Origin of the sequence: Ureaplasma ceti (assembly GCF_040369755.1) — a bacterium.
In the GTDB taxonomy this organism is placed as follows: Bacteria; Bacillota_I; Bacilli_A; order Mycoplasmatales; family Mycoplasmoidaceae; genus Ureaplasma; species Ureaplasma ceti.
In genome coordinates this window covers 1-57,671 of record NZ_BAABQM010000004.1, presented here as the reverse complement: position 1 = coordinate 57,671, position 57,671 = coordinate 1, and the positions used below count along the sequence as shown (strand labels likewise).

Sequence of the window (57,671 nt, the reverse complement as noted above, 5' to 3'; positions counted from 1 at the left end):
TCAATGTACTTATCACCAACTGCTGAAGTACAATTAGTGAACTTACACCGTGATGAAATTATCGATGCTAAAGAATTACCAATTAGATACACAGCTAACACACCATGCTACAGAAGTGAAGCGGGATCTGCTGGTAGAGATACTAGAGGGGTTATTCGTCAACACCAATTCTGAAAATCAGAACTTGTAGAATTTACTAAAGCTGAAGATTCATGAACAGAACATGAAAAATTAACAAGATGTGCTGAATTAGTTTTAGAAGAATTAGGTTTACCTTACCGTAGATTATTATTATGTACAGGTGATACTGGTTTCAGTAGTGCAAAAACTTACGACTTAGAAGTATGATTACCTTCATACAACGAATACAAAGAAATTTCATCTTGTTCAAACTGTTTAGACTTCCAAGCAAGACGTGCAGCAATCAGAACAAGAAACGAAGAAGACAAAACAGTCTTAGTTCACACTTTAAACGGTTCAAGTTTAGCAATTGACCGTTTATGAGCTGCGGTAGTAGAAAACTACCAACAAGCTGATGGTTCAATTAAAGTTCCTGAAGCTTTAATCCCATACATGGGTGGCTTAACAGAAATTAGATAATTTCAAAAACATTAAATTAGACAACAAAAAAACCACCTTTCAAGAAAGGTGGTTTTAAAATCTTACATAAAGTGGCTTGGCCGGCTACCCGGTATAGTTAAATACGACTTGGGAGAGAAGTGTTGCAGTGGAAAATGCGTCTTCTACATTCTTTCGAGCCCGGTCCTTAAGATTTTATTATTTAATAATAATAGAAAATATGAGAATTGAGAAAATAAAATGCAACATAAGGGATTATTTATTACATTTGAAGGACCTGATGGCTCAGGAAAAACCACTTGTTTAAAGAAAGTGACAGTGTGATTAAAGGAACTAATTGAGCAACAAAAGATTCAATTTAATGATGTATTTGTCACAAGAGAGCCTGGTGGCAAAGGCAATATCATGGCCGAAAGAATTAGAAACTTAGTTTTAGATACACGTGATTGTACTATTACCGACAGAACAGAAGCGTTATTATTTGCGGCTAGTCGTGCTTCACACGTAGAATTAACAATTAAACCACATTTAGAACAAAATGATTTAGTGCTGTCTGACCGTTTCGTGGACTCTTCATTAGTGTATCAAGGTGGCACTAGAAATTTAGGAATTGATGCAATTCGTACTATTAATGACTTTGCAACTGCTGGTTTAAAACCGGACTTTACTTTTTTATTGATGGTGTCAGCAGAAACTGGTTTAAGTAGAATTGCAAAAAACAACAGAGAAACTAATCGTTTAGATGATGCTGGGATTGAATTTCATAAAAAAGTGCAAAACTTTTATAATGACTTATTAAATACAGATTCAGACAATAGAATAATATTGATTAACGCTAATCTTAATGAAGAAGAAGTGTTTAAACAAGTTCAAGAAAAATTAATTGAAAAGTTACATATAAATGAATAAAGCAAATTTAGAACACTTAAAACAACATAATTATCATGCTTTGCTATTGGTACAAAGCCCATCGTGTGATGTTGACGGATTCATATTAGAATACTTTGAAAGTATTCTACAAAACAAGGTTTTAGATCTAAACATCCAAACCCAAGCAATTAATAAATTACATCATGAGCAATATTGTGATTTACTAATGTTTGATGGTTCAAAAGGAACCATTAAAAAAGAAGATATTTTAACTATCCAAAACCAGTTTATGCGTGCGGGTTTAGAATCAGCAAATTGTAAATTTTATGTTTTGAAGAATTTTGAACAAGCTACTGCTCAAGCAGTTAATTCATTATTAAAATTCTTAGAAGAGCCTGTAGAGAATGTCTATTGCGTCATTACTTGTAGTAATGAATATAAGTTATTGCCAACGATTGTTAGTCGTTGCGAAAAAATAAGATTAGTGACTGACTGAAACGCGGTGAATGCGGTTTTACATGAATACCAGTTGCAATCATGACAACAAACCACTTATCCACATAGTTTTACTAATTTAACTGATTTAAAAACTTACTTAAACTCTGAGGAGTTCACTTTATTAGATAATTGACTAGCCGTTATGTTGCAGTCTCAAATTGACGTGAAACAACTAAAAAACTTACAAGATACCTTTAAAACTTTTGGTTATTCACAAATTAACTTTTTATTAACTTGCCTAATTAATTTAGGCAATAATATCCAAAAAATTAAGTTTTTAAAATTATCTGAAGACTTAATTTACAATCCTAACAAAACCTTACTTTTCAACCAAATTATTCAAATTTTTAAGGAGTAAATTTATATGTTTAATTTACCAACTATTTGTGCGATGGCTACAGCTAGAATGAACTGTGCTATTCACATCATTAGAGTGTCAGGTTATGACGCTTATGATATTGTTAATAAAATTACTAACAAGCCTGTACAAAAGAAATCTTTTGCTATCCAAAGAGCTTTAATTATGGATGGCGACCAAATCGTTGATGATGTATTAATTAATACTTTTGTAGCGCCAAAAAGTTATACAGGTGAAGATACATTAGAAATTAACTGTCATGGTGGTGTGGTCGTAGCTGACTACATCATGCAATTATTATTAAAAAATGGGGCTACTATGGCTACTCGTGGTGAATACACTAAGAGAGCAATGTTAAATAAAAAGATTGACGTTTCTCAAGTCGAAGCTATCAACAACTTAGTGTACGCTAACAACAGATACAGCGTTAAAGGTTCTGTAAACGCTTTAACTGGTAAGGTAAGTGAAGAATTAAAACAATTCCAACACAGTTTATTTATGTTAATCGGTCAAATCGAAGTAAATATTGATTATCCAGAATTTGATGATGTCCCAGAAATTACACCAACTAAAGCTTTAGAAACTACTAAAGAATTATTGACAAAAATTGACAAATTAATCACTAACTCTAAGAGATTCGTGCCGTTAAATGAAGGGATTAAAATTGTTATTTTAGGTAATCCAAATGCTGGTAAATCTTCATTATTAAACGAGTTATCACAAGTAGATAAAGCGATTGTAAGTGATATTGAAGGTACTACTAGAGACATTGTAGAATCAACTATTAACGTGGATGGTATTACTTTAAAATTATTTGATACTGCTGGATTAAGAGAAACTGAAGACTACATTGAAAAAGTGGGTATTGAAAAAGCTCAACAAGCAGTAGATAATGCGGACTTAATTCTGTTATTAAGACCAGTAAACGAAAAAGAAAAACCGTTTGAAGAAATCTACAATCCTGCTTTAGCTAAACGTCACTTAATCGTGTACACTAAAGCCGACTTAGATACTAACTGTCACCAAGCTGATTTACAAGAAAACGAAATTTTAATTTCTGTAAAAAATCATGATTTAAACAATCTATTAGACAAAATTAAAGAAATCTTCCAAGTAAAAGATTTCGAAGCATCAGATATGACTGTTTTACAATCAACAAGACAAATTGGTGTATTAGAAAACGTAAGATTATCTTTAGTAAACGCTATTGATAACTTAAGCAATAACGTACCGTTAGATTTGATCGTTTATGACTTTGAACAAGCTAACTTAAAATTAAACGAAATTTTGGGTAACGGTAACGAATACGATTTCTTAGATGAATTATTCGCAAACTTCTGTGTAGGTAAATAATTATGAGAGCATATGACACACATACCCACACTAATGTGGAACCCTTAGACCAAGAATTTCAAGCTATTAAACAACAATTAGAAGACTTAAATTTATACGCAAACATTGTAGGTTATGACGTAGAAAGCAACGCTTTAGCTATTGAACAGTCTAAATTATCTAAAAATTTATTTTGTGCGTTAGCCATTCATCCTAATGATGTTGGTCGTTATGACATTGAACCCACTTTACAAACTATCGAAGAACAAGCATTGGCTAACCGTGAAAAAGTGGTAGCAATTGGTGAATGCGGTTTAGATTACTATTACAACAATGATGAAGCCACTGTAGCAAACCAAAAAGTTTGATTCAGAAGACAAATTGAATTAGCCAAAAAATTAGATTTACCAGTGAATATGCATATTCGTAATGCGCATAAAGATGCACAAGCTATTATTGCTGAGTATGCTAACCAAGGAATTACATTCATTGTTCACTGCTTCACAAGTAATAAAGAAGATTCAGAAGCTTACGTAAAATTAGGCTGTTATATTTCAATCCCTGGAGTAGTAACGTTTAAAAACGGTGGTGACATCAGAGAGGCTTTATCTGTTATTCCGCGCGATAAATTATTAAGTGAAACTGACGCTCCATGATTGGCGCCAGTACCTCACCGTGGTAAAACTAACTATCCATATTATGTGTTAGACACAAATAAATTTTTAGCTAACGAACTAAATATGGAATACGAAGAATTGAGTGAAATGCTGTTCCAGAACGCTGTAAAAGCATTCAAAATTAAATGATAAAATAATTAGTTATAGTCCATTAATTAATAAAGGAGAATTCCACATGAGTTTTTGACACAAAAAAGGTTCTTTTAAAAAAGACCAAGAAAACGATCAAGCAAAAGACACAAATAATGAATTTTCATTAGATCATGATGAAACTATTCCTAATAGTCACGTTGAAACAACAAGTAATGCCACTGACAATAATGACAGTGCTCAACCAGAAGAAAAAGTAGAAGCAGAAAGAGTCAACGAACCAACTCCTGCTGAAAAAACTGAAGAAAATAAACTAAAAGATAGAAAAGAATTAAAGAAAAAAGTTAATACTGCGCGTCAACAAAAGAAAGAACAAAAAGCGTCTTTCAAATCTTTATCAAAAGAAGATAGACAAGCTTTAAAAGACAGAGCTAAAAATGTGGAAAAGTTAAATAAACCACATAACGGTCCTAAAAATCTTCCATTATCAGGTGATAACATCATTGAATTAAAAGATGTTGTTAAATTTTACTCTAACGGTTACGTGGTAACCCAAATTTTAAAGGGAATTAACCTAGAAATTAAACGTGGTGATTTTGTAATTATTTTAGGTCCATCAGGTTCTGGTAAAACAACTTTAATGAATATTATTTCTGGTTTAGATAGAGCTTCAGACGGTATTACAAACGTTTGTGGAACAGACTTAATTAATTTAAAAGACAACGAATTAACTAAATTTAGAAAAGACAACGTTGGTTACGTTTTCCAACAATATGGTTTATTACCAAACTTAACTGTAAGAGAAAACGTTGAAATTGGAGCCAACCTACAAGCTGATAAGTCTAAGAGATTAGATGTTTTTGAAATCTTAGATTCTGTTGGTATGTTAATGCATAAAGATAAGTTCCCACACCAATTATCAGGGGGACAACAACAACGGGTTTCTATTGCGAGAGCCTTTGCGAAAAACCCTACAATCTTGTTTGGTGACGAACCTACTGGGGCCATTGACGAAGAAATGTCTAAGATGGTTTTAAAAGAATTTGTCGGCATCAACCGTAAATACCAAACAACTGTTATTATCGTTACCCACAACCCTATTTTTGAAGAATTAGGTACTTTAGTAGTCAAAATTAAAGATGGTAACATTTCGTCATTAATTAGAAACGAACACCCTAAAGAAGTAGATGAATTACCTTGAGGACAAGAATAGCGAGGGAACATGCGTTTTAATTTTTTAGATAAGGTAACACCGGCGAAAAGAATCTTAGACAAGGCATCTAGGATTGCTGATAAAGTTATTGCTCAAGAAGAAGAGTATAAAAAATATAGTCTAGAAGAACTAAGAAATATTACAGCTGATTTTATTGAACGTTTAGCACGTAATGAAGTTACTTTAGATGATATTTTGATTGATGCATTATCAGTTATTAGAGAAGCGTTTGATAAAGTTAACGGCATGAGAGCTTATAAAGTGCAATTAATCGGGGCGATTATTGTATATTTTGGGGACTTTGCCGAAATGATGACAGGGGAAGGGAAGACTTTAACCCTAGTTTTAGCGTCATACGTTGGTAGTTTGGTCAAAAAAGGGGTCCACATTGTGTCTGTTAACGAATATTTGGTACAACGGGATGCTGAATTTTCTAATAACGTTTTAAACAAATTGGGCTTAACTGTAGGTTACATTAAATCTGCTATGAGTCCGGATGAAAAGAAAACGAACTACAATTGTGACGTGACTTACTGCTCTAACTCTGAATTAGGTTTCGACTACTTAAGAGACAACATGGTGAAAAGATATGAAGACAAAGTGCAACGTGGGTTACACTTTGCGATTGTCGACGAAGCCGACTCAATCTTGATTGATGAAGCCAGAACACCATTAATTATTTCTGGTTCGCCAGCTAATGATATTACTGACTACATTCAAGTGGATAGATTTGTTAAAACTTTAGAACCTAATGACTACTTAATAGACGATGAATCAAATTCTATTACTTTAAGTGATGAAGGGGCTGCTAAAGCAGAAGCTTACTTTAATGTAGAAAACATTTACGACTTAGAGTTTAGTGATAAAGTACATAAAATCAGTAACGCTTTAAGAGCTAACTACTTATTCTCAAACGGTAACGAATATATCGTTAAAAAAGACGATAAAGGTAAAGACGTTATTGCCCTAGTTGACCACTTTACTGGTCGGATCATGGAGGGTAGAAGTTATAGTGCTGGGCTACAACAAGCCATTCAAGCAAAAGAAATGGTAGAAATTGAACCGGAAAACTTAACAGTTGCCACTGTGACTTACCAATCTTTATTTAGACAATACGTACGTCTAGCAGGTGTGTCTGGAACGGCTTATACAGAAGCGGAAGAATTATTAAACATCTACAACATGGTAGTAGTAAGAATTCCGACTAATAGACCGATTGCACGGATTGACCAACCAGACTATGTTTTTGGTGATAAAAAAACTAAATGAAAATATGTTATTGCCGAAGTTATTAAACGTCATAAAACTGGTCAACCTATTTTAATTGGGACAGCTGCTGTTGAAGATTCTGAAATTTTACACTTGTTATTAATGAGAGTGGGAATTCCACACTCGGTTTTAAATGCGAAAAACCACGGTCAAGAAGCTGAAATTATTAAACATGCCGGCGAGAAAGGTCAAGTAACTATCGCCACTTACATGGCTGGTCGGGGAACCGATATTAAATTAACTCCTGAAGTAAAAGCTTTGGGTGGTTTATATGTAATTGGAACGGAAAGAAATGAATCTAGACGGGTAGATAACCAACTACGTGGTCGTGCTGGTCGTCAAGGTGACCCAGGCGAATCCAGATTCTTTATTAGTTTACAAGATACCTTATTTAAAAGATTTGCCACTGATAAATTCCAAAAAGCCAACACTAAAATGGAAGACGAAGTGATTGACTTGAAGTTCTTTAGTAGATTGTTAGATAACACGCAAAAGAAAGTTGAAGGGTTAAATTACGATACTAGAAAGAACTTAATTGACTATGATTATGTATTAAGTTCACAAAGAGAATTAATTTACAAGCAAAGAGACAAGATTTTATTATCATCTAATGTATTACCTTTATTAAAGAAGATGTCACGTTATGTGATTGATGAAATCTTAAACAGAAATAGAGATGAAGTTAACCGGGACACAATTAATGTTGCGGTAGTTGTAGAAGAATTTAATAATACAGTTTTCCACAAAGAACTTTTAAAATACGACGAATTAAAAACACTTAAAGCTGGAGCTTTAAGTGAAGTCTTACAAAAACAATTAAACGAATGATTGGATGAAGAGTCACAAGTACTTAGCTTTGACCAATTTAATGATTATGCAAGAAATATTTTAATTGACAACATTGACGAAGCTTGAACTCAACATTTAGATGCAGTAAATAAGGTGAGAGAAGGGGTTAACCTAAGAGCTTACGAACAAAGATCGCCATTAAACATTTATGTAGCTGATGCTGATAAATTATTTAATGAATTAAAACGTAAAATTGCAATCAGAACAATTAAAACAATCTCATCAATTAATAACCCTGAATTTGGTGGTAATGGTGGTTTACACTTCCAAGAACAACCAAATATTAACCAAGATGATGAACTACGTGCTTTACTAGCTCAAACTAACGGTCACTACTTACAAGATATTTTCAGTATGGACCAAAAGAACTTTGTTTGAGAAATGGTTTTACCACAAGAACCAATTCCGTATAAAGATATCGATACTCCAGTAGTCAACATGGATATTAGTACTGAAAATAATTTATATTATTAAGATTGAGAAAAACAGTTCCTTATGACTAGGAACTGTTTTTATATAAAAAAAACAATACCACCAGAAGACCTGGTGGTATTGGTTAAGCTGACATTTTAAACTTTTTCTAAAAGGGAGGTAGTTTAAAAGTGCGATTGATATTTAATTTTATAAGAGAAAGAATAAAGATGTATCTTTTATAAAATAGATTACTTGTTAGATAAGATTAGTCGTTTGTTAGAGAGATAAGTTTTTCAGTTTCGTTGTTTTCGTTAATTTGGTTACTGATTTTTAATTGTGTAGCGATTTTTTGGAATTTTTGTTCTTCGTATGCGGCAACAGAACCGTATTTATGCGTTGCGTATACGTTTTCAAAAGTTGTTGGTAAGAAAGTGAATGCGAAGTATAATAACAATACAACTACAGTTAAAATTCTTGAAACAAGTTCAACGTGGTTTGTAGTGTCTAAATGTTCAAGTCTGAACAAGAAGAATAAGTTAGCAATTGGTTCAAAGACATTGAAGAATAATGGGGCAACCATCAAGATAATTGATAAGATTGCAAATGTTTTGAAGTATTTATTAGGTGCTACTTTTACGTGTTGAGTTTTTCTGTTTTTTAAACCACCGTAGATGGCTACTGTGATGAAGGCAAATGTGAATAATGATGTTCAGTTTGCCATTAAGTCACAGAATGAGTATAATTTAGCCATACCGGTTCCGTAGTTGTAAATAAATGTTGCATCAGAAGGGTTGATTGCTTGACCTTCAATAGTTAAGGCTTGAATTGTTGTACCGTGTTGAAGTTGGTTCAATCAAGTACTGTAAACTAGTTTTCTATCTGCAGCATTACTTAAATTTTCAGTAACATTTAGTAATGGTACATCTGGGTGTTGAATACCAGATTGTAACAAGGCTTCAGCCAATTTAGGATCTGCAACTGCTAATTGTGCAAATGATACGAAACTTTGGTTAGCATAGCCACCAGCATCAATATATCCTAATCCTCCGATAATGCTAAAGATAAGGATGACTGGTAAAGTGATGATGATATCGTAAGTAATACCCACCACTGGTTTATGCGGATTTAATTTAGCTACATATTTAGCTGATAATGGTAATTCACCATCTCTAATTAAATCTTCAGTGAAACGTGGTTTTCACATTGCGTATCCGTTAATAATACTTAATACACTAATACCTAAAATAATTTTAAATGTCGCATAAACTTGAACACATTTATGGTCGGCAAAGAAGAATAGTAATCCTTGAGGTCCACCATTCTTTGAACCTAATGACATTGAAATTGCTAAGATTAAGTAAATAACAGTAATGACTGATAATCCTAAAATAATTGCCATAGGCGCTTTTTTAGGTTCCTTCATTTCTGATTGAACACCGGCAGCAACATAGAAACCGTCGTAAGCGAAGAAGATACCGGCAGCGGCTAAGAATAAACCGAAGCCAGGTGTCATACTACCGAATGATCACACCGCATCGCTATTTTGACTTCCTTCTGCTAAAGGAGGAGCGATAAATCCTGCAGCGTAGTTTCCGGCAACGTGGCCTAATTCGCCGATAATAACAAAGCCAGTAATAGCAGCGAAGGCTAATGGTAAGAACTTCACTGACATAATAATTCAGTTTTGAATGTTACCGGCTTTTGAAGAGAACCCACAGACTAAAATGAAGTATAAGGCAATGCAAATGGCAATAACCATAATGATTGCTCAGTCAGCGTGAGTTCCAAGACCATCATAAGCGTGACCGTCATTCATATTGATAGAAGCGATTCCATCTTGGAATGACATTACGATATAGAATGGCATAACAAAGTAATCTAAAGGCAAGTATACATAAAACATAAAGTTTTTGCATGCTTTGTAAATTCATCTTGAATTGAATGTTTTACATCATCCAATTACAGAAAGGTTGTCATTTCTAGCACTGGCAATTTCGATTAACGCAATCCCCATGCACATTACTGCAAATGCAGCAAAGATTCAGCAGAACATTGCGAAGACAATCGATCCATGAGAATCACTTAAAACAGAACCTGCTTTAAAGAAAATTCCAGAACCAATACTAGACCCAACGGCAACTAACATTGCTGAGAAAAATCCGATTTTTTTCTTAGTATCAGCGTTAGCAAAACTTTCTACATTTTCTTTCTTACTTTTTTGTAAAGCATTTAACTTTTTCATAAAAGAAGATTAAAAATTGAATTTTACCTTTGTTGAGACATATAATAATAAGTTTTAGGAATAAAAATACTTTTATTCCTAATTTAATCATATACAATAATTTCATTTAATTATGTGTATGTTTATTCCCTTATTCTATTAATAGAATACTTTCTAAAAAGCTTAATTTAGTTTTTTTGAAAAACCATTTTTCTTTGAGAAAAATTTTAAAATTAAGTTACAATAATAATGTATTTACGATAAAAAATATGATATTTTCAAGAAATAAGTAAATGCAGTTTTGATTTAAAAAACAATAAATAATTAGAGTTTCCTGATCCTTATTAAAAGGGTTGAGAAACTTTTTTTCTTTCTAAAAAAATATTTATCTTTATTGGAAATAAGTTAGTTTTGTTGAGTTACTTTCGTATAATGGAAATAGATGTTGCTTTAGACAACATTCATAACCGAATATGAATTTAAGTATTTTAAAAAAGAAAAGAAATTTTTTATTCGATTACGGTTCTCATAGAATTAAAGACCAACAAGTAACAGGTTTATTTTTAACAATTGTGGTCATTACTTCTATTATGTTTATTTTCGGAGCCCAAGTAATTTTTACTCCGGGTCCAGGCTTTAAAATCTTTATTGATATTTTTAAATACACCGTTTTAATGATTGGTTTACCTTTCTCAGCATTAATTATTGGTCATAACTCATGAACTCCATATGCGATGAAGTATCGTGATTGATGACGTAAAAATGCAAGGTTATCCATTTTTAATTTTTACTTCTGAGCAATTATTTTCATGATTATTGGATTGATTACGTTAGCTATATTAAAAGCAACGCATTCACCATACTTTCCTGGAGATAAATATTGAGCGTTAATTCCAACTGTAGGAATGCTGCCATTACAAAACTTTAGTGCACAAGGAACTTCATTCACTATTGCTTTAATTTGATTCAACTTATTGTTGCCATATATTATTAAAGGTTTCAATAAAATGTCATTCGCTGGTGCTACAATTTTTATTGCGACACTATTATTAGTTGCTGCTTTTATTGGTAGTTGAAATAACGTCTTCAGTCATTACCACAGCTTACAACAACAATATCCTTGATTTAATAACGTAACCAAGTATTTAAAAGTAGAAGTAATTTTTGCGTACTTATTCTTAGGAATGTACATTCGTAAATTTATTCGTAATGGTAATTGAAAGGTTCACTTAAGTTTATGAGTAGCCCTTTCATGTTCATTATTCATTATTGAAACAGTTTTAAACCAAGTGTTACATAATAATAAATTCTTTATTTCTGTGTTCCCTGGTGAAATTATTTCAACCATTATGATTATTTTTGCGTTTGGTTTCTTAAGCAACGTGAGCTTCCATCATAGATTCACTATTACGATCCATCACAAACGGATTGCCTGAATTAATAAAACTGCTCTAATGTTAATTGGAGACATGTTCATGATTATTCTACCTGTTTGTCACTATATTGATGGTTACTTAGTGGGTGTGGCCGGATTACACCTTACAATGGTGCCAATCGGTTCAAACTATTACATGCTTTATCCACAAACTCAACTTTTAGTAATAGGTTCTGCACCTGATGCAACTGGTTGAATCATGATGGGTGCTAGTTGCTTAGCCTTCATTCCTTTATTTACGCTAGGATTATTAAGAAATTATTTATATAAAAAGTTAGATAAAGCTCTAACAAAATGACACAACAAAAGAGAACAAGTTTTATCAATAAAAAAAGAACCCCATATAATCGTTAAGAACTAGGAATTCTTGCTGTAAAATAACGCCTTTAATTGCTTTTAAAGTAATTAAAGGCTTTTTCTTGTCTTAAATTAGGGTTATCGGTCGGTATGAGTTTTCTAAGAACTATAATTTAGTCATGATGAAAAAAGAATTTCAAATAAATAAACCTTATGAACCGCAAGGAGACCAAATCCGAGCAATTGAAGAATTAACTCGTAATTATAAAAACGGTATTGATAAGCAAGTTTTATTGGGAGCAACAGGAACAGGAAAAACCTTTACCTTTGCCAACATTATCCAAAACTTGCAAAAGAAAACTTTGGTTATGGTACATAACAAAACGTTAGCGGCTCAATTGTATATGGAACTGAAGGAACTTTTCCCTAATAACCGGGTAGAGTACTTTGTGTCTTACTTTGACTACTACCAACCAGAGGCTTACATCCCTCGAAGTGACACTTACATTGAAAAAAGTTCCCAAGTAAACGATGAAATCGAAATGTTGAGATTATCAACTATTACTTCTTTAGCTTCGTCCGATGATGTTATTGTGGTAGCTTCTGTGGCAGCCATTTATGCTTCTATTTCAAAGGCAAATTTTGAAAAATACGCAGTAAAAATTTCCGTTGGCCAAGAAGTTTCTATTAAACATTTAAGACAAGCTTTAGTTAAATTGAATTATGAAAGAAATGATATTTCTCTTACACCCGGCACCTTTAGATCTAAGGGTGATGTTTTAGATATTGCGCTAGGTTATACCGATGAATATTTCTTAAGAATTAGTTTCTTTGGTGATGAGATTGAAGATATCTATCTAGCTAATGCGTTAGAAGGTAAAAAAATTAAATCTTTAAAAGAATTCATCATTACTTCGGCTACTGAATATGTTGCAGATTCTGATAGACTAGGTCCAATTGTGGATGAAATCTTAGAAGAATTAGCTGAACGGGTAAAATGATTTAACAGAGAAAATAAGTTATTAGAAGCTCAAAGAATTGACCAAAGAACTAGATATGATATCGAAGCTATCCAAGAATTTGGTTATTGTAGTGGTGTAGAAAACTACTCTCGTTTCTTTGATAATAGATTACCGGGTAGCACCCCATATACTATTTTTGACTTTTTTAATGAAAACGGGAATGATTGATTATTAATCATCGATGAATCTCACATTACCTTGCCACAAATTAGAGGGATGTATAATACCGACCGTTCTAGAAAAGAGTCTCTAGTAGAATATGGTTTCAGACTACCAAGTGCTTTAGATAACCGTCCGTTAAAATACGAAGAGTTTTTATCTAAAATTTCGAAAGCTTTATTTGTCTCAGCTACACCTAATGAATGAGAAATTGACTACGCTAACAATACGATTGTGGAACAAATCGTACGGCCAACCGGTTTATTAGATCCTAAAATTGAAGTTAGACCTACCAAGAACCAAATGGAAGATTTATTGAATGAATTAAAAATTCAAAAAGACAGAAACGAAAAAACTTTCATTACAGTTATGACTATTAGAATGGCGGAAGAATTAACCCACTTCTTGCAAGAAAGAGGAGTAAAAACGGCCTACTTACATAACGAGTTAAAAACATTAGAACGTAGTAAGATTATTAACAACATGCGTCGTGGTTTATATGATGTTGTGGTTGGTATTAACTTATTAAGAGAAGGTTTAGACGTTCCAGAAGTAAGTTTAGTAGCAATTTTTGATGCCGATAAACCTGGTTTCTTCAGAAGCGATAAATCTTTAATTCAAATTATTGGTCGGGCTGCGAGAAACGCCAACGGCCGGGTAATTATGTATGGTGATGAAGTAACTACTGCAATGGATATTGCTATTACAGAAACCAACAGAAGAAGAAGTATTCAAGAACAATACAATAAAGAACATAATATTGTACCTAAAACTGTTATTAAAGCCATCAGAGAAGATGTAAAAGGGTTCAGCGCTACTGATATTAAACCAACAAACGTGAAGTCAGTGGATGACAAGAAAGTCTTAATTAAAGACCTAAAGAAAAAGATGCTAGATGCAGCTAATGATCGGAACTATGAATTAGCGGCTGAATATCGAGACGCGATTTTAGAATTAGAAGCTGAAATCGATGGTGATAAAATAAATAAAAAACGGTTTAAATAGTTTTAAAAAACCATAGGGTAGACCTATGGTTTTTGTTTGGCTATAGATTCCTATTCTTTAATTAGGGTTACAGTAATATGACCATCTTTAAGGAATTTGAAGCTAATGTATTCAGAACCATTGAATGACAAGATTTGTCCAGGTTGTAAGTGGTATACATCAGTAGAGTTCATTGTAGCTTCAATTTCGCCTGCTAAAACTGTAAACACGATGTTATAACCTTCATGGTTATGCTTAGGGAAAGTGTCACCAGCTTGACCAAATTTATTTAATAATTTAAAGTTTTCTGTTTTAATTTGAAAACCTTCTTCATTAGTAATTACTTTAATCATAAGAACGTTCATGCTCCTTTAAGTGAATTCAATAATATTGTAATACCATTTCCCACTTTTACACATGAAAGGCAACGAAAAAACTACTAGCTTATTCTAGTAGTTTTAGTTGGAAAAGTTATCTAATGTAGTAGAACGCTTTGATGATATTATCTACGTGTTCCACCATTCTTTCTAAGACACCAAAACAAGTAATTAAATCAATTAAAGTTTTGTTTTGAATAGATAAGTCGGCATCGTTGAATAATAAAACACAACTTCTAATTTTGTTTTTTAAGTAGATATGGTATTCTCTGATACTATCGCTAATATCTTCGCGACATTCTTCAATACTTTTTTCTACAAACTCGTTATAGATTAACATTAACAAGTCATTAGTTTGTTTATAACCATCAATAAACATATTGAAGACTTTATCTGGCACTTCTCTTTTGTAAAAGAAGTTAGTTAAGATTTCTACATAACTACTAATTCTATCAACGTCTTTAATTGAATCGATGACAGAGATAATGAATCTTAAGTGAGAAGCGCGTGGTTCATTTTTTTGAATCATTCACATTGTTTCATCTAAGATATCTTCGTAGTTTTTAGAAGCCTTTTCCACAGAGTATTCAAACTTTGCATATTGTTCATCATTCATTAAGTGTTTTACTTGTTCTTGTTCTTGTGAAATTAAGAACGCATACAAGTTATTATGAATGTTTAATACATCTTTTAGATAAGTGTCAAAAGTGTTTAACAACTCTTTTTCGGACTGTTTCATGATTGCATAGTTAGTAGACATAATGAAATTCCTTTCTAAGCAAGTTTACCAGAGATGTAATCTTTAGTTTTCTTTTCTTGTGGATTAGTGAATAATTTTTTAGTTGGCGCAAATTCCAACAATTTGCCTTTATAGAAGAAGGCAGTATCGTCACTTACCCGTTGAGCTTGCGCCATTGAGTGAGTTACGATGATGATTGAATATTTATCTTTGAGTTTTAAGATTAATTCTTCAATTTTAGAAGTGGCAATAGGGTCTAACGCTGAAGTTGGTTCATCCATTAAGATAACTTCAGGACTCATTGCGATTGTTCTGGCAATACACAATCTTTGTTGTTGGCCACCAGATAAATCAGTCCCCTTCTTATCTAAATCATCTTCCACTTCGTTTCATAAAGCAGCATCTTTTAAAGCTGATTCAACGATTTGGTCTAACACTTTTTTATCTTTAATACCATGTGAACGTGGTCCAAAAGCTACGTTATCATAAATACTCATATCAAATGGAGTAGGTTTTTGGAAGACCATACCCACTCTAGAACGTAATTCTAAAATAGATAATTGTTTAGATTTAATGTTAACTTTATCAAAGTAAATATTACCGTTAGTAATTAAACCATCGATAAGTTCATTCATCCGGTTTAAGTTTCTTAAGAAAGTTGATTTCCCACAACCAGAAGGACCAATTAAAGTTGTGACTTTGTTTCTCTTGATATCCACATTGATGTCAAACAAGGCCTGTTTTTTACCGTTTAAATATCATAAGTTAAAGTTTCTTACTTCAAAGATGTGTTCTTCGTTAAAGTCTTCTTTGGGCTTATTTAATTTTTCTTTACGTTCAATTAAATATTGTTTTAAATCTTTCTTTTGTTGACTTGATAATTTACAAGTTTTTAAGAAAGCTTTTTTGAACGGGTTCGCTTGCTTTAAAGTCATGTAAACTTCAGCTGGCGTTTGCTCGTTAAGTGGTTTATTGCTGTTTAGTTGATAAACCTTATTTTCTTCAGCTAAACCAGGTTGTGAGGTAGCTGATTCGCTTGCATTTAAATTGTTTTTTTCTTGCATGAAAACTATACCTTATTAATTAACGTCTTGTGTTGTGGTTGGATTATTGGAACGAATGAATTGCGGGTGTCTGCTCCAGAAGTCTTGCTGCATCTTTTCTAATTCATGTTTGCTACTGTATTTAATTTTTAAGACTTTCGAATTGTAACTTAAGTATAAATTTTTAGATTCATCTAATGCTAATGTCTTAGCTTGTTGGTGAGTTAAGTATAAGATTGAATCTTTGTAAATTTGTGGTTGGTAAGTATTCATATCAATGTTTACAGGATTTTTTCAAATCATTTTTTGAATATTTCAACGTGTCACAATTTCTTGTTTAATAGATGATCAGTACGGAATAATGGCGTGACCAATTACAGTTAATAATAGAACTAGTAATAAAGTTACAAACGCTGATTCGTACATGATGTGAATACTTTGAGTAGCATCATTAGAATACAATTGTGCATAAATTCTGGTTGTTAAAGTTTGACCAGGGTTCATTAAAGCAACGTTAGTTGATGATGATAACCCAGCAGTTAAATATAATGGGGCAGTTTCAGCTAATACTCTACCAATTGTTAAAATTGTTGAAGAAACAATTGTTTTATAAGCTTGTGGTAAGACTAGTTTAGAAATTGTATATCATTTACTGTTTCCTAAACCATAACTGTTTTCTCTAATTGCTTTCGGCACAGTTTCTAAACCTTGTTGGATCATTCTTGTGAAGGTTGGCAACACAACAATGATTAAAGTAAAGGCCCCAGCTAATAAAGAGTTACCCATTGTTCCACCGGCTGAAATCCCGATAGATTGAATAAAGAAGGCTAAACCAAACATCCCAAAGATAATTGATGGTGTAGCAGATAATGAGTCAATAAAGAATAAAATAACTTTTTTAACGTGTCCTTCTTTAGCATATTCGTTTAATCAAATTGCAATTAGCAATGATAAAGGTAATGAAATGATAATTACAACTAAGATTAATAAAATGGTGTTCAAGAATGATTGACCAGTTGTATTTTTTGAATATAAGAACATAGTTGAATCGGGTTGCTCAGCTGCCACGATTCCACCGATAATAATGTCTAATGTAATTCAAGCAACGAAACCGAAGACAATTAAAGTGTCTAAGATTTCTCAGAATAATTTATAACCACTGTATAGGTATAAAGTTTTATTCGTTTTGATTCTTCTTGAAATATAAGCTGACATTGTAGTTTCATAGTTATCGCTAGTAACTTTAATTGGACTCTTGTAAGTCATTTTTTCTCATAAGATTCCAATTTGGTCTGGCACAATGGCTACAAAGTTACCGAATTTTTTTAAAGCGATAGATAGTTTGTTGTTACGGTGTTTTTTGTTAGTAATGATTAAAACGATAGCGTTTAAAATCATGACAAAGATAAACATAACAATACCGAAAGCGTATAGTAAACCTCTTAAGCTTTCGCCACCATTTTCTGAGAACATTCCGACAGAAATTACTGATCCTAATGGTGATAATGAAGATGTTAAGATTGCTCCCAATCCGTGGCTAAAGACATCAGAATAATTTTGTGAAGACAAAATCATTGATACAGCCATTGTTTCCCCAATTGCTCTACCAGCAGCTAAAATAACTGCTACGATAATGGGTTTTCTAGTTTGGGCTCTGAAAATCTTATAAATTGATTTAGTTTTAGTATTCCCTAAAGAAATAGAGTTTGATATAAGGTTAGGATCAACTGTTTCGTAAGCATTTAATGTTAAAGAAATGATTGTAGGAATCAACATAAACGCTAACATGAAAATAGCTGTTAGAACTGTATAGCTAGTGTTTAAACCGAAAATATCTTTTAAAACTTCACCTAATGATTGTGAAGCGAATAACCCAAAGATTACTGAGGGAATAGCTGCACTTGTTTCGATGATAATTTTTAAGGTTTTTCTTAAACTATCATTTCTTACTCTAAAGTGTAAGAATGTAGCGGTTTTTAAAGCTAGCGGTGTAGCAATTAATAAAGCACCAACGGTGGTAATAATTGTTACTGTTAATGGTAGTCATACAGATGCTTGATGTTTGGTTACATCATTGATGTTGTATTTATTATTAAGGATAATTGAATTAAAGCCATAAGCTTGGAAACCAGGTACACTTTTTCAAATAATGTAACCGATTAAGCAAAGGAAGACGGCAACTAATAACCAAGCCACAAACATTGTGGTGTACTTGACGGTTTTATTAGTCGTTGCTCTGCTTTTGATTAATTTGTGATAATTAGTTTGCATATTACTTTTCTTGTGGTATCGCTCCGCATCAAATGTTTTGGTATTTTCTTAGGTTATAGTTGGCTGTTTGCATTAAATCGTAATCAGAAGTGTGGTTTCATAAACCACTTCAGTCTGGTTTAGGATTAACTTTTAAATAATCACTATAATTTGCTGTTGGATGTTCTTCTGCATAAGTTTGAATTTTGTTCAAGACTTGAGAACTACCGTTAAACATAGTTGCCATTTGGCTAAGGGTTAACGGTAAGAATCCTTCAGCATCTAAGACTTTGTGATATTGGGACTCAGGGAATAATGAGTTAGCTAACATTCATTCGATGAAATGATCAACTTGAGGTTGATTGTTATCTTTAAAGATTAAATTTAAAGGTCTGAATCAGTTATATCCGTTAGACACAGTTGCATTACTTGTTTTACCGTCTTTATGAGTAATTAATTGGACAGCATCAGAACCGTTATCGTTAGGTGAATAAGCGGCAATGCCGAATCCACTGTCAACGATATCTTGGTAGTTATTTTTAATAAAACCAGCTGATAAATAAGTAATAGGAATACCAGCTGAATCGAAACTTTTGACTGCTTGTCATGTTTGTAAGTTAGATTCAGAAGTGGTATGTGTGTATGGACCATAAGTACCATTTTCTAAAACATTTCATACTGTTTTTTGAATTGTTTTAGATTCAACTTGACCATTTTGCGCATAAGGAGCATTCCATCTAGAACCAATATGTTCTAGCGTGTGTTTGCTTGAAAGTATGCCTTGGTTGTTTTTTAATAGTCGACTGTCAGTCACAAATGACTCGGCAGTACCACTTTGCATTGACCCCCCACTTCTGGCGAAGGGAACAATTTCGTTTGCCGGATTATAGTCTACTGTTCAACTATTAGGAATTAAGTTATGAGCATTAATTTGCTCGTATCCAGAAAAGGCCAGATATAATCACTGGATTGTTTTTGGAGTCAGAATTAATTGTTTATTTTTTAAAATGCCACTTTTTTTATAAACAATACCAATTCCGTCTCATGCTACAGTGACGGTTTTAATCTTATCTTTTTGTCATTGTGTCGAGTCGGAACCATTGATAGCTTTTTGACCATCGTATGCTGGCACTCCGACCATTGATAAGTCTGGGGTCTTAGAAGCGGCCCCCATATTTTTATTGTTTTGTAAGACGTCTTGAATACCTACAGCAGAACCACCAGCATCAGCTGTGATTTCTGATCTTGTATACACTTTCGAGACGTTTTGTAAAAGTGGTTGCATTGTGGATGAACCAGAAATAAAGATTCAACTTGGGTAACTTCAATCGACCGAGAAGCCGATGATGACACCAACAATGGCTAATAGTAAAACTACTAGCGACAGAATCTTTCAAGGAATTTTTTTCATTCCTTTCCTATTTGCATCTTGTTGTTTGTTCATTGATTGTTTTTTAATTTTTTTCTATGTTTTTTAAAATATTCACCATTATTTCGAAGTAAATAATTAATTTAATGATGACATTTTTTTAATTTTAACGTATTATTTTTTAATTAAAAAGCGAAATTGGTAACTCAAAAACCTAAAAAAATGTAATAATATTGCTAATTTCTACTATTTATATACGAATTTATTTAGTTACAATAAAAGAAATACGTTTCGTTTTTTTCTATTAACTTTAAATATTTTTTGAATTAAGGAAACACCAATTTATTAATGAATATCGATAATTATTACATGTCTTTAGCGATTCAAGAAGCTAAGAAATATTTAGGGTATGTAAACCCTAATCCTCCGGTAGGAGCTGTAATTGTTAAAAATAACGAAGTTTTAGCTATTGGGGCTCACCAATACTTTGGCGGCAATCATGCGGAAGTGAATGCTATTAATCAATTAACATCAGAACAATTACAAGATGCAACAATTTACGTAACGTTAGAACCTTGTTGCCATTATGGAAAAACACCACCTTGTGTAAATGCTATTTTAAATAGTAAAATTCGCAGAGTAGTAATTGGTACATTGGATGTAAATCCGGTTGTTGCAAGTAAAAGTTGTCAACTTTTAAAAGAGCACGGAATTGAAGTCACTGTTGGAGTATTAGAGACTGAATGTAAAGAATTAATTAAAGTGTTTGCACACTTTATGAAATATAAAACTCCCTACATCACTTACAAGTATGCTATGACATTAGATGGAAAAGTAGCTGCTGATAGTGGTGATAGTAAATGAATAAGCAATACTCAGTCTAGACAACTATGTCATCTGTTCAGAAGTCAAAATATGGGTATTATGGTTGGTATTGGTACTACTTTAAAAGATAACCCTTTATTAACTTCTAGAAATGGACATAAAACTCCAATTCGTATTATTTGTGACTCGCATTTAAGAATTCGGTTAGATTCACAAATTGTTCAAACAGCTCGTGAATATAGAACCATCATTGCGTATTGAGATAATAATCTAACCAAGATTCAACAGTTACAAAGCTATGGTTGTGAATTATTATTTGTAGGAAAAAACGAAAATAACGAACTAGACCTAAAAGATTTATTAGTGAAATTAGGTCAATTATCAATTGATAGTGTTTATATCGAAGGCGGACCCACGATAGCAACAGATTTTTTAAAACAACGTTTAGTAAACTCAATTCAAACTTTTGTGTGTCCCAAAATTATTGGTGGAAACGAAAATTTTAGTCCAGTTAAAAATTTAAATTTCTCACGAATGTGTGATGCTTTAAAGTTAGTGAACGTTCGTTCCCAAATGTTAGGCGAAGATATTTTTATAGAAAGTGAAGTAGTGTACTAATTATGTTTACAGGAATTATAGAAAAAAAAGGAATTATTCACGATATTAAAATAAAACACGATATGAATAACCATATCGATGGTTGCTACTTAAGAATTAGTGAACCTAGTATCCAAAAAGCCGTTAAATTAGGTGATAGTTTAGCAGTTAATGGAGTGTGTTTAACAATTGTAGACATTACTGATAAGTATGTAGAAGTAGATGTCATGAACGAAACATTAAACAAAACCACAATTGGTTCTTTAAAACCTAATGATGAAGTCAACTTGGAAAAAGCTTTAACCTTACAAGATCCTTTAGGTGGTCATTTAGTGTTAGGTCATGTAGATGGTTTAGGAAAAATTATCAGTATTACAGAAGATGGTATTTCAAAAGTCTTTAGATTTACAACTAATTCAGAGATTTTAAATTTAATTGCCTACAAAGCTTGTATCGCAATTGATGGTATTAGTTTAACAGTAAGCGCTTTAGGCGAAGATTATTTTGAAATTAGTGCTATTCCGTTCACTTTACAAGAAACAGTGTTAGGAAACAAACAAGTAAATGACATGGTTAATTTAGAAAATGATTGCATGGCTAGATACATTTTTAGATACGAACAAGTAAAACAAGGAGCATAAAACATGAGTACAGTATTTGAAGCGTTAGAACAGTTAAAAAAAGGTGGCTTAATCGTTGTGGTAGACGATGAAGATAGAGAAAATGAAGGTGACTCAATTGGATCGGCTGAATTAGCTACAAAAGACATGATTAACTTCATGGCAACATACGGTAAAGGTTTGATTTGTATGCCAATGTCTCAAGAAAGAGCGGACAAATTAGAATTAAGTCCAATGGTAAACAACAATACCGATAATCACCAAACAGCTTTTACTCAAAGTATTGATTACGTTGAATCAACTACTGGTATCTCAGCCGAAGAAAGAGCAATAACTGCAATTCAAGCAGCGCAAACTAGAATTAAAGCAAAAGATTTTAGACGTCCAGGACATATGTTCCCGTTAGTGGCTAAAGAATTGGGCTTATTTGAAAGAAGAGGCCACACTGAAGCAACTGTGGATTTAATGAGATTAGCTAATTTAAGTGATTGTGGGTTATGCTGTGAAATCATGAACCGTGAAGGCGAAATGATGAGAATTACAGAACTAACTAGATTTGCTAAAAGACATAATTTGCCAATTATTTCAGTTCAACAAATTTTAGACTACCGTAAAGAAAATGAACAATTAATTAAATTAAACAACATGGTAGATTTACCAACGAAATACGGAATGTTCAAACTATACTCATTTACGACACCATTCTCAATAGAACCAGAATTGGCTATCGTTAAAGGTAACATTAAAAATAAAGATGAAGTGTTATGTAGATTACACTCAGAATGTTTAACTGGTGATGTATTTGGTTCTTTAAGATGTGATTGTGGTTTGCAGTTAGAAACAGCTTTAAAGGCAATTGAACAAAATGGTAGCGGAGTTGTGTTATACTTACGTCAAGAAGGACGTGGCATTGGTTTAGTGAATAAGTTAAAGGCTTATAAATTACAAGAAAAAGGTTATGATACTTTACAGGCTAATTTAGAATTAGGTTTTAGTGGCGATGAAAGAGAATATTTTGTAGCTGCACAAATTTTAAAATACCTAATGGTTAACTCAATTAACTTATTAACAAATAACCCACACAAAGTAAAACAATTAAGTAATAATGGCATTGTAGTAGCAGAAAGAACAGCAATTGAAATTGAAGCGAACCCTTACGATGCAACATATTTAAAAACAAAAAAAGATAAGATGGGTCACATCCTAACCTTAACAAAGAAGGTCAAATAATATGAAAGAATTTTCAGGAAATTTAACGTTAAATCAAGACCACCACATTGCTATTGTGGTGAGTGAATTTAACACAAGTATCACAGAAAACTTATTAAAAGGTTGCGTAGCTGGTTTAAACAAAGTTGGTACTGACAACATTGATGTATATAAAGTTTCTGGTGCTTTTGAAATCATTGGCGTGGCACAAAAATTAAGCACTATGCCGCAATATGACGCTGTAATTTGCTTAGGTGCAGTAATTAAAGGCGAAACAGACCACTATGAATACATCTGTAACGCAGTAACTAGTGGTATCACTAGTGTTGCTACTCACAGTCCTATTCCGGTGATTTTTGGGGTCTTAACAGTGGCAACAATTGAACAAGCAATGAACCGTGCTGGTTTAAAATCAGGCAACAAAGGTTATGATTGCGCATTAACTGCGGCTGAAATGATTAACTTATACGCACAAATTAAATAAAATGAAAACAAAAGAAAACCGTTGGCGAACCAACGGTTTTTTATTTTTAATTTATATTATTTAGCGATTTGGATTCTTTGATAAATTGGTTGTGATACATCTACAGTGATGTTATCTACGGCGTGTAAATCGCTAAGACTTGCTAAGGTCATAATGTCTTGTGAGAAGTTCATTTGTTGCATCATTAACTGCGTACCGTCAATTAAGATTGGTGCTAATAATACAGCAGCTAATTGAATAGTTTTAGCTAAATGGTTTAATAATGAATTCAATTTCGCTGTTTCTTCGTTTTTCTTTAATTCTCAAGGTTTGTTGTCTTCAATGTATTTGTTAGCGAACTTAATTAGTTCAATAACAGCAGTGGCTACTTTTTCTAGCTGCATGTTAGTTACAAACATTTCCACATCAGACACAGTTTTAGCCATTAAAGCTTCTAAATCAGCATCTTGATCTAAAATTTGACCGTTGTAAGCAGGAATAACACCGTCAGTGTATTTCTTTAGCATACCAATAGTTCTAGATACTAAGTTTCCAACGTTGTTTGCTAAATCAGCATTGATGCATTCAATTAAGATTTCTTCATTGTAAACACCATCTTTGTAAGTTGGAATTTCTTTAATTAAGAAATATCTTAAAGCGTCACGTCCGTATTTTTCAACTAATTCTACAGGATCTACAACGTTACCTAAAGATTTAGACATCTTACCTTCTTTAGTTACGATTCAACCATGTGACATGATTTGTGTAGGTAAGTTTAGGTTTAAACTGTTTAAGAAAATAGGTCAGTAGATACAGTGGAATCTAGTGATTTCTTTTGACATTAAGTGTACTCTTTCAGTATTTGGATCAGCTCAGAATTTTTGGAAGTTTTCGTCGTGATTAGTTCTGTAACCTAAAGCTGATAGGTAACTGAATAATGCATCTAATCAAACATAAAGTACGTGTTGAGGGTTTTCTTTAATCTCAATTCCCCATTTAATTGAAGTTCTGGAAATTGATAAATCTGTTAAGTTTTGTAAGAAGTTGTTTTCTAATTCACGAGCACGTGATTCAGGAATGATAAAGTTAGGATGTTCTTTATAGTAACTTAATAAACCTTCAGCCTTATCTGACATTTTAAAGAAGTATGAAGATTCGTCTTTTTCGATGACTTTATGTCCTACTGAACAATATAGACCATCTTCTTTTTCTACAAGTTGTTTTTCTGTTAAGTTTTCTTCACATTGAACACAGTAGTAACCTTTTCAGTTACCTTCATAAATGTAACCTTTAGCGTACATTTCGCTAAAAATTTCTTGAACAGCGTGTTCGTGTTCTTTGTTAGTTGTTCTAATGAAGCAATCGTAATCAATACCTAATAGTTTGAATAGATCTTTGAAACCTTCTGAAGTTTTGTCCACAAATTCTTGTGGAGTCATGTTGTTTTCAGCGGCTTTAGTTTCAATTTTTTGTCCGTGTTCATCTGAACCTGTCACAAAGAAAGTTTCGTAACCAAATAATTGTTTATATTTTTTTAAAACGTCAGCAATGATAGTTGTGTAAGCGTGACCAATATGAGGTTTTCCACTAGCGTAGTAAATTGGTGTGGAAATAAAGAATTTTTTATCCATAAATTTCTCCTTGAATATAAATGTTATTTATTTTGTTTTTCTAAAGCTGATTTAATAAACTTGGCATGAGTGTCATTCATCTTGGCCTCGTTTACATTATTATAATTGGGATAATAGTATTTTCTTTGAGCAAGTTCTGGGGGCATATAATCTTGCTCTACGTAGTTACCTGGGTAGTCGTGCGGAAATTTATACCCCTTAATCCCTAACTTGGCAGCAGATTTATAATGAGTGTCTTTTAGGTGAGCCGGAATTTCGTAAATGCCACCATTTTCTACTTCATAATCAGCTTGATACATTGCTTGGCTAATAGAGTTAGATTTTGGTGATAAAGCCATCTCGATAACGATTGCAGTTAATGGATATTTACCTTCAGGCATTCCAATTTCTTTAAAGATATCAATAGCTTGTTTAACTCTGAGTCCCATATTTGGGTTAGCTAGTCCGATATCTTCGTAAGCAATAACTAGTAACCTTCTAAATAAAGCTTCAAAGTCTCCAATTTTAATTAACCGAAATAAGTAGTACAAAGAAGCATCAGGGTCGCTACCACGAATAGATTTTTGTAAGGCAGATTTTAAGTTATGAATTTCATCGCCTTCAGAACTACCCAGAACATATGATTGAGTGTAGATTTTTTCAATGATGCTTTCGTTAATTTTTTGATCAGAATAAAGTTTAACTAATAAATCAAATAAATTTAATGTACTTCTGAAGTCTCCGTTAGTTAAATTGACAATTTGTTTGATGTATTTATCTTGAATGATTAACGGTATTTTTTTATTATCTATTAATTTTTTAATACCAACAAACATGTCTTCTTTGTTGATGGGTTTTAGTTGAAAAATTTGACATCTACTTCTTACGGCTGGATTAATAACAAAGAAAGGATTTTCGGTAGTGGTTAAAAAAGCTACGATAGATTTGTCTTCTAAACCAGATAATAAAATATCTTGTTTGTCACGATTCATCCGATGTACTTCTTCTACAATGACAATGTATTCAGTGGATAATTTAGCAGTGTTTAAAATTCTGACTAGTTTATCTTTGTTATCTGTGGTTGCATTAAAAATGCTGTAAGGAATGCCCAAAGTTTTAGCAATGGCCACAGCCATGCTAGTTTTACCGATTCCAGGATTACCATAAAAAATAATAGAGAACAGTGACCGTGTCTCAATCATTCTTTTAAGTACACCATTATCTGCTAAAAGGTGTTGTTGTCCAACAATATCATCTAATGATTCGGGTCTTAAATCATTAGCTAAGCTACTCTTATTGATCATTTTTAACTTCTAAGATTTTTTTGTATAGTTCTTTAGAATCTAAATTATATTTATCAGCTAATAAGAAACTAATTTCTTTAGTTTTTAGATTGTTATTTAACATAGTTTTAATTTCTGCCACTAAATCAACAGCTTCAGTTGGTACCTCTTCTGGTTCGTTGTAAACTACTAAAACAAATTCGCCCTTTAAGTTAATGTCTAAATTAACCGCTTCACTTAAAGTGGTGCGAATAATTTCTTCATGTTTTTTAGTTAATTCTCTTGCGATTGCGACTTTTTGGTCGCCTAATACACTGTATAAGTCTTTAAGGCAATCTTGTAATCTATGCACAGATTCCAAAATAACAAAAGTGGTTTTTAAGTCACGGTAACGGTTTAAGGAGTTAGTTCTTACTTGTTTACTTTTTCCTAAAAATCCTAAAAACATAAAAGTGTTAGTAGGTAAACCACTAGCCACTAGAGCGTGTGTAATGCTTGATGGACCATTAATTACTTCGACAGCGATATTATGTTCTTCACAAGCACTAACTAAAGTGTATCCTGGGTCAGAAATTAATGGATAACCGGCATCAGATACTAAGACAACTTTGTTTCCTTCATTGATTAAACGAATCGCTTCGTTAACTTTGTCATTTTCAGTAAATTTTTCAAACTTAATTAGTTTAGGTTTGTTTTCTAAATTTAAGAGGTTAATTAAGTTTCCAGTAATTCTTGTATCTTCGCATAACACAATGTCAGCGTTTTCCATTGCTTCCATGAATCTAAAAGATACTTCATTTAAGTTACCGATTGGTGAAGCTGCTACAGTTAATTTTTTTTCAGTTTCAAAAGTTTTCATATTAATCTCCTAAAATTGCTAAGACTTGTTCTTTCGTGATGCCAATTAAGTTTAACCGTCTTAACAACTGTTTATTGTTACAGTAACTAATTTTTAAATGATCACAAATTAGTTGCCGTTGTGCTTTGGTGGTGATGTTGAGTTCGTTATACTCAGTTAAGGAAATGGATGAGATAGATTTTTGTTCAAAGACAACGTAATTATTTAAAGCTTTGATAATACTTTCTGGGGTCGCTTCAGCAATACCAATTTTTTTTGAACCCTTAACAATGTCACTCTTTTTTACAAAACATTGTTTAGTATAAGGTAATTCTTGAGAAATAATTTTTCGAATTCTTTCGCCGGGTCCATCGGGATCTAAGAAAAGGATTACGCCATTTTTTTCGCTAGCTAATTTAATTAACTGCAAAGTTTTTTTATTGATTTCAGAACCGTTAGTTTCGATAGTTTCGACATCAAAAATGGATTTTAGTTTAATGGTGTCAGTCTTGCCTTCTACGATGATAGTTTCTTGAATTTTTGGTTTCATATATACTTGATTTTTAAAATAAAAGTTCTAGAGAAGATGATTCAGAAAATCACATTCTACAAGAACTCGTCTTTCCTCAAAGTTTAGTTACGTTTATCTAATTCGATTTGAATTTTGCAAGATAATTCTTGAGTGTTTCTTTTAATGATTTCACTCATCGCACCAGTTTCTTCTGTGAACAATTTAATAACATCAGCAATGATGTGATCAACAGATACCACTTTTAAGCATTTAATACCAATTGGTCTTTCGATTGTATCTGTAACTAACACGTTGTTAATGTAACCTTGATCATAAGCTTCATTAAATCTTTCAGCCGCGTTACCATTGAATAAACCGTGTGTTACTAAGATTGATACCGTTCTAGCACCATGTTCTTTCAATAATTTAGCAGACGCCAACATTGTGCCACCTGTATCAATCATGTCGTCAAAGATTAAACAATCTTTGTCTTTTACATCTCCTAAAATATTTTTAATTTCTACTTGGTTTGGAGATGGTCTTCTTTTATCAATGATTGCTAATGGTTTATTAACTAATGTACTGATTGTTCTTGCACGTTTAATTCCACCGTAGTCTGGCGAAACCACAACGAAGTCAAATAAATCTTTGTCTTTGATGAATTCGTTTAATAAGAAGATTGATAATCTCATTGAGTCAAACGGAATATCGAAGAATCCTTGTGTTTGATCTGAGTGAATATCAAAGGTTAAGATTCTAGTAGCACCAGAAGCTTGTAACATATTCGCCACTAGTTTAAATGTAATTGGTTCTCTTGGACCAGTTTTTCTATCTTGTCTTGCATAGCCAATGTAAGGAATAATTACGTTGATTGATCTAGCTGAAGAACGTCTTACAGCATCAATAGCAATTAATAATTCCATTAAATTTTCGTTAACAGGATTACAAACTGATTGAATGATAGCAACGTCACGTCCTCTTACACTAACTTGTGGAGCTACTAAAATTTCTCCATCAGCGAAACGTTGAATTTTAATAGGACTAAGCTCAGTGCCTAATTTTTTAGCTACAGCATCGGCTAAACCTTCTGATGCTGATAACCCAAAAAGAATTGTTTTATTGTTTAAATTTGTTTCCATAATATATCTATCCACCTAATATTCTTATATTTTAATTTAATATTTCTATTATTTTGCGTTATTGCGTTTATTTTTATATAATAAATATGTCATCGCAACTTTAAGTGGCAAACCGTGTCAGGCTAGAAATAGAGCAGCACTAAGCATGATCTTTTAGTGTGCGGTGGCATTTTTTTGTCCCATTTTTAACTTTTTTATTACCTATTTTGCGTTTTTTAACTTTATTTAAATAAAATAATAATAGGGCGTCTCACTCAAAACTTTAAACGATTTAAAAACTGTGTTTTCTTAAATGATTTAAATTTTTGATTAAAACAACACCCTGATAGAAAGCAACCGCATACTATCATCGTATGCGGTTTTAATAATTTACTACAGAACGGACTAATTAATTACAGTAAAAATGAACAAAAGACAGTATCCCAACAAATTTGAACCTAATCTAACCGACAAAAAAACTTTGTTAATTATTGATGCTAACAACTCGTTAGCTAATAATTATTTTGGCATTAAACAAGAAGTAATCCAAAACCATGTGGATAAAAATAAACCTTTAAATTTGCACATTTATACAACTGCTAAAAGATGGATTAATATGATTACTAAATATAATCCTGATAAGGTTATTTTTGTGTTCGATTCTAAAGATAAACCTGTTTTTAGAAAACAAATTTTTACTCCATATAAAACTAAATCCAAATCTAAGCCGTTATTAGAAGAATCAATTAATTTAACGAAACAATTATTGGAACATCTTTACATTAATTATCTATCTGTACCAGGTTTCGAAGCAGACGATACAATCGCTTCATTAGCTAGACAATACTCTAGCAAGTACAACACTTACATTTGAACTAATGATAAGGATTTATACCAGTTGATTACTCCAAATGTTAAGATTGTGAAATACAACAAAAGTAAATACGATTTTAGCGTGATTGATGAAAACTACGTGTTAGAACACGAAGGATTATTACCGCAAGAATATATGCAGTACAAAATCATTTATGGGGATAAATCAAATAATACTCCCGGGATTCCTGGTTTATACTGAACCACATTGGTAAAGAAATTACTGCGTGAACATCAAACTATTGATAATATTATTAGTTTAAAAACTCAAAATCGTAAAATTAGAAAAATCATCTTAAACTTAAAAGTACATTGAGAAATTGTAGAGTTAAACAGACAGTTGGTTACTTTGGTTTCAACGATTGATATTTCTTCATTTGACGAACACAATAGCTCTAAAAAGAAACGTAGTATTAACTCACTATACGCTATTTATAAGACCAATGATTTAAACTATAACTTCTTTAAAAATGTGTTACTTAATATTTTTATTAAGAACCACCAAAGATACTTTAAAGAACAACCTATTGGTTATCGAGAAGAAACTACCAATGAAGTTGTGCCAGTTTTAACTAATGCTAAAAAAATAAAGAAAACAGCCCAAATAAAAAAATAAATGAAAACCCTTTCAGGACAGCCTGAAAGGGTTTTTGTATGGTTGATTATAATTCGCCATCTTTTTCGATGGTTGTAATAATGTGATGTAATACTGTGTAAAATTGTTCTGGTTCATCCACAAAAGGAACGTGCCCAGAGTTATAAATGATAAAGGGTTTAACGTTAGGATTTTTAGTTAATCTTCTAATAGCAAATTTAGCATCAATGATTTGGTCATCTTCGGCCACGATTAAAGCTGTTGGAACCGAAATATGTTTTTCAGATTTTCTTAAACGAATTCAGTTTAGTGGTGCATTCATACTTCTGTATAAATTTTTGGTATGTTTTTTAATTTCAATTTGGGTTTCCATCATGAGTTTTAAATTAGGACTACTTGGACCATCAGGGAAGATTTTATAAGGATCTTTGTACACGATATAAGATGCTTCTCAAGCCTTAGCTAAATTAGTGGGAGTAAGTTTGAAAGAGTTTAATAATTTGACATGTAATGATGAGTTCATAGGTGAGACCATAACTAATAATTTAATTCTTTCGGGAATTAAATTAGAAGTCATACCTACAACCCCACCGCCCATACTATGACCAATTAAAATAACATCTTGTAAATTAAGTACGTCTCTAATTAGTTCAGCTAATTGTAAAGAATAAAGTTTAGGGGTTAAATTAACTGAAGGGTCGGTTGGCGTTACCCCCATCCCTTCTAGTTCAATTGCGTAGTAATCGTAATTTAATGCTAATTTTTTAGCAATTTCATCAAAGTAATCTGAATTGGTAGCATATCCATGACAAAAGACCACTGAACCTAGTTTTTGTTCTGTTCGACAAGGGATATACTTGTATTTAAAGTTTTTAGAAGAAATAATTTCCACGGTTTACTCCTTTTTGTGCTGTTTAATAAAGTAAACTTTCCGACCGTTTTTCTTTAAAAAACGGTAATATTGACTGGCAAAAAAATGGTTATTATTAATCAAAATAATTTGATTAGGATCCACCAGTCGCAATACACTTTGGTATTGCAGAATGTTAATTTGCAAAGCATTAGGGAAATGTTGGAGATTATCAAACTTCGCTTTTACAAATTCTATAACCACGTATTTTTCATTGTCAATTAAAGTTAGCACTTTAGAAAGTTTAATAAATTTAATATCTTTATAAAAGATTGTCTGGAAAGAAAATCAAAATTTACGCATCTGTTTCGGCGTTTTGGTTTAATAAAACCAGGTAGTTCATCGTTCTAGACACATCTTCAGGATAAAGGTTTAGTTTGTTAATCAAAATTTCTTTTTTGATAACAAATTCTACATCTAAAGTTTTTTGTGACAAGAAACTATCGATTAAACTGCGGTAGGGTACCGGTGCATCACATTTAGAGCAAAAAATTCTGGCAGATAATTCTCCTTTAGTATTAGGGAATTTATTGATAGCCCGGCACATTTTCATAATAAAACCATCTAGTTTAGGAACACAACCCAAAAGAATTGGATCATATTCGCAAAGTTCTTCGGTTCCAAAATTTTCGTTAATACAGTAACTTAAGAATGGGTTTACTTGTCCACAATTAGGACAAGTACCGTCTCAACTATATAATGTAATTCCGTTTTTAATTTGAGTATCTCAGTTTTTTGTAATGAATCTTTTTTGGTATTCTGAAAAACTCATCAAGTGGTTACATTTATCACACTTGTAGTAGTGATCGTTTTCGTTATCGTGATAAATTTTTAATTTCCCACGGCATTTGGGACAACTAACTTCACGTTTACTTAAAGTGTGAGGTGTTCTTGACTTTTTGTATAATTCTTCAACTTTCGTACCTAAATATCTACTATAAGCAGCAGATAAATAAGCCCCTTGAGAATTGAACAAGTGCTTATTAGTCTTTTTATTTTTAAAAAATAGATTTATTTTATCCATTGCTTTGTTCTCACAATCTTTTATATATATATATTTTAGCAAATTAAAAAATTTCGCTATTTCTAGCAAAATTTTGTGTTTTTACGTTTTTTTGTTTTGTTATTCTAAGTCATCAATGTCTAAAGCTCTAGTAATATCTTCTTCGCTTTGACCAGTCACTTCTGCTTCTTTGAAAAGACCTTCGGTGTTCTTAGAAAGGTGAACATTTTTTTGTTCTTGTGTATGTTCTGAATTTTTTTTGTTTGAAAAAACATCCTTTAGTTTTTTGAAAAAAGACATTGATACCACCTCTTTTATTTTCTGACTATATTTTAACGAATTTACTATAGTCTTCTAGGGGTTAAAGTAGGCAAAAGAAAAAAATAACCTGATTTTTCAGGTTATTTTCTTAAAGTTTTCCTAAAATGATTAAGCAACATTTAATGGACTAGTATAGATTGGTTCACCAATTGTAATTGTTGTTAATAATTTTGGTGAAATAGTAACTTTACATCTGTAGTATTTTGAACCACTTGGTTTAAAGCTGTAAGTGGCCTTGTTAGCACCAGGGATATCGCTTCAAGTTGCTGAAGCATCGTCACTAGTAGCTTCTTGTCATTGGTAGTTTAATTGAATGAAAGTTTCAATGCTTGATAACTGTTTAGGCACGTTCACAATTTGACCAGAAGTGCTTAAGACAGTATCGCTACCGTTAGCGGTTTTAGTAACCGGTGTTAATTGGATGAATGGGTTATTATGGTTAGCGTTCAACTTAGTAACTTTAGTTTTGAAAGTTACGCTTCAAGTTTCACTTGTACCACCCTTACCGTTCGAGAAGACAAATTTATTTTTATCAACAGTTTTAAATGTATAAGTAACAGAGTAAGGTGATTTAGTTTGGTCTCAAGTAGCTGGACCAACATATTTAGCTTGTCCGTTGTAACCGAAGGCTAATTCTAATGCATAACCAATTAATGGACTAGATAAAATGTCACCATTGTTAATTTGTGCAAAACCAACATTTAACGCCTTCATTAAGTTAGCGTTCGGTTGTTTAATAATTGCAGCATAACCGTGAACTTGGTCTAATGTACCTAGGTCTACGCTGAAGGTTGTTAAACCAGCATCAGTAAAGCCGTAACCTTGAACAGCAGTAAAGATAATCTTTGCACTGAAGTTTTTACCGATACCAGGGTTTGGTGATAATTGAATTTTGTATGTATAACTGTCTGCTGGGATTTTTGGATCTAACTTAGAAAGTGCAGCGTTAATTTGACCAGACATTTCTTTATACATCACACTGTTAGCTGGACCTTTATTCAAGTCATCCACTAAAGCTTGCGTAGCACGTGGAGCGTTTGGATCTTTTACCTTAAGTGTTTTAGCATAGTTGTTTAGGTCTGTAGCAAATTCTGATTTCATGCCTTGCATAGTTGACATGAATTTTGGTAATGTAGTTGTTCCTTCAACTGAAGTAATTGAAGTGAATGAAGTGGTACCTTCTAATTCATAACCAGGTAAAGCAGTAAATTTCACAGTTACTTTGTAACAGTCAGCAGCTGTTAATGGTTCACTGTTTGGCTTACCATTCAATGGTTTGTTTTTGTTACCAGGGTTCTTACCTAAAATGAATTCCACGTTTGCTTTACCAGTTAAACCAAAGATGTTTAAAATCTTAGTTTGTAAGAATTGGTAGTCTTTACTGTTTGGGTCATTAAAGGCAGATAAACTGTTTTGAGCCACAATCACGCTTTGAGCTTGAGTGAATTGTGTTGAAGAAGAATCGTTGATACCAGGAATTCAAATTTTCTTAGCCATGTCAACATTAACAGTTGTATATTTAAAGTTTACAATTTGGCCGTATTCAGTATAAGTATTAGCTCCTCTTGGATACAGCGCTTCTACTAAGATATATTTTCCAGGGGTATTTACGTTTAATGGTTGTTCTCCTAAACGCATTGGTTTGATAATTTGGTATTCACCATTATAAATCGTATCTGACGAACTAATAGAAGGTGCTGGTGTACTACTTTTACTTGGTGCATCACCACTTGTAGAACTTGTAGGTGTTGCTGGTGTTGGATTAGTTGTAGTAGAGCTAAATGAATTCTTAGCAGAACTGTCATTAGCTTGGGCTTCAGCAGATAATTTAGCTAAGCCTTGAACTGCACTTAAAGTTAATGGATTGTCGGGATTGTTACTACTTGTATCAATCTTTTTAATTCACATTGTTGCCAATTGTAAATTATTAGGAATACCATAACCGGTACCCTTTGGTAAGTCTTTACTAATAACTTTTGATAAAGGATTACCATTAGGAATAATTGTGTCTGGGTTTGGTAAAGTAAGTTTATCGATGTTGCCAGATAATAATTTTTCAATTGCTGGAATTGCTAATTTAATAACATTGCTTGAGTTATTTTGTAACCAGTTAATAACTGTTTCTGGTAATTTAGCAGATGTACCTAATTGGTTAATAGCATCACTTACTAATTTAATAATTTCTGGTGAATAAGTTGCTAAAACTTCTTTTAATTTTTCTAAGATGATGCTCTTAACAGTTGGTAACAATTTATCAATTTCTTTAAGGTAATTTTTAAGAATGCTGTTAACGTTTGCATCACCCAGTAAAGCTTTTAATAATTCTTTAACTGCTCAGTCAAAGTCAAAGTTACCATGTTCTAAACCTTGAGCAACATTAGTTGCAGTGTTATAGCTTTTAAATGTTGGAGTTAATGTAAATGCTTCAGTTCCTGATTTAGTACCTAAATAGTAGTTACCGTTACTACCAACGTTATTGATATTAGAAGTTAAACTACTATCAATTGCGTTTGGTAAAAGAATTTTATAAGAACTAGAAGTAATTAAGTATTGTCCGTTATAAATGATTTGAACTTTACATCTATAAAGTCCTGGATTAGTTGGCACAAAATTTGGGTTTGTTGAAACTACTGTTTGTCCTAATATTGTTTCTTGAATTCATTGGTACTGTATGTTACCTTGTTCATTTAATTGTTGTAAGTTCACTGAAGCATCAGTTGAAGTTAAAATTGCGTTTAAAGTTCCATTATAACCATCTACTTGGCCAAAGAATTTAGTTCAGAAGCTACCAGTAGGGTTTGGTGTAGATTGGATGTTTAAACTAATTGGTGAACCAGTCACGATATAAACTGGTGAAGTCGCCACGTATTGGTTGCCATCTACAGTCATTCTAGCTTGGCAGTAGTAGTTACCCTTGCCACCTTGATTTACAACAAATTGTGAACTATTTGCATTGGTAATAGGCAATGCATTTTTAAATCATTGGTAAGTGACGTTTGATGCTTGGTACTTTGAATCCTTAAAATAAAAATTACCGTTTAAAATCGGCATTTGTGGATTGGCATTAGAGTAGAAGTAAGTAGTTTGTCTCGGAACCGCTCACTCAACTTCTGTATTAGGATCGAATTGTGCATTGCTACTACATGAGGTTAACGCTAGCGGTAGTGAAACGACTAGACCAGCAATTGCTAATGTAGGCATTAAAATTTTGGCTGTTTTTTTCAGTTTCATTATGTAAGTTCTCTCTCAATTTTTATCTATTAATTTGATATTTAATGTGTTAGTAACTATTTTTATATTATAAAAGAAAGTTCTTTTTATCTATATATATACCTTAAAAGGTATCTTTTCTTGCTTTTGCAATAAACCGGAAATTTGTGGGTTTATGCAATAATTTTAATTTTAAAACCAATATTTAAATGAAAAAATGTGTCATTAAAGTTTAATGTCGAAGTTTATTCTAAATAATTTTGGAAAAAAATCTGATACTTAGGTGTTTATTTTTTATAAATCTATATTTTATGTAGAATATAAATAATACATCTTGTATATACAAGTTAAATTTAGGGGAAAATATGATTAAAAAATGAATGTGAGCAGCACCTGTTTCCATCCTTGCAGTAGGATGTGTGACTGGGGCTGTGGTTGGAGGATATTTTGCAAATATTCACGCCAACCCTTATAGAATGTATTCATCAGCTCCTACCGGAAACAGTAACTCAGATTTAATGCAAATGTATTTTGCAGCCGCTGTAAATGGGACGCGTTTGATGGTACTACCAGGTTATTCGCATACAATTCCATTGACGCAAGCTTTAGCGATTTCACAAAAGCAAAATGCGCCGATGTACAATTACTTATCTCGTAGTGGTTTTTTACTGTTGGATGACTTTTACGGCTTGCCAATTTGACAAGGTAATAAGTTAAACACTAATACAGCGCAACCATTATGAAGTAGTCAAGTTGCTGCAATTCAGTTTAGAACGGACTTAGGTTCATTCGTTACAGGGATTGCTGCTGGAGAATTCTTAAATGAATACCAATACTACTTCGCACCAAACCCAGGCGACAAATTAACGTTTGCAACTTACGGTGGGGGTTCATTCTCTTCTGTAACGAGTTACATGGGTGGTTTACAAAGAGGTATCAGATACTTTAACGAATACATCGCTCCGTTTGCAAAGACTAAGAGCGGTAAACCTTTCAAAAAAATTGAAGAATTATTCGTAGGACACACACAAGTGACTAACTTCTCTAACGGATTTGGGGCTACTCAAGGGGATACATTAATTAATAACTTATTAGCACAAAATGTGTCAATGTTAATGCCAGTAGCTGGGGTTCAAACTCAACAAGCTGTTAGATTAATTAAACAAAACCACAAAAGAACAGTTGTTCTTGGTGTAGATACTGCCAACGAAAACGATACTAACGCTAACTTACCATTATCAACACCAGGTTACGAAGAAGTGAACGGAACAACAAAAATTGGTGGAACTAACAGAGTTATTCAATTCTCAAGTATGAAGAAATTGAATATCGCAACTGTGTTAATGGCTAACGACGTTGAAAGAGGCATTAGTCATCCAGGCAAAGGCGAATCTATCGGCGGCTTTGGTTGCGTTTCTTTAGGAACGACTGAAAACAACTGTGTAGGTGTTAGTGAAGCAGGATACCAATACTTTGTTAGAGCAATGGAAATTGCTATGAAAGCACACGATAATGATTTAAATACTTTACCAGCTGATACTAGATTTAACATGCAAGCCAATGGTCAAGAAGTAACACAATCAGAAATCGATAAAATCTTCGCTGTACCAAACAATAATCCAAACACTGATATTCCAACTAGTGACGAATATTCAAATTATTGAAATCCTCTATATCAAAAATACTTGAAAATTATTGGTGAAACTCCAACATTCAAAGCATTAAATGATCCAGCGCAAAAAGTCTTCTACACATCTAACGACTGAGAACCTGGACAACCAGCAAATAATGAATCATCATTCTCATATGCTGGTATTCCTAATGAATACAGAATGATGATGCCATTAGATGCTTGAGGTACGACTGAACATCCGTTAGCAAAACCGGATTTCACTTCACTTGATGCTTGATTTAAAAAATACGAAGCTTTACCAGATAGTACTCCTAACGCCGCTGAAATTAATAAATCACGTTTAGATTCACTAAAACAATGATTTATGAATAATAAAGAAGAAATTATGAAAAGAAGTAGTTTCAATCTAAAGGGCGTTGTAACTAAAAAAGCTTACGAAGAAAATAAATCAATTATGAAAGTCTTCTTAGCGTCTCCAGTTGCTCCATTATTAGATAAAGGTTTCTCACAATCAGCTTATATGGGATTGTTAGATTATTGAAAACAATTTGGTATTCATTTACCGAACCCAAATAAAGCAGGAGCCAAATAATATGGAAGATAAAAAAATTCAAACGCAAGCAACTGAAACACAGAAATTTAAATCAGAGTACGCTGTAGAGATGATCGACATTACCAAAACATTCTTAAATGGTAAAGTCGTAGCTAACGATAAAGTACAACTAAAAGTAAAAACCAACGAAGTACACGCCATTATCGGTGAAAACGGGGCTGGTAAATCAACATTAATGTCAATGTTATTTGGAATTTACACTCCTGACTCTGGCATTATTAGAATTAACGGTCAAGAAGTTAACTTTACATCAGCAAAAGATGCTGATAAAGTTGGTTTAGGAATGGTACACCAGCACTTTAAATTAGTAGATGAATTTAGTATCTGAGAAAACGTTATCTTAGGTTCTGAAGGAGCTAAAACTTTAGGTATTATTAATGCCGTAAAGATTAAAAAAGTGTTAAAAGATTTAGTTCAAGAGTACGACTTTAAACTAAATTTAGATAAGAAAGTTAAAGAGATTTCTGTTGGTCAACAACAAAAAACAGAAATTTTAAAATTACTATACCGGAACGCCAATATCTTAATCTTTGACGAACCAACAGCGGTTTTATCACAAGATGAAATTGCTTCATTCTTAAAGATGATCTTACACTTCAAAGAAGTGGGCAAAACGGTTATCATTATTACCCATAAATTAGCAGAAATTAAAGCAGTAGCTGATAGCGCTACTGTAATTAGAAGAGGAAAATATATCGGCGACTTTAAAGTTAAAGATAAATCAATTCCTGAAATTGCAGAAATGATGGTTGGTAAGAAAATTGCTGAAGTCAAAAATGCCGGCGGTAGCTTAGCCAACAATCCAGTGAAATTTGAAGTAAATAATTTAGATATTTATAAATTATGAAAATCTTCAAGAACTAAAACAAAGTTTTTAGATAGATTCAAAAAAGCCGTTGTACAACAACCTAAAAAAGAAGTACAACCAAACACTGAAACTTCTGAGTTAAATAATCAATCAATTAAAGAATTATGACAAGCTTTACAAACAAAGAGCAAAACTCGTCAAAGAAAGGGCTTGTTCTATTCTCCAATTGATGAAAGAGACGAAATCTACGACAATGATTTCAAACGGTCAACAGCTAACAATCCTTTAATTAAGGATGAGTTAGACGACACACAAGGAATTCATCATTTCCAAGATGTTTGACACGGTTCAAATACAACGACTCCAAGTCAAACTCAAGCTCAAGATGAACCATTATCAAATTCAGCTACTTCAACTGTAGAAAAAGCATCTGTACAACAAGAACAAACAGTTACTACTAACACTACATATGCTGATCCAAATAAAGTTAACTTCAAGATTCGTGCTGGCGAAATTTACGCAATTGCAGGTGTTGAAGGCAACGGACAATCAGAATTAGCATTAGCATTAGCTGGATTATTACCTAATGGTCATTCAAAAATTATCTTGAACGGTCATGAATTAAACGGTAAATCTGTGAAGAAACGTTACGATTTAGGTTTATCTAACGTTCCTGAAGACAGACATAAACACGGTTTAGTCTTAGACTTACCAATTGATAAAAACTCAGTTTTACAAGAAATTGTAAAACGTCCATATTCAGTTGCAGGTTTCATGAACTCTCATGAAATTACAAAGCATGCGATCGAAATTATTAATAAGTACGACGTACGTGGTACTTCAAGAGGAACAACAGCAGCAAGATTATTGTCTGGTGGTAACCAACAAAAATTAATTATTGGTCGTGAAATGGAAAGAGAACACGAATTGTTGATTTTAGTACAACCAACAAGAGGTATGGACTTAGGGGCAATCGCCTTTATCCACGAACAAATCTTGAAGGAAAAAGAAGCTGGTAAAGCAATCTTATTAATCTCATACGAATTAGATGAAATTTTAGGATTAGCTGATACTATTGCAGTAATGCAAAACGGTGTCTTCTTAGAAGAAGGTCCAGCTTCAGTAATGACAAAACAACATATTGGTGAATTAATGGCAGGAAGAAGGTAATTTAAATGGGCTTTTTAAAACTTAGGTCAAAATTGGCTTGAGACAGTTTCATTTACACCAAGAGTAGAAAATCGGCAACGAAAAATATTATCTCGGTTGTAATTGCGATTACACTGTCTGTATTAGCCGCCTTGTTGATTGCGATTGCGGTAGGATATAATCCGGGTACAATCCTTCAACAATTATTTACAAAAGGATTTATCGATTGACATAAATTAATCTTTAATATCGTTATTTTAGGGGTTGGGGCCCTAGCATTCTCATTTGCATTTAGAGCGGGTGTCTTCAACATTGGTATTGCTGGTCAAATGATGACCGCAGGGATTTGTATTTTAGTAATTTCAAGAGCCTTGTCAAAAGTTTACTTCCCTTACGGATCAGGACAAGTGTTCATGACTTTAATTGCTGTTGTTATCGGTGCGTTTGTCGCTGGTGCGGTAGCAGCCTTAAAGGTTTATCTAAAAGTAAACGAAGTTATTAGTTCAATCTTATTGAACTGAATTGTCTTCTTTGCAGTTAGATTAATTATTTCTAAATTCTATTCAGACCCTAACCAATTATTAAGTCAATCATATGATATTCCCGAACAATTTAGATTAGTTGCTCCGGGTATCGGCGGATGATTACCAGCGTTGATTTTATTATTAATCTTAGCTGGTGGTATGTTCGTAATTATTAAATATACAGTTTTTGGACACAAAGTAATTTCTGTTGGTAGTTCATTAACTGCTTCAAAATATGCTGGTTACAACGTTAATGGTATTAACATTGCAACTATGGCTATTTCTGGAGGTATTGCTGGTATTTTAGGTTACATCCTATATACTGCTGGAGAATCTCCAAGTATTCCAATTTCTATGTCAATGAATGCCTTACCAGTCGCTGGTATGAACGGTATTGCCATCGGTTTAATCGCGATGTCTAACCCAATTGCTATTCTTCCGGTTTCATTCATTATTGGTTTATTCCAATCATCAGCTCCATTCTTAGTTACTCCACCTGCTTTCAGTAGCTTGATTTTAGGTTTCGTAATTCTTGGAGCCGCATTATTCGTTATCTTAACTAGATATAAACCTTGACTTTGAATTAAACAAAAACTTTATGGTTTCTATGCACCAAAACATTATCAATCATTTGAAAATGGTATGGAAAGTTTAATTTCGAAATATAAAGCATTAATTTCAGAAAAAACACGCGAAATGAGAAATAATGCAAAATTAATTAAACAAGGAAATGCTGAAGTAGAACCAATCAATGTTAGCAAAGAAGCTAACGACATGTTCAACAGTTACATGACAGATAGAGTTGCTACTGTCGCTCAATACAAAAAGCACTTATTAGTAACAAAAGCTACTCAAATTTTCTTCCCTGAAGTAGAAGCTCAAAATGTTGTGAACGAAAAGAACCATGCTTATGATGTTCAATTTATTAACTTCAAATCAAAACAAGCCAATAACATCAGAAAATATGAAGAAAAATTAGCTTCATCAGACTTGACTGAAGCACAAAGAACTCAATACTTAACTAAGATTGATAAAATTAGTCAAAGTATTGATAAAAACTACGAATTATTATTGAAATGAAAAGGTAAAAAAGAAAAAATCGTAACTTCTTGATACTTAGCTAAACTAAGAATGTCAGGTAGTATCGAAAAACACCGTGATCATTTCTTAAAACAAGCCCAAAAATTAAACTTAAATTCAGATGAAAAAGCTTTAGTAATCGAATGAATCAACGATTCTTACTTAGAAGCGAAAGAATCATCTAGCAAGGGGGTTACAAAATAATATGCAATTCGATAGTGTAGCCAATCTTGCCGTCATTTTTGCCGCTGTTTTAATCTTAGGAGCCATGAGTGGTTTCTTTAGTGAAAGAGTCGGTATCGCAAACATTAGTATTAACGGGCAAATGATTTTTTCAGCATTAATGTTTGCAGTCTTTGCTGAATTAATTTATCCAAGATTGGGAAATGAAAGTTTCGTGATTCCAATGTTACTTTCAATGGTTTGTACATTAGCGATGTCATCGTTGTTCGCTTTCTTAACAATTCATTTAAAAGCGAACCAAATTGTTGCAGGTACAGCGATTAACATGTTAGGAGCTGGTTTAGCAACCTTCTTAACACAACCACTTGGTCCGTTATTATCTAACGGTTTACACACTAAACTTCAATCAGATTACTTAGGAATTGATGGTTTAGGTGGTAGTCAATTTATGTTGACTTCATTATTATTATTCATCGCAATCTTAATCATTGCTGTTGGTTTATGAGTCTTAATGAAATATACACCATTCGGTTTAAGATTAAGAGCAATCGGGAATAACCCAAACGCAGTAGATGCTCAAGGGATTAACGTTACTAAATACCAATGAATTGCTTTAAGCATTTCTGGTTTATTAGCAGGGTTAGCCGGATCATTATTCTTATACGGTAATGGTGGTACATTCAATGGTAGTGTATCTGGATACGGTTTCTTAGCCTTAGCCATCTTAATTGCTGGTTCATGAAGAATTCCATTACTAGCAATCGTAGCAATTCTATTTGCGTTCTTAACACAAATCTTCAAACAATTAACTATCTCAAACAACATTCCGGTTGACGTGGCCAACTTAATTCCATATGCCATCACATTGGTGGGAATGATTGCCTTTAGTAAGTGGAATGTGGCACCAAAGAATATTGGTATACCATTCGATAAGACCAAGAGATAGCTACTTTAAAACATTTATTCAAACTGTTTTAAAAAATAAAAAGCGTCCTTTATGGATGCTTTTTTCTTTAAATTAAGTGATTTTTTCTCAAAAACTTATGTTATAATAAATATACGCATTTCCTGAAGCACGCGCCACGTGCTTCAACAAATTAATCATAGGTAGCTTCTGGCTTCTATGATTTTTTTGTGTTTTATTTTGTAAAAAAAGAGACAAATTCGCCCTTTACAGACCAAGTATTAGCGTTATAATAACAACACACTTAACGAAAGTTTAAGTGATTTTAAATTAGAAGGAAAATACATTGAACAAGTCTCTTTTAGCGAATGCACTACCAACAGCTAGCTTAGTTAGCACTAACGGTTTTGCAAACACATTAAACGAGGTTGGGTATGCCTTCGGGATTATTGCTGGAATCTGTATTGTTTTAATCAGTTTCCCTCAAGTCTTTAAAGTTTTAAAAGAAAAAAAGGTGGAAAAAATTAGTTACACAAGTTTCTGATTCTTCCATATTGGGATTCTATTTTGAATCGCTTATGCAGCCTTTGTACCTTACAGTGGCTATGCAGTAACTTTAATTTCTGAGTTTTTAGCAATTCTTGTTAATACAGTCTTGATGTTCTTGCTGTATTACTACTCAATTACTCGCACAACCAAGAAAATGATTTTTTCTCAATTGTTCAATTTGATACTTTTACTCTCTTCTGTTGCATGTCTAGTTTTATATTACGTTTTACCAGACGTAAAAATGAACGGTACATGAGCGAACGTTCTAAACTTAATTGGTCCCGCGGGAGTGGTTCTACCCTTTACGCCACAACTAATTAAATCAATTCGAACAAAACACTGAGAAGCTATCTCAGTGTGATTACTAGTAATTTACACAATTAACAACATTGTTTGAATTATTTACTTTGCGGTTTATATTGAATACGAATTGGTAGTTGAACCAAATACTTCAAGTTACATCAGCTATTTAGGCGGTTTAATTTGACAAATTATCGGATTCGTTTTATTCGACATTCAACTATACTTTACAGCCAAAGCTATTTATTTAAAGAAGAGTAATAAAGCCAAATTAACAGCCACTTTAGAAGTGAAGGAAAACGCTTCTGAAAGTGAAAACCAACCGGTAGAAATTGGTTTAGAAAAAATGTTACCGAAGGAATAAACCTATAAATTACGAAAACAATGTTTTAAAACTGGATTAATCTAATATAATTAATTAGTTTTAGGATATTGTTTTTTATTCGCCATTTTATATAAAATGGCCTGATATCTAATAAAACACTCTTACTCATTGAATTGAGTTATTAATCCATAAGAGAAAGGACAATATTATGGCAAAATACGAAATTATGTTAATCGTACGTGGCGACTTAGAAGAAGCTCAAGCTGACGCTACTTGCAACGAATTAGTTTCAACTTTAGGTACTAAAGTTGAATTAACAAAACACGGTATTAAAGAAATGGCTTACGCTATTAAAAAATTAAACCGTGGTTACTACTACCAAATGAACTTCGAATTAGAAGGTTCAGAAGGAATCAACGAATTCCGTCGTTTAGCTGGAATTAACAAGAGCGTTTTACGTCAACTTATCATTAACTTAGAAAAAGATTACGGTTACAAAGCAACTGTAAACGCTAAGAAAATTGCTCGTAACGAAAAACGTGCACAAATCTTTGCTAGAGTACAAGAAGAAAATAGAAGACGTGCTGAAGAACGTCTTGCTATGCAACAAGCTGCTCAACAAACTTCAAACAACTAATGAATAAAGTTTTTTTAAACGGTTATTTAGCAAGAGATCCTCAACAAAGAATTACGAGTAAGGGGTTGGAACAATCTAATATCACGGTTGCTGTCAATGATATTAAAAACTACAACGAAACTCATTTTATCCCTTGCGTATCTTGAGGTGTTCAAGCTAAGTATATTAACAGCAATTTAAAAAAAGGCAGTTTCGTAGCAATTGATGGTAGATTATCTGTAAGAAATTACGTTACTAATGAAGGTCAAACTAGATACGTAACTGAAGTTATCATCGATAACGTCAGAAATTTTGGTAATAGAAGAACTTCAGAAGAAAGTGAAACTACTAATAACGGGGTGGGTAATAGCAGTTTTGCTTCTGGATTATCATCATCAAACCGTTCACAAACTGTCGAAGATGGCATCCACGCTAATTTAGACGATGTGTTCGCAACAGATACTTATAGTTCTAAAAACGACGACATCGAAGAATTAGATTGAGATGACGATCTTAACTAAAAGGTACATGGAGGAAATAGAAAATGGCACCATTTAACAAAAGACGTAAACCACGTAGAAAAGTATGTCAATTCTGCGTTAGAGGTATTGAACAAGTTGACTACAAAGATGTTGATACTTTACAAAGATACATCAACGCTAACTACAAAATTACAGCACGTAGAATTACTGGATGTTGTACAAAACACCAAAGACGTGTAGCTAACGCTATTAAACGTGCTCGTATCGTTGCATTATTACCATTCGTAAAAGAATAATTTAAGTAACATAATAACAATCATGGGAACGACTTTGCTTGTTTCCATTTTTGTTTATTTATACGTGTGCGCATACACACGCACGCGCGAATGCCCGCGCATTGAGAATAAAACGTATTAAAATAAATAAAAAACAATAATTTCAAATTTTATCGAGGATACGAAAATGAAAGTCATTTTATTAGAAGATGTAAAGAACCTAGGAAAGAAAAACGATATTGTAGAAGTTTCTGATGGTTATGCAAAAAACTTTTTGATTAGAAACAAACTTGCTGAGGGTGTAGATAGTCAAACAATGAACGAAAGAAGCAACCGTCTTGATAAACTTCAATACGAAGAAGAATTAAGAATTGCTGATGCAAAGATGCTAAAAGAAAAATTAGAAAGCATGGTTTTAAAATTTAAATTAAAAGCTAACCATGGTAACGCTTTTGGCCACATCTCTAATAAAGCAATTCTTGATGAAATTAACAAAAAAGAAAAATTGGTGGACAAGCACATGCTTGCCAGCGCCTACAAATTAACTTTAGGTCCAGATAAAGTCAGAGTAAACATTTACAAAGACGTTTACGCAATTATTCCAGTCGAAGTTAAAGAAGTTGAATAATATTTGTGGCGTTCATAGATGATGATATGAATAATGACCAATTTGAAGATTTTTCAGAAGAACTAAGCGTAGATATTCTAGAAAATGAAGCAGAATTAATTTCAGCTTTATTAACCGATGATACTGCACGTAGTGAAATCTTATCAAGGTGTGATACTGAAAATTTTACTGATGCTGAATACCGGATTATCTTTGCTAATGTTAAAGAAATGAAGGAACTTAATTTAGACATCAGTACTGATTTGGTTATTCAAAAAATTAGACGTGATCAAGAAATCGAAAACAAAGACCAAGTGGTAAGAAAAATCTTGAATGCGATTGCCAATTATCCAATTATCGATAATTTGCAAACACATATCTTGATTCAAATCAATAAGTCTACTAAAGTTAAATTAGACAATTTAGCTAAAAGGATTCTTGACCAAAAAATCGATTATATGAATTCGGAAGCATACTTTAATGATTTACAAGAACAATTAATGCAAATCATCAATTCGCGTAACTTAAACCAAATGCATATGATCAAAGACTATTTAGCAGAGTTTAATAAGAAACTGGAAAATATTAAACTTAGCAAAGGTCAATTAACCGGAACAACTTCAGGTTTTAAAGCGTTGGATAAAATTACAAACGGTTTTCAACCTAGTGATTTAATTATTCTAGCGGCCAGACCAAGTATTGGTAAGACAGCTTTAGCATTAAACTTTTTAATTAATGCAGCTAAGTCCCTAGATAAATCTAAAAACGAAGTTGTTGTCATGTTCTCGTTAGAAATGGGAACGGACCAACTAATTCAAAGAATGATTTGTTCTTCAATTCCGTTAAAAAGTGAAGTCATGCGGAATGGAGACTGAGACGAACGTACTGGTCAATTAATTGAGTACGCAATTCAAGAATTACAAGAAATGAACATCTTAGTGGATGACAAAGCCAATGTCACAATCTTAGATATTCAAGCTAGTTTGCAACAAATTGCAAAAACCAATCGGATTAAACTAGTAGTCATCGATTACTTACAATTGATTGAAACCGTAGGTAAAAATACTAACCGGGTTCAAGAAGTAGGCAAAATTTCTCGGACTTTAAAATTATTAGCCAAAGAATTGCAAGTGCCTATCATTGCCATTGCTCAATTATCTAGAAAGATTGAAGAGCGTAAAGGTGACGACCGTAAACCGATGCTATCCGACTTAAGAGAATCTGGTTCGATTGAACAAGATGCGGATATTGTAAGTTTTATTGACTACAAAAGAGACGATATTGACGAAACTCAAATCAACAATGACGGATTAAAAAAATACAAAGATATCGTCACTACAAACATTTACATTGAAAAACACCGGAACGGTCAAACCGGAACCATTCAATTACTGTTTGATAAATCGACTGGTCTTTACATGGACGTTAGTCCTTCAGACCCTTACAAAGGAAAATAACATGAAAAAAATTAAACTATCTAAAAAACTTAAATTCTTAATTGGATTAACCAGTTTTGCTGCTGTAGCTGTCATTTTACCTTCAACATTGTTAACATCATGTTCATCTTCAGCTAACCCTTACGGACCTTACTCTGTAATTGGTTCAAAATCTGATATTGATAGCGGTAACGCAATGTTATACAGCACTAAAGATAAATCTTACACTTTATGAAATGGTAACGGAAAGATTATTCCTAACACTTTCTCAAACGGTGAATACAAAAATAAATGAATCACTTCAAAAGATTTATTAAATTACTACGAATCATTAGCTAAAACAGCAACTCAAGATTTCTTAACACCAATTAAAGACAAAACTACTGATGCTAAAATGGAACAAACTAATTCATTCAAAACAATTGTTTCACTTTACGCTCAAGATCCAAAAAATGTTTCAGCTCAAGAAAAAGAACATATCTTGAACTACATGAAAAACGGTTGATTATCAGCTGCAGCTTCACCATTCTTCTATGGTGTAAAACCAACAGCTGAAATGAAAAAAATTGTGAAGTTATACAACGAAATGACAATCAAGAGTAACATCTTCACATTAGTAACACAAATTTCAAACGAATTATTATCTTACTCAATCGCTTCTGAATTTAGTGAAGTTTACAACTGATTATCTAATGGCCAACCAAAGGCTCAAGATAACCCATTAGCAATTCCAGTAGCACCAGCTCCAAGTGCAGCTACTCCAGCAGCAAGTGGTTCAACTTCTACTCCAAGTTCAACCCCAGCTCCTGCTTCTAAAACAAGTGGTACTGCAAGTTCAACTGGTTCAGATGGTAAAGCACCTGTACAACCAAAAGCAAATATGTTTGCAATGAGTCCGGAATTACAAGATCAACCAATTGCAAGTAGAGTGGATAAATCACAAAGAGCGAAGAATGCTCAAAACTTTGCTAACACTTCTGTAATGCAATTATTATCACAAATTCAAAATAACGGTGTAGCTAAAGAAATGGCTATCGGTATGGGTAACTCATTAGGACAAGGTAGTCACAGTTACAACTTATGACCAAGTGGTTTTAGTGCAAAAATTAAAATCGTAAACAAAGATGGTCAAACTGTAAACTTAAACGGTGACAACATTAATGACCCTTACTCAATGATTAACGATGGTAAAGCACCAACTCAATATACTGTAGAAGTTAGTGACATTACTGTAAACTACCAATGATACAGATCTGGTAAAGTTGGTGGAGAATACGTTACAGCTGACAAAGGTAGTGCAGACATCAACAAATACTTAGATGACCAACAAAAATTAGAATTATCTTACTCAGGTTTAGCGAACGAAAAACCCGGTGACTTTAATACTGGTTACATTCACAACGTTGCTTACCAATTACCAATCGCTAACTTAAACTTTAACTTAGCACCAATGACTGAAGGTTACAGCGACCCAATTTACCCATTATTAAAAGACTTCGTTTACAACGGTATTTACACAATTCAACCATCATTAATTTACAAAGGTGGTTCAAGCGTTGATAACAAGATTAAAGTTCCAGAACAATTAAAGAGTAGAGGAACACATGCTGGTGTTAACTGACAAGTAATTAACTCAACTGCATCTGATATTAACAGTGCAATCCCTTACGGTAGTGAAAAAGACCTTGCAGATGGTAAAGCAAAACTTTCAATCGGTAAATCATTAATCGAAGAAATTAGAAAAAATCCATTAATCAAAAAAGGTGACTTACACTTAGCGCCATACTACTACTCTAACGCAACTGGTTGAACAGCTAATACATCTGAAAATAATGGTGAAAATTACGAAGCTGCTTTAACTTTAGCTGGCAATGATACAGCTGGTGGTAAAGTGTCAAACTTATTAACATACTACCAAACAAGATACTTATTAGGTATGTTCCAAAACTTATACGGTACTCCTGGTACAATGGCTTACAACATGCCAGTATTCAACAACTTCAACTCATTAAACAGATTTGAATTCATGAACATGTGATCATTAGGTTGAATGCTAGAAAATGCACAAAATAGCAGTGATTACAAAGCTAAAGGTTATACTGGTGCTAAAGTTCAAACAAACGAAATTGACCCAGCTAAAACAATGGAATTCAAAGCTGTTCAAGACCAATTAATGAAAATGTCAGTATCACAATTTGCTCACAATAAAGCAAACGCTGCTGCTGTAGCAACATACAAAAAAGGTTTAGAACAATTCTACAAAATTGTAAATATTAGTAAAACAACAACTGGTTTAACTTATTCATACGACAGCCAAAATGGTAAAATTTCTTACCACAATGCTGCTGTAACTGTAGACCCAAACAAAGCAACAGATAAAACTAATAAAACTGCTGTAGTAAACGGTCAAGACACTAAAAAACCAGTTACTGCAAAAGATTCAACTCAAAAATAAAATTACTAACTAATGAAAAAGATAACTTGAAACGATTTTTTTACAAACGAATTTCAAGCAGAATATTTCATTAACTTACAAGCTAAAGTCGATCTAGCTTACGAAAATAACCAATTATTTCCTGATAAATCTAATTTGTACAGAGCGTTTGAATTATGCTCTTTGGAAACGTTAAAAGTTGTTATTTTAGGGCAAGATCCATATCACAATGAGGGTCAAGCCAATGGCTTGGCCTTTAGTGTTAATAAAGGGGTTAAATTACCACCGAGCTTGCGAAATATTTTCTTAGAAATTAAAAATGAGTTTAATGTCGATCATTTACATGATGAGGGTTATTCAGAATTATTATCTTGAACACAACAAGGAGTTTTATTGTTAAATGACGCTTTAACAGTAAAAAAGCACGAAGCTAATTCGTGTGCCGACTGAGGTTGAAAAAACTTTAGTCAACACGCGTTAGAATTTATTAATGAACATAAACAAAATGTTGTGTTTGTAGGATTTGGTACGCACGGCAAAAAGACGCTAGAAAAATTACACTTAAAAAATAATAATATTGTTTTAACGACAGTACATCCGTCACCTTTAAGTGCGTATCGTGGATTCTTTAATAGTCAAATTTTTAAAAAGATTAATGACTACTTAACGGCCACTCATCAGAAAGAGATTAACTGATAAGATGATTGAAAATGCTTTAAGTCCTGGAAAAGCAATCTTAGTTTTTGTTGCTTTCCTTATCATTTTGTTTACTGTAGCTATTTTAAAAAAGATTTATTACCGAATTAGACATAAAAAAAGATTCTATATTATTCCTAGAGTTAGCGTAAAAGGGATTGCTAATATTGCGATGGTTATTGCCATTTCGATTACTGTGATTATGTTACTAACAATTATTACAGCCGACTTGTTTAACGTCGTCTTTAGAGCTTGGCCAGGGACCCGGGTCACGATTGAAGGTATCTTAATTAAAATCGGTGGTTTATTATTCGGACCCTTCTTAGGTATTTTTATCGGTGGAATGACCGACTTATTAGCAGTAGCGATGACAGCGGGAGTATTCCATTATGGTTACTTGATTGCTGCTATGGCTTACGGTTTAATTGCAGGAGTAATTAGAGAAATCTTTTCTTACGCCAAGAAAAAAGATATTCGTTCTGCCATTTGATCAACAATAATTTTAGCGGTGATTGAAGGTTGCGTAATGTTCTTCTTGTGATGACAATCAGGAAAAGGTATTGGTATCTATGCGTTAAACTTCTTAGGTTTACACATTGAAATGTCAGGCTATGTCATGATGGCCATCATTGGTAGCTTTATTTTATTGGCCATGGTAGTCGTGTGAATTGCCTTTGGTTTTAGAAGATACCAAATTAAAAAACAAAAATCTTTCGGTTTAGTTAACAGTAAGTCTAACTGATACCCAACCTTTGTTGTGGTGTTAGTAGCCGTCGTCATTTGTGACGCTTTAATTAACGTCTTGATGATGCCTTCATTTGATGCTCAATTGTCAAGTTTAGGTTACGTTCAATGAGTAGCAATTAGAGCGGTGATCTTTATTCCGGAAATCTTGTTAAACTTATTAATTATTTTCCCAATTTTCAAAATTGTGGTTCCGTTAATTAACTACGATTATCGTCAAGATCTCGTTGAAGACAGAAACGTTCCGGTATATGTAAATTAGGAGTTATATATGACAAAAGAAGAAATTTTGAAAGTGTTAAACACGAGCTGTGAAAGCTTGATGTTTAAATTAACTGATGAAGAAATTACATATTTCTTCAACAACTTCGATAGTGTGATGGATGATTTAAACGCTATCAAAAACTTTGATTTATCAAAATACGAAGATTATGCTTTCGTGGATGATTACAATCAAGTGCAACCAATGTCAAGATTAAGAGCAGACGAACCAGTGATGGTAGACAATCCTCACCAATACTTTAAAAATGCAGTCGCTTATGAAGACGGAATGGTGGTAGTAAAAAATGAAAAATAAAACAATTTTAGAAGTTCATAATGAATTGATGAATCACCAAATTTCAGTAGAACAATTAATTCGTGAAAAACTAGATATCATCAACCAAAGTGTAACAGAAGGCTCAAACGCGTTCTTAGAAATCTTTGCTGATGAAGCGTTAGCACAAGCTAAGGAATTAGACGGTAAAATTGCCGACGCACAAGATGATTTATTATTTGGGATTCCTGGAACTTTAAAGGATAACATTAACTTAATTAACCACAAAACAACTGGTGGTTCTAAGAGTATGGCAGACTACGTATCTGTATACGATGCAGAAGTAGTGACAAACTTAAAGAAAACTAACTCTGTATTATTAGCCAAAACTAACCTAGACGAATTTGGTTTTGGTGGTACTGGAACTTTCTCTACTTTCGGGATTGTAAAAAATCCGTTAGATAACGAAAGAATTACTGGGGGTTCATCAAGTGGTTCTGCTGTATCTGTTGCCATCGGTGCTGCTAACTACTCAATCGCTACTGATACTGGTGACTCAATCAGAAGACCAGCATCATTTATGGGTGTAGTAGGTTACAAACCATCTTACGGTGTTATTAGTAGATACGGCGTGTTACCATTCTGTTCAACTTTAGACCATGTGGGAATGTTTGCTAATGACGTAACTGATATTGCGATTTTAATGAACGCGTTAGCTAAATTTGATAGTAAAGATTTTACTTCTGTCCAATTATGAGACAAAGAATTTGTAACTGATATTGCAAGTAAAACCGAAAAATTAAACTTATTAGTTTTCGATGATGCTGTAACAGGTTTAAACGAAGAACTAAAAGGTAAATTTAACACTTTAGTAGACAACTTAAGTAAAGAACACAACGTAACTCACGTAAACTTTGGTATGGATTTATTAAACATTATTAGTCCGTTATACAAAGCTATGGCGTTCTCTGAAGGGTCAACTAACTGACAAAACTTATCAGGTATTACTTTCGGTAAAAAAGGTTTTGAAGACTACAACGATTACGTAGATTTAATGTATGCTGCTAGAAATTCTGGTTTAGGTATGCAAATTAAATCAAGAATGATTGTAGGAAACTGAATGATCTCTGTAGAACATTTTGATGCTATCTACAGAAAATCAAGAAAAATTAGACACATCATTATTGGTAGAGCTAAAGAATTAATGAAGAACTATGATGCTTTCTTAATTCCAGGAGCTTCAACTGTTGCATTCAAACTAGCTGACGTATTAGCTGGTACAGTATCAAGTAACTACTGTGATGATGCTTTACAAATTGCTAACTTTGCTGGATTGCCATCAATTACAATTCCGTTCACTAAAAACTCTGAAAACTTACCGTTCGGAATTAACTTAACTGGTAAAAAATACGAAGATAAGAAAGTCTTACAAGTAGCTTACCAAATTGAACAACACATTAAAGGAGGAAAATATTAAGATGAATAACTTTGAAACAACAATTGGGATTGAAGTTCATACAGTTTTAAATACTAAAACTAAAATGTTTTCTCCCTCATTAAACAACCACAACTTAGTGCCTAATACATTAATTAACGAAATTGACTTAGCCCAACCTGGGGTTATGCCACAACCTAACGTAAACGCAGTTATTAAAGGTATTTTATTAGCTAACGAATTACACATGGATGTTAACTACGACTACATCCAATTTGATAGAAAAAACTACTTCTACATCGACTTACCAAAGGGGTTCCAAATTACTCAACAATACCACCCTATCGGTACTAATGGTTATGTAGATATTAACGTAAACGGTCAAGCTAAAAAAGTATTAATGGAAAGAATCCACATGGAAGAAGATACTGCTAAGCAAACAGCTAAAGACGGCAAAATTTACTTAGACTACAACCGTGCAGGTTTACCATTAATCGAAATTGTTACTAGACCAGTAATGCACTCAGCTAACGAAGCTGGTGAATACTTAAGAGAATTAATCAGAATTTTACGTTTCGCCAATATTTCTGACGCAAAATTAGAAGATGGTTCATTAAGAGCTGACGTAAATATTTCTATTCGTCCTTACGGTCAAAAAGAATTTGGTACTAAGGTAGAAATTAAAAACATTAACTCAGTTAATAACGTAATTAAAGCCATTGAATTTGAAGAAAAACGTCAAAGAGAATTGTTATTAACAGGTCAAAGCGTACAACAAGAAACTAGAAGATTTGATGACGCTACAAACACAACAGTCTTCATGAGAGAAAAAACTAACGCTGTAGACTACAGATACATTATCGAACCAAACATCATGGCCTTCAGAGTCACTGATGAAGAATACCGTGAAATTTTAAGCAAGAAGAACCCATCATTACACGAAGTTAACGCTATGCTAATTCAAGACCAATTAGACGATAAAGCAATTAGTCAATTAGTAAATGATTACGACTTCTATAAAGTGTATAACCACTTAAAACAACAAGTACATGATCCTTTATTATGCTTTAAATGATTAAGTGTAGAACTTGCTGGTTTATTAAAGAAAGATAACCAATGATTTGATAAATTACAAGAAAGCACTTTAAACCACGTGGCCAGAATGTTACAACTTGTCTTACAACAAGAAATTAACGGTAAACAAGCCAAAACGATCTTAGAACACATCTACAAAACAAATAAAGACCCAGAAACATTAATTAAAGAATTGGGCTTTGAACAAATTAAAGATAAAGGTGTGATTAGAGAAATCTTGTTAAAACATATCGAAAAGAACCCAAACATGGTTCAACAATACTACGAAAGACCAGAACGGGGTGAAAAATTCTTTATTGGTATGGTAATGAAAGATACTAACGCGCAAGCTAACCCAGTCGTTACAACTGAAGTATTAAAAGAAATACTAAGTAACCAACAATAAATTCAAAATGTTGTATAACTAAAACTGTATTAATATTTAGGGGGATTAAATATGGACATGACCGAGTGAAAACTTAAAAGACTATGTAAAAAGTTGGAAAAGTATTGTACTTTATACGGAAAAATGAGAGTTTTAGATGCCGTGAATGAAGTAATTGATTTAAAAGAATTACATTATCATTCAATGGACGAATTATTTGAAAATCCTCAAAACCATCATCATAATCACTGTAGTAAGTGTGATAGTCCAGAAGAAACTGCCCACTTTTCTCACGAGCATCATATGCATGAAGATGTTGAGATTCCCTCAGTAAAATCAGTACATGAAGTATCCACAAAGCATGGGGCCAATGGTTCAGTAATTTATGAAATTAAGGATGCTGATAAGCATCACCACCATGATGAACACGATCATCATCATGACCATGACCACAACCATGACCACTGCCACTAGGACTTTTTAGTTTATCCATAATTAATATGGTTCCATCATGGAACCATATTTTTTTCTTGTTTTTTGCCTATGGTGAAAAAAATTGTAAAATTAAAGTATAATAATTAATTTTTTATTCTTAAAAGGAACATAACCAATGGCTACTACAGAAGTAAAAGAAACTAAAAAAGCTGCTAACATTTACTACGTTTCACCTCACGGTGAAAAAGGTTGAAAAATTATTAAACAAGGTAGCGACAAAGCAATTTACGTATTTAAAACTAAAGCTGAAGCTTTAGAAAGAGCAAGAGAATTAGGTAGAAACCAAAAAGCTAGCGTCATTATCAAGGGTAAAGACGGTAAAATTATGGATTCTTTAAACTACAAAAAGTAGTTTTCTTTTCAAAAAGCAATAATTTAGATATATAATATAGTTGTCAGCAGGCAGAAAGCTCCATGAAAATGTCTTTCAGCACATCGTATATCCCCACTAGGGGATTTTTTTTATCTAATCAGAGACTCTTGAGATCTGAATAAATAATTAATTCAATTAGATTATTGATATAAATAATCTTTCTAAACATTATTAGTCCACTAAATCAGCGTGACTTGAATTATATTTTTATATAATAGTAATGATATTTTTAAACTAAAGAGGTATAAAAAATGGCAGATTTTAAAGCTGAAAACTTCACATTAATCGGTAACAAATTAGAAGCTGGTCAAATGGCACCTGACTTCCAATTAGTTGACATGAATGGTGAAATGAAATCATTAAAAGATTACGAAGGAAAAATCAAAGTAATTTCATGTTTCCCATCAATCGATACTGGTGTTTGTGATGCACAAACAAGAAGATTCGCTAAAAAATACGAAAACGAATGCGATGTAATCGTATTAAACGTAAGTGTTGACTTACCATTCGCTTTCCAAAGATGATGTGCAGCTAACGAAATTAACATGGTTGCATTAAGTGACTACAGAACTAGAGAATTCGGTAAAAGCTACGGTATCTTAATGGACCCATACATGACTTTATTCCGTTCTGTATTCGTTGTTGACAAAGACAACAAAATCAAATTAGCTTCATACAACGAAGAAGTTGGTAAACCAGTTGACTTCTGTGCAGTTGAAAAAGCTGTTGACGAACTTTTATAATTTTTCATAATTTCTAAACCTATCCACTAAAAAATCTCAATCTTGGTTTGTAGCCAGGGTTGAGATTTTTATTTGTAGGTAATTAAAAGAAGAATTACTTATCGTGTTCTAAAAGAATAACTGAGTTATGAATTTAGAATAAGATAAGAATTTGGGGGTAAAAAAATAGTTTGTTAATCGGTATAACCCCAATTAACAAACCCTCTTATATCCTTAATGCAAACTATATTTCGTCTCAATTAAATATAGTAAGGTAAGATTAACGACCTAACCAACGTTAACCTTACATAAATATTATACACACAAATCAAATTAAAACAAAAGAAAACAAAAAAATATTTTAAAATTAATGTAGAATATTTAAAAACATACACATAAAAAAGCGTTTAAATGAGAGCGGTTAGGTATATATGACGCAATTTGTTCCTGTTATTAATTTAGATTTATTTAATTACCAATTGGATGATTGGTTTTTTTACAATCAATTAGTAACCGCTTCAGTCGTCTTCCATGTAATCCTCTTTATCGCTCTTTCTGTTTTGGTATGAATATCTATCGTTAACAAAAAAGAATACATTAACTATATCCAATCGTCTCTTAATAAAAAAATTCCTAAGTTTGTAAACTTTATGATGGCAACCGTCATTAAAAAGTTAAGTAAACACATTATTCTATTAAAATTCGATGCTCTTTACGGCGCACTGTGAAAGAAGCGTCTACATGAATTATTAAATTTCTGAACATCACTAATTATTCAACGTTGAATTTTAGGATTAGAAATTGCCTTATTAGACCCAACTAAAGTAATGTTGAAAAGATCAAAAACATATTTTAGACAAAAAGATTTGTTAATCTGCAAATAAATTAACAAATCCTCGAATTATGTTGTATCCTTATTAGTAAATAATGATATTTGAAGCAACGTCTAGTTGACTCTCGTCTGATTTTTCATCATATACAATATACCTAACCTTACTAAATGTTGTTTGAAAGTCATTATTTCTAAGTCTCAATCTAAATTGTGGCTAGTTATACTGTTTGAATTCTCAAGTCAAACAGTAACCGTCTCTCTTTAAATAACTACCATGGTTTGGATTCAAAAAACTCACCGCCTCGTACAGTGGGAACCGATTATGGGACACTAATTGGTTTTAAATTTTAACACAAGAACTAAACTCAATTGGCGAAAGTCAGTTGAGTTTTTTCTGTATACGTTTGTTATTGTAATAATTAATGTATTTA

The 57,671-nt window shown here is 32.7% G+C and carries 50 protein-coding genes and 1 other RNA gene (1 of these 51 running past the window's edge); 35 read left to right on the top strand and 16 right to left on the bottom strand.

The features are described from left to right. The 7 genes from serS to secA form a co-directional block, all read left to right on the top strand. On the top strand, positions 1-600 hold the 3' portion of the coding sequence (gene serS / locus ABWU82_RS03155) for a serine--tRNA ligase (protein WP_353290052.1). Its footprint begins 681 nt before the window's first position; 600 of the gene's 1,281 nt are visible here — the last part of the coding sequence; its start codon lies beyond the left edge, outside the window; it ends in the stop codon at positions 598-600. A 219-nt stretch (positions 601-819) separates the two neighbouring features. Then, entirely contained in the window at positions 820-1,488 is a 669-nt protein-coding gene (gene tmk / locus ABWU82_RS03150) for a dTMP kinase (protein WP_353290051.1), read from the top strand. Continuing rightward, positions 1,481-2,305 carry a hypothetical protein gene (locus ABWU82_RS03145; protein WP_353290050.1) on the top strand — a complete coding sequence of 275 codons (825 nt, stop codon included), beginning with the start codon at positions 1,481-1,483 and terminating at the stop codon, positions 2,303-2,305. Before tmk ends, ABWU82_RS03145 begins: the two co-directional genes overlap by 8 nt. A 6-nt stretch (positions 2,306-2,311) precedes the next feature. Then, complete coding sequence (gene mnmE / locus ABWU82_RS03140) at positions 2,312-3,658, top strand: tRNA uridine-5-carboxymethylaminomethyl(34) synthesis GTPase MnmE (RefSeq protein ID WP_353290049.1); 1,347 nt, start codon at positions 2,312-2,314, stop codon at positions 3,656-3,658. Between the two features lie 2 nt (positions 3,659-3,660). Beyond that, positions 3,661-4,446, top strand: a complete 786-nt coding sequence (locus ABWU82_RS03135) for a TatD family hydrolase (protein WP_353290048.1) — start codon at positions 3,661-3,663, stop codon at positions 4,444-4,446. Positions 4,447-4,489: 43 nt separating this feature from the next. Further along, positions 4,490-5,617: an ATP-binding cassette domain-containing protein gene (locus tag ABWU82_RS03130; RefSeq protein WP_353290047.1), complete on the top strand. Its 1,128-nt coding sequence runs from the start codon at positions 4,490-4,492 to the stop codon at positions 5,615-5,617. Positions 5,618-5,626: 9 nt separating this feature from the next. Continuing rightward, positions 5,627-8,209: a preprotein translocase subunit SecA gene (gene secA, locus ABWU82_RS03125; RefSeq protein ID WP_353290046.1), complete on the top strand. Its 2,583-nt coding sequence runs from the start codon at positions 5,627-5,629 to the stop codon at positions 8,207-8,209. A 205-nt stretch (positions 8,210-8,414) separates the two neighbouring features. On the opposite strand, the gene ABWU82_RS03120 is transcribed toward secA, so the two are convergent. Continuing rightward, positions 8,415-10,391 carry an APC family permease gene (locus tag ABWU82_RS03120; protein ID WP_353290045.1) on the bottom strand — a complete coding sequence of 659 codons (1,977 nt, stop codon included), beginning with the start codon at positions 10,389-10,391 and terminating at the stop codon, positions 8,415-8,417. Between the two features lie 452 nt (positions 10,392-10,843). Between ABWU82_RS03120 and ABWU82_RS03115 the strand changes: the two genes are divergently transcribed. Beyond that, on the top strand, positions 10,844-12,166 hold the full coding sequence (locus tag ABWU82_RS03115) for a hypothetical protein (RefSeq protein WP_353290044.1): 1,323 nt from the start codon (positions 10,844-10,846) through the stop codon (positions 12,164-12,166). Positions 12,167-12,281: 115 nt separating this feature from the next. Further along, positions 12,282-14,288 carry an excinuclease ABC subunit UvrB gene (gene uvrB, locus ABWU82_RS03110; protein WP_353290043.1) on the top strand — a complete coding sequence of 669 codons (2,007 nt, stop codon included), beginning with the start codon at positions 12,282-12,284 and terminating at the stop codon, positions 14,286-14,288. Between the two features lie 50 nt (positions 14,289-14,338). Here the strand turns inward: uvrB and ABWU82_RS03105 are convergent, their stop codons facing one another. From ABWU82_RS03105 to ABWU82_RS03085, 5 genes are all read right to left on the bottom strand, one after another. Then, entirely contained in the window at positions 14,339-14,620 is a 282-nt protein-coding gene (locus ABWU82_RS03105; RefSeq protein ID WP_353290042.1) for a cupin domain-containing protein, read from the bottom strand. Positions 14,621-14,738: 118 nt separating this feature from the next. Continuing rightward, positions 14,739-15,404, bottom strand: coding sequence for a phosphate signaling complex PhoU family protein (locus ABWU82_RS03100; protein ID WP_353290041.1), 666 nt, complete (start codon positions 15,402-15,404; stop codon positions 14,739-14,741). 14 nt (positions 15,405-15,418) lie between these two features. Beyond that, a complete protein-coding gene (pstB, locus tag ABWU82_RS03095) occupies positions 15,419-16,447 on the bottom strand; it encodes a phosphate ABC transporter ATP-binding protein PstB (RefSeq protein ID WP_420017873.1) in 1,029 nt (342 codons plus the stop codon). A 15-nt stretch (positions 16,448-16,462) separates the two neighbouring features. Then, positions 16,463-18,697, bottom strand: coding sequence for a phosphate ABC transporter permease PstA (gene pstA / locus ABWU82_RS03090; RefSeq protein WP_353290040.1), 2,235 nt, complete (start codon positions 18,695-18,697; stop codon positions 16,463-16,465). 1 nt (position 18,698) lies between these two features. Beyond that, positions 18,699-20,120 carry a PstS family phosphate ABC transporter substrate-binding protein gene (locus tag ABWU82_RS03085; protein WP_353290039.1) on the bottom strand — a complete coding sequence of 474 codons (1,422 nt, stop codon included), beginning with the start codon at positions 20,118-20,120 and terminating at the stop codon, positions 18,699-18,701. Between the two features lie 273 nt (positions 20,121-20,393). Here ABWU82_RS03085 and ribD point away from each other — a divergent pair, with 273 nt between their 5' ends. Genes ribD through ribH form a run of 4 tightly spaced genes read left to right on the top strand, consistent with a single transcriptional unit; the run spans position 20,394 to position 23,780 of the window. Next, positions 20,394-21,488 (top strand): bifunctional diaminohydroxyphosphoribosylaminopyrimidine deaminase/5-amino-6-(5-phosphoribosylamino)uracil reductase RibD, encoded by a 1,095-nt coding sequence (ribD, locus tag ABWU82_RS03080; protein ID WP_353290038.1) that lies wholly within the window; start codon positions 20,394-20,396, stop codon positions 21,486-21,488. A 2-nt stretch (positions 21,489-21,490) separates the two neighbouring features. Further along, positions 21,491-22,108: a riboflavin synthase gene (locus tag ABWU82_RS03075; RefSeq protein WP_353290037.1), complete on the top strand. Its 618-nt coding sequence runs from the start codon at positions 21,491-21,493 to the stop codon at positions 22,106-22,108. Between the two features lie 3 nt (positions 22,109-22,111). After that, positions 22,112-23,317 (top strand): GTP cyclohydrolase II, encoded by a 1,206-nt coding sequence (gene ribA / locus ABWU82_RS03070; protein ID WP_353290036.1) that lies wholly within the window; start codon positions 22,112-22,114, stop codon positions 23,315-23,317. Position 23,318: 1 nt separating this feature from the next. After that, the gene (gene ribH / locus ABWU82_RS03065) at positions 23,319-23,780 is read left to right on the top strand and encodes a 6,7-dimethyl-8-ribityllumazine synthase (protein WP_353290035.1); all 462 of its coding nucleotides are present in this window, start codon (positions 23,319-23,321) and stop codon (positions 23,778-23,780) included. Positions 23,781-23,836: 56 nt separating this feature from the next. Here ribH and metG read toward each other — a convergent pair whose 3' ends face one another. The 5 genes from metG to ABWU82_RS03040 all read right to left on the bottom strand — a co-directional run bounded on the left by metG (position 23,837) and on the right by ABWU82_RS03040 (position 29,140). Beyond that, complete coding sequence (gene metG, locus ABWU82_RS03060; protein WP_353290034.1) at positions 23,837-25,390, bottom strand: methionine--tRNA ligase; 1,554 nt, start codon at positions 25,388-25,390, stop codon at positions 23,837-23,839. A 23-nt stretch (positions 25,391-25,413) separates the two neighbouring features. Further along, positions 25,414-26,673: a replication-associated recombination protein A gene (locus tag ABWU82_RS03055; RefSeq protein ID WP_353290033.1), complete on the bottom strand. Its 1,260-nt coding sequence runs from the start codon at positions 26,671-26,673 to the stop codon at positions 25,414-25,416. Beyond that, on the bottom strand, positions 26,663-27,511 hold the full coding sequence (gene rsmI, locus ABWU82_RS03050) for a 16S rRNA (cytidine(1402)-2'-O)-methyltransferase (RefSeq protein ID WP_353290032.1): 849 nt from the start codon (positions 27,509-27,511) through the stop codon (positions 26,663-26,665). Before rsmI ends, ABWU82_RS03055 begins: the two co-directional genes overlap by 11 nt. A gap of 1 nt (position 27,512) precedes the next feature. After that, positions 27,513-28,040: a ribonuclease M5 gene (rnmV, locus tag ABWU82_RS03045; RefSeq protein ID WP_353290031.1), complete on the bottom strand. Its 528-nt coding sequence runs from the start codon at positions 28,038-28,040 to the stop codon at positions 27,513-27,515. An 83-nt stretch (positions 28,041-28,123) separates the two neighbouring features. After that, entirely contained in the window at positions 28,124-29,140 is a 1,017-nt protein-coding gene (locus ABWU82_RS03040; RefSeq protein WP_353290030.1) for a ribose-phosphate diphosphokinase, read from the bottom strand. 81 nt (positions 29,141-29,221) lie between these two features. On the opposite strand from ABWU82_RS03040, the gene ffs reads away from it, so the two are divergent. After that, an RNA gene (gene ffs, locus ABWU82_RS03035) (signal recognition particle sRNA small type) lies at positions 29,222-29,318 on the top strand. Between the two features lie 225 nt (positions 29,319-29,543). Beyond that, complete coding sequence (locus tag ABWU82_RS03030; protein ID WP_353290029.1) at positions 29,544-30,608, top strand: 5'-3' exonuclease; 1,065 nt, start codon at positions 29,544-29,546, stop codon at positions 30,606-30,608. A gap of 46 nt (positions 30,609-30,654) precedes the next feature. On the opposite strand, the gene ABWU82_RS03025 is transcribed toward ABWU82_RS03030, so the two are convergent. From ABWU82_RS03025 to ABWU82_RS03005, 5 genes are all read right to left on the bottom strand, one after another. Continuing rightward, positions 30,655-31,479, bottom strand: coding sequence for an alpha/beta fold hydrolase (locus ABWU82_RS03025; RefSeq protein ID WP_353290028.1), 825 nt, complete (start codon positions 31,477-31,479; stop codon positions 30,655-30,657). A gap of 3 nt (positions 31,480-31,482) precedes the next feature. After that, positions 31,483-31,800, bottom strand: a complete 318-nt coding sequence (locus tag ABWU82_RS03020) for a hypothetical protein (protein WP_353290027.1) — start codon at positions 31,798-31,800, stop codon at positions 31,483-31,485. After that, positions 31,793-32,521 carry a hypothetical protein gene (locus tag ABWU82_RS03015; RefSeq protein ID WP_353290026.1) on the bottom strand — a complete coding sequence of 243 codons (729 nt, stop codon included), beginning with the start codon at positions 32,519-32,521 and terminating at the stop codon, positions 31,793-31,795. Before ABWU82_RS03015 ends, ABWU82_RS03020 begins: the two co-directional genes overlap by 8 nt. A gap of 99 nt (positions 32,522-32,620) precedes the next feature. Further along, entirely contained in the window at positions 32,621-32,800 is a 180-nt protein-coding gene (locus ABWU82_RS03010) for a hypothetical protein (protein ID WP_353290025.1), read from the bottom strand. A 129-nt stretch (positions 32,801-32,929) separates the two neighbouring features. Next, on the bottom strand, positions 32,930-36,052 hold the full coding sequence (locus ABWU82_RS03005) for a hypothetical protein (RefSeq protein WP_353290024.1): 3,123 nt from the start codon (positions 36,050-36,052) through the stop codon (positions 32,930-32,932). Between the two features lie 344 nt (positions 36,053-36,396). Here ABWU82_RS03005 and ABWU82_RS03000 point away from each other — a divergent pair, with 344 nt between their 5' ends. The 20 genes from ABWU82_RS03000 to ABWU82_RS02905 all read left to right on the top strand — a co-directional run bounded on the left by ABWU82_RS03000 (position 36,397) and on the right by ABWU82_RS02905 (position 57,292). Next, positions 36,397-38,256 (top strand): type 1 periplasmic-binding domain-containing protein, encoded by a 1,860-nt coding sequence (locus tag ABWU82_RS03000; RefSeq protein ID WP_353290023.1) that lies wholly within the window; start codon positions 36,397-36,399, stop codon positions 38,254-38,256. 1 nt (position 38,257) lies between these two features. After that, positions 38,258-40,255: an ABC transporter ATP-binding protein gene (locus ABWU82_RS02995; RefSeq protein ID WP_353290022.1), complete on the top strand. Its 1,998-nt coding sequence runs from the start codon at positions 38,258-38,260 to the stop codon at positions 40,253-40,255. Positions 40,256-40,260: 5 nt separating this feature from the next. Then, entirely contained in the window at positions 40,261-42,042 is a 1,782-nt protein-coding gene (locus tag ABWU82_RS02990; RefSeq protein WP_353290021.1) for an ABC transporter permease, read from the top strand. Position 42,043: 1 nt separating this feature from the next. Further along, on the top strand, positions 42,044-42,967 hold the full coding sequence (locus tag ABWU82_RS02985) for an ABC transporter permease (protein ID WP_353290020.1): 924 nt from the start codon (positions 42,044-42,046) through the stop codon (positions 42,965-42,967). A gap of 304 nt (positions 42,968-43,271) precedes the next feature. Continuing rightward, complete coding sequence (locus ABWU82_RS02980) at positions 43,272-44,138, top strand: PQ-loop domain-containing transporter (protein WP_353290019.1); 867 nt, start codon at positions 43,272-43,274, stop codon at positions 44,136-44,138. Positions 44,139-44,307: 169 nt separating this feature from the next. Further along, positions 44,308-44,736 (top strand): 30S ribosomal protein S6, encoded by a 429-nt coding sequence (gene rpsF / locus ABWU82_RS02975; RefSeq protein WP_353290018.1) that lies wholly within the window; start codon positions 44,308-44,310, stop codon positions 44,734-44,736. Then, the gene (locus ABWU82_RS02970; protein WP_353290017.1) at positions 44,736-45,236 is read left to right on the top strand and encodes a single-stranded DNA-binding protein; all 501 of its coding nucleotides are present in this window, start codon (positions 44,736-44,738) and stop codon (positions 45,234-45,236) included. Before rpsF ends, ABWU82_RS02970 begins: the two co-directional genes overlap by 1 nt. A gap of 23 nt (positions 45,237-45,259) precedes the next feature. Further along, positions 45,260-45,493, top strand: coding sequence for a 30S ribosomal protein S18 (gene rpsR, locus ABWU82_RS02965; protein ID WP_353290016.1), 234 nt, complete (start codon positions 45,260-45,262; stop codon positions 45,491-45,493). A gap of 166 nt (positions 45,494-45,659) precedes the next feature. Further along, a complete protein-coding gene (rplI, locus tag ABWU82_RS02960; protein ID WP_353290015.1) occupies positions 45,660-46,100 on the top strand; it encodes a 50S ribosomal protein L9 in 441 nt (146 codons plus the stop codon). Between the two features lie 5 nt (positions 46,101-46,105). Beyond that, a complete protein-coding gene (locus ABWU82_RS02955) occupies positions 46,106-47,536 on the top strand; it encodes a replicative DNA helicase (RefSeq protein ID WP_353290014.1) in 1,431 nt (476 codons plus the stop codon). 1 nt (position 47,537) lies between these two features. After that, positions 47,538-49,970, top strand: a complete 2,433-nt coding sequence (locus ABWU82_RS02950) for a hypothetical protein (protein WP_353290013.1) — start codon at positions 47,538-47,540, stop codon at positions 49,968-49,970. Between the two features lie 12 nt (positions 49,971-49,982). Continuing rightward, entirely contained in the window at positions 49,983-50,648 is a 666-nt protein-coding gene (locus ABWU82_RS02945) for a uracil-DNA glycosylase (RefSeq protein WP_353290012.1), read from the top strand. Between the two features lies 1 nt (position 50,649). Further along, a complete protein-coding gene (locus ABWU82_RS02940; RefSeq protein WP_353290011.1) occupies positions 50,650-51,651 on the top strand; it encodes an ECF transporter S component in 1,002 nt (333 codons plus the stop codon). A gap of 9 nt (positions 51,652-51,660) precedes the next feature. After that, positions 51,661-51,966 carry an Asp-tRNA(Asn)/Glu-tRNA(Gln) amidotransferase subunit GatC gene (locus ABWU82_RS02935; RefSeq protein WP_353290010.1) on the top strand — a complete coding sequence of 102 codons (306 nt, stop codon included), beginning with the start codon at positions 51,661-51,663 and terminating at the stop codon, positions 51,964-51,966. Beyond that, positions 51,956-53,401 carry an amidase family protein gene (locus ABWU82_RS02930; RefSeq protein ID WP_353290009.1) on the top strand — a complete coding sequence of 482 codons (1,446 nt, stop codon included), beginning with the start codon at positions 51,956-51,958 and terminating at the stop codon, positions 53,399-53,401. The genes ABWU82_RS02935 and ABWU82_RS02930 overlap by 11 nt, the downstream gene beginning before the upstream one ends. Position 53,402: 1 nt before the next feature. Next, positions 53,403-54,839, top strand: coding sequence for an Asp-tRNA(Asn)/Glu-tRNA(Gln) amidotransferase subunit GatB (gene gatB, locus ABWU82_RS02925; protein WP_353290008.1), 1,437 nt, complete (start codon positions 53,403-53,405; stop codon positions 54,837-54,839). A gap of 51 nt (positions 54,840-54,890) precedes the next feature. Continuing rightward, positions 54,891-55,292, top strand: a complete 402-nt coding sequence (locus tag ABWU82_RS02920) for a hypothetical protein (RefSeq protein ID WP_353290007.1) — start codon at positions 54,891-54,893, stop codon at positions 55,290-55,292. A 136-nt stretch (positions 55,293-55,428) separates the two neighbouring features. Then, positions 55,429-55,665, top strand: coding sequence for a DUF2188 domain-containing protein (locus tag ABWU82_RS02915; RefSeq protein ID WP_353290006.1), 237 nt, complete (start codon positions 55,429-55,431; stop codon positions 55,663-55,665). A 272-nt stretch (positions 55,666-55,937) separates the two neighbouring features. Beyond that, complete coding sequence (gene tpx / locus ABWU82_RS02910; RefSeq protein ID WP_353290005.1) at positions 55,938-56,429, top strand: thiol peroxidase; 492 nt, start codon at positions 55,938-55,940, stop codon at positions 56,427-56,429. 410 nt (positions 56,430-56,839) lie between these two features. Next, entirely contained in the window at positions 56,840-57,292 is a 453-nt protein-coding gene (locus tag ABWU82_RS02905) for a hypothetical protein (RefSeq protein ID WP_353290004.1), read from the top strand. Positions 57,293-57,671: the final 379 nt, after the last annotated feature.